We start from the raw sequence: 57,671 nt of genomic DNA, 5'->3' as shown, positions 1-57,671 counted from the left end.
ATATTCTCTACAAACTGATTTCCAGCATCTATATCTACACCTGCATCTTTGTAACTTACAGTTGACATTACGTTCCTTATTGTTAATTAGAGTAATATATTCAAAGCATCTTAAGATTGCTTAGTTAATATATCCTTGCAATTTAAAAAATTTGTGGTATTATATCGAAATTTTTATAAAATAAGGACTTGAATAAGATGAAAGAAAATCAAGCTTTTAATGAAATGATGGTACATACGCCATTGTGTACACATAAAGAAGCACAAAATGTTTCAATAGTTGGAACAATTAACGAAGGTATAAAAAAAGAGGCTTCTAAACATACAGGAAATATTGAGTTTATAGATTTAGCAACTTTTAATGCGAAAAATGAAAAAGATGTAGATGTTGTAATTTTTACTGATGTAGATATTGATGAATTACTTTTAGCAAATATTCAAAGAGTTTTAAAAGATGATGGTATCATCACATTTGCAACTGAAAGTTTTCACAAAGATGAAGAAAAACTTAAAGCAGATTTAAAATTAGTTGGGGAACACTTCTGGATAGCTATGCCATTTAGATTTGGACATGATACAGCTATTTTGGCTTCTAAAAAATATCATCCAACAGCAGATATAATCTTACAAAGATCGGATTTACTAGTTGATTTAGAGTATTATTCTACAGAAATACACTCAGCTTCATTTGTATTTCCAGCTGCTCAACACAAAGCTCTTACAGGTATAGCTAAGAGATAAACCCTAAAAAATATCTTAATAATAAAAAATAAATCATTATTTTAGTAAAATATATGCTATGAGTAATGATTTATTTAAATATGCAATTGCACTTACAGGTGGAATTGCAACAGGAAAAAGTACAGTTTGTAATCTTCTAAAGCTTCACGGCTTTTTAACTATTGATGCTGATAAAATAGCCCATAAACTTCTTGATGAAAATAGTGGAAAAATTGCTTCAATGTTCGGAGAAGAATATGTAGAAAATGGAAAAGTACTTAGGAAAAAACTAGGTAAAATTATATTTTCAAATGAAGAAAACAAATTAAAGCTTGAGGCACTTCTCCACCCTTTAATTAAAGAAGAGATTGTAAAAGAATCAAGAGTATTTGAAAATCAAGGGAAACCATACTTTATAGATATTCCTTTGTTTTTTGAAAAAATGCATTATCCAATCTCTAAATCTTTGGTTGTATATACTCCAAAAGAGTTGCAAATCCAAAGATTGATGCAAAGAGATAATATAGAGGAAGAGGAAGCAAAAATTAAAATGTCCAATCAAATGGATATAGAAAAGAAAAAAGAGTTAGCAAATTTTATTATAGACAACTCTTCAAATTTAAAAAATTTGCAAAATGAAGTAGAAAGAATTATTAAGGAGATTTTATGACCTATGCAAAATACTCTGCAAGTGGAAATGACTTTGTAATTTTCCATTCTTTTGTAGAGAAAGATTTTACACAAGATGCCATAAGACTATGTAATAGAACAGAAGGGATTGGTGCAGATGGTCTAGTTGCCCTACTTCCTTGTGAAGATGCAGATTTTAAATGGAAATTTTATAATAGTGATGGAAGTAATGCGGCTATGTGTGGAAATGCAACAAGAGCAGTTGCACACTACGCATACAATAATAATCTAGCAGGTTCTAAAATGAAATTTTTAACTGAAGCTGGAATTATAGAATCAGAAGTTACACAAGATGTTGTAAAAACTCAAATGCCCCAAGCAAAAGTTATAAAAGAAGAGTTTGAACAAGAGGGTTTAACTTGGTATTTAATTGATACAGGAGTTCCGCACTTAGTTACATTTGTAGATGATTTAGAAACATATAACCATGATTTATGTGCAAAAATGAGATATGAACACAATGCAAATGTAAATTTTGCAAAAGTGGAAAATGGAAAAATCTATGTAAGAACTTACGAAAGAGGTGTTGAGGGTGAAACTTTAGCATGTGGAACAGGTATGGTTGCTTGTTTTTTAAGAGCTACTCAATTAAAACTTGTAGAAGATCTAGCTTTCGTTTACCCAAAAAGTAATGAAGAATTGACAATTTCAATAGTTGATAATAAAATATTTTTTAAAGGAGCAGTAAAAAAAGTGTTTACTGCAACAATAGATTAAATATGCATAGCTTATTAAAATTTTTACTAGTTTTAGTTTTTTGTAGTTCAAGTTATGCCCAATCTGGCTTTCCTAAAGAATATTATAAGATGTCATCAAAAAAAGCTAAAGAGTTCTTTTTTGAATATTTTGAAAAAAGAATTGAAATAGAAAATATAAAAATATTAGCTGATAGACTTTTTATCAAATCTTTACAAAAAGCACCTTTACCTATTGAGGGTTCTTTAGAGTATGAAAAGCTTGAATCTTTACAAAAGAAATATAAAGTTCAAGATATATTTGATTATCCTAAATATGTAAAAAGAATAGATATTATTCCCCCTTCAATGGCTTTAGCACAAGCTGCAACCGAGAGTGGTTGGGGGAAAAGTAGGTTTTTTAAAGAAGCAAATAATATCTTTGGTCATTGGACCTACAATCCAAAAATTGGAATGGTACCTCTTGATAGACCTGAAGGGAAACGACACTTAGTAAGAGTTTTTGCAACTTTAGAAGACTCAATTGCGGCATATATGCTAAATCTAAATCGTACCTCTGCATATAAAAACTTCAGAACACTTAGAGAAAATATGAGAAATAGTAAAATATTTATTAATGGTTTATCTCTAAGTGCAACAATGACAAAGTATTCAGGTATTGGTCATGACTATGTAAAAATTTTACAATCAATAATTACAAAAAATAAATTAATAAAATACGATATGAAATTTTTTGAAAAAATAAAAAATCTAGATTAACAAAAGGAAAAAAATGAAATTTACTGCACCACTTAAATCTAATTCGATTAAAATTATGCTTCTTGGAAGTGGAGAATTAGGTAAAGAAGTAATAATTGAAGCACAAAGACTAGGAATAGAAACTATTGCTGTAGACTCTTATAATAATGCACCTGCTCAATTAGTTGCAAATAAAGCTTATACTATAAATATGAAAGATAAAAATGAAGTTTTAGATGTAATTAGAAGAGAAAAACCAACATATATTTTACCTGAAGTTGAAGCAATCAATATTCAAGCATTATTTGATGCCCAAGAAGAAGGTTTCCATGTAATACCAAATGCTGAAGCTGTAAATAAAACTATGAATAGAAAAAATATTAGAGAGTTTGCTGCTGAAAGATTAAATCTTCCAACAAGTAATTATAAGTTTGTAACTACATTTGAAGCTTTAGAAGATGCTGCAAAAGAGATTGGATTTCCGTGTGTAATTAAACCTGTAATGAGTTCATCAGGTCATGGACAAAGTATTGCTAGAAATGCTGGTGATCTAATGGAATCTTGGGAATTAGCAAAAGAAGCTAGAGGAGATGCTAGTGAGTTAATTGTTGAAGAGTTTATCACTTTTGATTATGAAATCACTATGTTAACAGCAAGAAATGAAAATCAAACAGTTTTCTGTGAACCTATTGGGCATATTCAAAAAAATGGTGACTATGTATTCTCATGGCAACCAATGGAAATGAGTGAAACAGCTAAAACAAAAGCACAAGAGATAGCTAAGACAATCACTGATGGTTTAGGTGGTAGAGGTATATTTGGTGTTGAATTATTTATTAAAGGTGATGAAGTTTATTTTAGTGAAGTAAGTCCAAGACCACATGACACTGGAATGGTTACTATGATTACACAAAGTCAAAGTGAATTCGCACTTCATGTAAGAGCTGTTTTAGGTTTACCATTAGATTATATTGATTATGGATGTGGTGCCAGTGCAGCATATAAAGCAGAAAATGATACCTTTACTCCAATTATAGATATAGAAGATTCTGCATTTACTGAAAATAGTTATGTAAGAGTATTTAGTAAACCTCAATCACATGAAGGAAGAAGAATGGCTGTAGCACTTGTATTTGATAAAGATTCAAGTAAAATTGCACTAGAAAAATCAAGAGAAATTATCTCAAAATTTACTGATTGTTAATTATGAAAAAAAGTTTTATTCTTTCATTTTTAATAATATCTCTTTTTAGTGGATGTTTTTCATTCTCTTCATTAAACCCTTTTTCTGATTCAAAAGATGACGAAAATAGGGTTGAAATAGAGATTCCTGATGAGGCCCCAATTTGGCTAAAAGAGCAAAAAGAAAAAAACAATATTGTTGCTCTTGGTGCAACAAAAAATATTAAACCAAATCAACTAAAATTATCAAAACAAAAAGCTTTGATAAATGCAGGACATAACCTAAGTAGAAAAGTTTATATAAAAAGTTTAAAAATATTGAAAAACTATTTAAAAAAAGTTCCTAGTAAAGTATTTGAAAAAGATATAAAAAAAGAAGCTGAACAAATAGCTTTAAAATCGCTAGACAAAGCGAAGATTAAAGGGTTTTGGCAAAGTGATGAAAATCAACTGTTTACACTTATAAAAATAGATACCTCAATACTTGCCAAAGATATACAATTAAGTAGTAAAAGACTATTTAAAGTTGACTTTAATTTATATGAAAATATTTTATCTGATAGAGCAAAAGCTCAGATGATACAAGAATTAGAAGAATAAATGTTAATCAAAAGTGAAAAAAATCTTTTAGATTTTATAAAGTATTCTCCTGTAGTGATTATTATCTTAATTGCTTTATTGGTTAATGCTTTAATCTATTTTCAAAATTTAAAAAATTTTGAAAAAGATATGGAAATTTATAAAAAAAACTATATTGAAACAAATAAAGAGATTATAAAACTACATGTTGAAAAAGTTTTTTCACTTATAGAAGAACAAAAAGAAAATTTAGAAGAACAAGTTAAAAAAGATCTAAAAGATAGAGTAAATGAAGCCTATGCCATAATAGAAAATATCTATAATAAAAATCCAAATACCAAAAAAGAAACTGTTTTAACACAAATAAAAGAAGCCTTACGTCCAATTAGATTCAATGAAGGAAGAGGTTATTTTTATATCAATAATTTAGATGGTAATATTGTCCTACATCCTATAAATCCAAATTTTGAAAATACAAACATATATAATAGAAATCAAAATGAAACAATAAAATCTATAATAAGTTCACTTGAAACATTAAAAAATAAAAACGAAACCTTTAACAATCTTTTTTGGTATAAACCAAATGAGACTAAAATAAAATATGAAAAAATCACATTTAATAAAGTATTTCGGCCTTTAAATATTGTTGTTGGAACAGGAGAATATTTAAAGAATATTAGAAATAATATAAAAAAAGAGATTCTACAATATATTCAAAATATAACTTATGGAGACAATGGTTATGTTTTAGTTTTTGATTATGATGGTTATCAATTAGCTCATATAAAAAAAGAATATATAGGAAAAAACAGAATAAATCTTACAGATGCAAATGGAACTAAAATCACCCAATCAATAATAGATAAAGCCAAAGAGGGAAAAGGGTTTATCTCTTATATAGGTACCATTATGCCATCAACAGGAAAACCTTCTGAAAAAATTACTTATGTAAGAGGTCTTCAAAACTGGGAATGGGCTATTGCTTCTGGATTTTATACAAAAGATATGATGAACTATTTAGAAAAAAAAGAAAAAGAATTAAAACAAATAAACAATAAATCATTTAGAAAAATTCTTTTAATAAGTATTATTTTATCAATTGTTTTAATACTTCTAGCTAGCTATGTATCAAATAGATTAAGAATATTTTTTAATAACTATAAAAAAAGAATTAAAGAAGAGATTCAAGCAAATAGAAAAAAAGATGAGATGCTTTATCAACAATCAAAAATGGCATCAATGGGGGAAATGATAGGTAATATTGCCCATCAATGGAGACAACCATTAAACTTAATAAGTACAGCAGCAAGTGGTATAAAACTCGAAGAAGACCTAAATATACTTACAAAAGAATCACAAAAAAATTCTTTGGATTCTATTTTAAGAGCAACACAGTATTTGTCTAAAACAATTGATGATTTTAGAGAGTTCTTTAATCCAAATAAAAAACAATCTCTTGTTTCAACAAAATCAATATATGAAAGAACAATAGACCTTATAAATGTAAGAATAAAAAATCATAATATTCATATAGAATCAAAAGTAGAAGAGTTTGTAATCTACACCTATGAGAATGAACTTAATCAAGCTTTAATAAATATTTTAAATAATTCAATAGATGCTCTAAGCACCCTAAATGATAGAAAAAGAACTATCTTTTTTACAATTAAACATTTTGATAAATCAAAAATACAAAAAAGACTAAACCCTTTTAAAATAGATAATACAAAAGAGTATCTTCTAATAGAAATAAAAGATAATGCAAATGGTATAAAAGAAGAGATAAAAGATAAGATTTTCGATGCCTACTTCACAACAAAACATCAAGCACAAGGAACAGGAATAGGTTTATATATGACCTACCAAATTATAACAAATCACTTAAATGGAGATATCCACGTAGATAATACAAATATACCATTTGAAAATGAGAGTTTCAAAGGAGCTAAGTTTACTATTCTTTTACCTATTAAAGATATTGTAAATTAATTATATATCTAATAAATAGTATAATTATCTATTATGGAAAATATAAAAGAATTACAGAATAAATGCAAAAACTTATCAATCCTTTATGTAGAAGATGATGAAAAAGTAAAATTACAAACTTCCAAAGTTTTGAATATTTATTTTGACAAAATTCTTCTTGCTTCAGATGGAAAAAAAGCTATTGATATTTTCAACAATGAAAAGATTGATATTATATTCACTGATGTAAATATGCCTAAAATGGATGGGATATCAATGATTAAGCTCATTAGAGAAAAAAATCTAAATATTCCGATTGTTGTTTTTTCTGCTTATGATAATACAGAATATCTATTAAAAACTATAGAATATGGTATTGATGGATATATTTTAAAACCTTTTAAATTGAATCAAATACAAAGTGTTATTGAAAAGATAATAAAAAAACTAGATAGTTTCTCAGTACAATGCAACACTATTAATCTAATTGATAATTTTATATGGGATAATAATACTTATAGTTTACATAAAGATTCTAAGCATATAAAGCTTACAAAAAATGAAACAAGACTCTTTAAACTTTTAGGTTCTTCTAAAAACATCCTTTTTTCAAGTGAAGACATAGAATTAGAGTATTTGATGATAACTATAATGATAATAAAAGAGTAAGAGGATTAATATCAAGATTACATAAAAAAGTTGGCACTCACCTAATCAAATCTAAATATGGTGAGGGATATGAACTAAACTTGGAATAACAATGAAAAATAAAGAAAAATGGTTTGAACATATATTTAATAACAGTGGTGTTGGAATTTTAATAGTTGATAAAAACAGAACTATTCTAGAACTCAACAAAACATTTTGTGATATTGTTGGATATAAATATGAAGAATTAATCAAAAAACATGCAAGAATCTTACACATATCTGATGAGTCTTCTGATAAGTTTGGGAAAATCGCATTTAACACAGTATTAGAGAACAATACCTTAGACTTAGAATATAAATTTCGGCATAAAAATGGTTATCCTATTTGGATAAAAATTACAGGGGATGTGATAAGAGATAAGCAAGAGGTTTTATGGATTATTACTAATATAAATAAAAGGGTAATGTTTCAAGAAGAATTAGCAAAACTCAATGATACACTTAATATCAAAATTGATTCTCAAGTAAAAGTATTAAGAGAAAAAGATAGACAGCTACAATACCAAGGAAGACTAGCACAAATGGGAGAGATGTTAAATATGATTTCACACCAATGGAGACAACCTTTAACCTCAATTTCTGCAACAACAAGCTTTCTTCAAGCAAAACTATTCATAAATGAATTTAATCAAGAAGAATTTTTAGAAGAATTAAGTCTTATAGAAGATTCAGCAGAACACCTTTCAAATACAATAAATGATTTTAGAAATTTTTTTAAAGTTGATAAACAAAAGGTTATTACAAATTTTAAAAATATTGTCGAGAATACTTTAAAAATCATTAAACCTATTCTTACAAATAGCCATATAAATGTTACAACCAATTTTGAATCTCATGATAATATATATACTTTAGAAAATGAACTAAGACAAGTTGTATTAAATATCCTTAAAAATGCTGAAGACGCTTTTATAGAAAATGATATAAAAAATAGAGATATTGAACTACATACTTTTAGTAAAAACAATTTTGCATATTTAGAGATAATTGATAATGCAGGAGGAATTAAAGATGAAAATCTAAATAAGATCTTTAATACTTATTTTACTACAAAGTCATCTACAAATGGTACAGGACTTGGACTATGCATGTCAAAAACTATTATTGAAGATAACTGCAAAGGAAAACTTACTGCAATAAATAACAAAAACAATGGTGCAACATTTATTATAAAACTTCCAATAAAAAAATAGACATTTAATAGACAATTTAAACATCTTTTTACACACACAATTAGACTATTCATAGACATTCTTTCTTTATAATTAAATTAGAAATAAAAAGTATATCAAAGGAGGATGTCATGCAAGATAAACTTTTCGTAGAAGAGAGAAAGCTTGAAAAAAGATGGAATGGCCCTTGGCCACTTATTCTTAATACTGCTTTTGTCTTATTTTTGTTTTATGTGACTTGGTGGATCTTCCAAGATCCTAGAGGTTTAATGAGAATGTACACCCCTTATGTTGGATATATGTGGTGTAGATGGCTTCTTGTTATAATGATTTGGATTGCATATATCTTTGATTTTTGGCCATTTAACAGACAATGGTTAAGAAATACAAATCCTTTACTCAAAGGTATAATCTTTACAGTCTTAACTGTTTTCTTTTTTGCCATTGTATTGGAGCTTTTTTTCCAAACAATTCTAGGAGATTATGCTATTGCATATTTTAGTCCTGAAAAACTTGAAGAGTTAGGGGTTGTAGCATTTTACGCGGAAGAGTATTCAGCACAAGCTATTTTGATGTTTGCTGCTATTGCTTCTTGGTTAAGCCCTGCTTGGGTTGTTGCAGCAGAAAGTTCTCCTTGGGAAAACTTAAAACAACCTGTTAAAGGTTTCACAATCTTAATGTTCACATTTCTACTTAGTATGATTGTATACTTTGTAGCTTTTCACTCACATATGGCAATCTTATTTGATCCTTGGCAACAGTTTACAGCAATAACACCACCTTGGTGGGAAGCATTTGCAGATACTGTACATGGTAACTTTAATATTGCATGGATTATGTGTTGTACCGTTATTGTTTGGATGTATGAAACAATATGGGAAAGATATCCTTTTTCTTTAATTAAAACAGCTTGGATAAGAAGAGTAACTTCATTTTTTGGAATTATTATAATTGCTATAGCTGTTAGCTTTTTCTTATACTTTGTACAAGAGTTGATTTGGGGAGAAGCAATTAGAGGAACAAGAAGATTGATGTCACCAGATTGGAGATGGTTACATGTTGGGGAGATGGCAATTTTTTGGTTAGTTCCTGCCTTGTATATTCACTTTTATATGCAAGACTGCGTTACTAAATATTCTAAACCAATAAATGTGTTACTTAGAAACATCATAACAATAGTTGCAGCTGTAGCTATTTATTATGTATATTATAAAACTTCACACTTATTTTTAGGAACACAAAAAGGGTTCTCACATCCACAACAATTTCCAATGATTCCAATGATTTGGTTAATCAATGTAATGCTTATAAACCACTGGTTTATGGACAACTGGCCAGGATGGAGATTATCTCCTGAAACTGTAACTGAGTGTAGAAAAGTTGATAAAGAGGAGATAAGAATAACTCCTAGATTTAACTTAGGCTTAGTAGTAGGAACAGTTGTTGGTGTTTCAGCATATTTTGTGATTGTTTATACTTTACCTGCAATGGGTGAATTATTTACCATATTTAAATAAAGGAGGATAAGATGAAAACTAATAATGAATCAAGAAGGGACTTTATAAAAGGTTCAGCAACTGGATTAGGATTAGGTGCACTTGCGGCAATGGGTATATTCTCTTATTCTCCAATGAGAGATATATTCTTTCCAGACTTGGAAAGAAAGATGACTGATTTTGGTAGCATAAAAAGTGTAAAAGTAACCAATATAAGTGAAACAAGTTGGTTTGACAATGCAACTTTAATGGGAGATATTAAAGGAGCTGGAGGCTTGCTAGTTAATCAATATGACTTTAACTGGCCGCCATTTGGAGATGGAACAGGTTTAGCAAAAGGAAGTTATGATAAAGGGATTGCAAAAATCAAACATCTACTTCCAGAAAAATTAGATGAAGCTTGGGAAATCATAGAAAAAAATTCTGTAAGTCCTGAAAATGCAGGTGGTTTTGCAGCTTTAATTGATGTAGAAAGACTAGATGGTACAAGAAAAAAATATCTTCTAGATGTTGGATGGTCATACAAATGGATGGATGAATCTTTTAAAAGAGAGGGTATTGATAAAATGCTAGAAAGTGGTGAGATAGATACTTTAATAATCTCACATGAACACTTTGATCACTTTTGGGGATTTCCTGTTGCAATGAAATATAATCCTAATCTAAAAGTAATAATTCCTGAAGGATTTTATAAAGAGGGTTTACAATATATAAAAGACTCTGGACATAAAGGGGAATTAGAAGTTGCAAAAACTGGTCTTTATGAATTAGAACCTGGGTTAGTAACTTATGTTTTTGATGTACCAATTATTTGTAGAGTTTTTGGTGAACAATCTATTTTTGCAAATGTAAAAGATAAAGGTTTGGTTAGCATCACAGGGTGTTGCCACCAAGGTATTATCAAATTTGCGAATACAGCATACAAAGAACTAAAATATGACAATGATAAAATGTATGGAATCTATGGAGGTTTACATATCTCTCCATTTGATGACTGGGATCCAAAATATGATGATTTAGTTATCTCTTTAAATAAATGGAATTTTGAGAAAATTGGATGTAATCACTGTACAGGATTGTTAACAGCAGAAAAATTTATACGAGCAGGTTATCCAATCGTAAAAGGTACTGCACAGTATAAATCTAAAAGTAAAGCCTATTTAGGTAATGGAGATGTGATTACTTTTGGATAAGTAATCACATCAAATAAAAGGAGTCAACGATGAAACTAAAAGATTTTTATCCATTAGATTTTAATGGTACACAAAAAGATTTTGACTCACTTATGAGAGCATTTCTTATTAAAGCAAATTATGATCCTATATTAAAAAAAATTACTGGATATAAAGGGATGCATCAATACAATGATTCACAAGAGTGTTGGACTTTGAAGTTTGACTCTAAAGAGGGAATTTATGGTTTGATTCAAAGTCAAGCTACAGAAAAAGATGATAGTTATGAATCAGTTTTTGATATTTACTATTTTCCCTCACCAAATGAAAAAGAGTTACAAAACTCCTCTTTAATAGAGGAGTATATAGTAAATAGTGAGCAGTTTATTGAAAAAGTAAAAGGTTTCTCATCTTTTTTAGAAGTATATTTAAACTTTAAAATTGCAAAACTTATATTAAATATTCCAAAAAATGAAAAAAATTTTCAAATAAAATATAAAGTTTTAAATAGAATCAAAACATATACAAAAGATGGAATTGAAGATATTAATAACTTAACAAATAACAAATATATTATATCGCCCAATAGCATAGATAAAAACTTCCCATCTTTTAAATTTATTTTACCTTTTTTCAATTTTTTCAATACTCTGCTTACTAGAATTATTAAAAAAGCACCCGTTGATTTAAAACTTAAAAAAACTAAAGTTAACGCAATTGTTTATGATAAAGAAGGGATTCAAAGTAAAAAAGAAGATACAAATATCACTAAACTTGAATTTACAATTGATTATAATGATAATAAAAATATAAACATAAATAAAGATCATTCAATACTTCACAAACTTTTGTTATCTGGTACTTGGAGCAAACTTGATTTGGATTTGAAAAGCTTTATAAATAAACAAACAAATTCTTTAAAACCAAAACTGATTGTAGTAACTGGTTTTTTGGGTTCAGGGAAAACAAATTTCTTACAAAATTTTATTGAATTTGAAAATCAAAACTCCAGATTTATTGGTATTATTCAAAATGAAATAGGTAAAACTGGATTAGATGGGAAACTTTTAAATTATGATTACAATATTGTCGAGATAGATGAAGGATGTGTTTGTTGTTCAATGGCAGGACAACTAAGAAGTGCAATTACTACATTATTTGATAAAAGAATACCAGATACTATAATTTTAGAAACAACAGGTGTTGCAAATCCTTTTAATCTTTTAAGTGAAATTGATCAATTAGGTGATCTAATAGAGTTTGATTCTATTATTACAATAGTTGATGCAAATAGTTACGAAAAACTAAACTCTTCTTATCTAGTATTTAAAGATCAAGTGAGAGCTGCAGATGTTATTTTATTAAATAAAATCGATTTATTGAGTAAAGATCAACTTGAAAAAATAGAAAATGAAATCAACCTACAAAATAGATGTGCAGCAGTAATAAAAACTGTTAACTGTAATATCAATCCAAATGAAGTTACAAACCAAGCTCACTTAAGCAATAGTACAAATCATATCTCAACTGAGTTTAATGAAGAAAGCACAGTTTTTAGAACTCACTTAGAGGACAATATCTCAAGTATAAAAAAATCTGTAGATAAAAAACTAAATAGAGAAGAGTTTGAAAAAATACTCAAAAATATTCCAAAAAATATATTAAGAGTAAAAGGTATCGTCGAGTTTCAAAACTTTACTTCACAATATGTAGTTCAATATGTAAACGGTTTTTATGATATCAAAGAGATAGAAGATGGTACAAAAAAAGAAAAATTTTTAATCTTTATAGGAGAAAAAATCCAAGATTTTTCTGAACTAGTAGCATAAAGAAAAGAGGTTTATGATGAAAACAATTATTGCTAAATATTTAAATAAAGAATTGTTTTCAGGAGTTTTACTCATATCAATGATTTTATTAGCTATAAGTTTAAAAAACTCCACTTTTGAACCATCTTATAAGAATTTTTTAAATACTCAAATCTCTATAGAATTTTCTAATCTATTTTTAATCAAAAGAACCGTAATACAATGGGTAAATAATGGTCTAATGTCAATTTTCTTTCTTCTAATAGGTTTAGAAATAAAAAGAGAATTATTGACTGGTCACTTATCTTCTGCATCGAAAGTAGCACTACCTGCAATCGCAGCATTAGGTGGTATGATTTTCCCTGCAATATTGTTTATTTTTTTTAATTTTGGAGATCAAATTGCCTTAAAAGGTTGGGCTATACCAACTGCAACTGATATTGCTTTTGTTTTAATACTTTTAACAATATTGGGAAATAAAATCCCCACTTCATTAAAAATATTTTTAATGACACTCGCTGTTTTTGATGATATTGGTGCTATTTTGATTATTGCACTATTTTATAGTTCAGAACTCTCTCTTTCATCTTTAGTTTTTGCTTTTTTTTCAATTGTTATTTTATTTTTATTAAACTATTTTGAAGTCAAAAAATTAGGCTTTTATTTTCTTGTTGGAATCTTTTTATGGTTTTTTATTTTAAACTCAGGTATTCATGCAACACTAGCTGGAATCATTTTGGCCTTTGCAGTACCTCTAAAAAGTAAAACTAACCAAAATAAAGAAACTTCCCCTTCAAAAATATTAGAACACCATAGTAGATTTTGGGTAAATTACTACATTCTTCCACTATTTATTTTTTTAAATACAGGAATTGACTTAAGTGAACTAACCTTAAAAAACCTAACCACAAACTTATCTTTAGGGATAATCTTTGGTCTGTTTATAGGAAAACAGTTAGGTGTATTTTTATTTACATACTTTTGTGTAAAACTAAAAATATCAAAACTACCCGCCCTGTCAAACTGGATGCATATCTACGGAGCAGCAATCTTAACAGGAGTAGGATTTACAATGTGTATCTTTGTCGATACCCTAGCTTTTGAAGGATATAATTATATTTCAGACCTCAATAAAATTGCAATATTTATAGGTTCAATACTATCTGCAATGATAGGCTTTATTATTTTGAAAAATTCTAATATTAAAAATAATAGTTGATTTTTTATATAAATTTGAGAATTTATGTAATATATGATAATAATGGCACGCCTGGTAGGATTCAAACCCACAACCACCGGGGCCGAAACTTTATTTTATATAATATTCAATAAAATGTAAAAAATTAAATACCCTTCAAGGTCCCTAAAAATAGAGCTTTTAAGATTTTAATAAAATTCAATAAAAACTAAAAAATTCAATTAAATCTATTATCAGGTTGGAAATAGGTTGGAAAGATTATGATATAATATCCTCATGAATAAAAGAATAAAAACTTCTAAAACTGGCGTATATTATAGAGAATCTATTTCAAATGGAAAACCTGACAAAACTTATTATATCACATATAAAGATTTAAATAACAAGACAAAAGAAATTAAACTAGGTAAATTTTCAGAAGGGATTAGAGAAAACTATTGCTATCAGAAAAGAAATGAAATCATTACTAAAATAAGACTAGGTGAAGAGCCACCTGCTGCAGCGAAGAATAAAAAAGCTAAAAAAGTATTATTAGATGATATTCAAGAAAAGTATTTTAAAACGAGAAAAGAAGGGAAAAGCAAAGATAGTGATTATTCTACGTTTAAAAAACATCTTAAACCCTTTTTTTATGAAAAAGATCTTGAAAGTATTACAAAGGAAGATATTCGAAAACTTCAAACGAAAATAAAAGAGTCAAAAAACCAAAAGCTATTGCCTTTATCAGATAAAACTGTTCATAATATACTTACCATTCTTAAATCTATTACTAGTTTTGCAATTAAAGAAGAGCTATTAAAAAACAACTATATTAAGTATATTGAACTAGAATCAATCAGAAACACTAGAGATCGATATTTGACATTAGAAGAGATAAATAAATTATACAAATATCTAGAAGATAATCCAAGACTTTTTTTATTTACAAAAATTGCTTTAACAACAGGAACAAGATTAGCTTCAATTCTATATATTTCTAAAAAAGATATAGATTTTAGTAATCAACTTATTACTTTATATGATTTAAAAAAAGATCAGGAAGGAAGAATATCATATAAAAGTTTTTTAACCAAAGAACTTACTATTTTACTTGAGAAATGGTGTGAAAACCTAAATTTCAATGATAGAATATTTTCAGACAAACCAACAACAATACAAAGACAAATGTTAGATATTTTAAATAAACTATTTAATGAAGGACTAGATAAAGAAGATAGAAAGAATAGAGCGGTGGTTCATACTCTTAGGCATACTTTTGCATCACATCTTGCTATTAATGGAACCCCTATTTTTACCATACAAAAACTTATGAATCATAGTGATATAAAAATGACTCTTAGATATGCTAAGTTATCTCCTGATAGTGGTAAAGATGCAATAAGCAATTTAAACTTTTGAAATAATTCCTAGTATAATATACTAGGAATTATTTAACTATTTGGAAGGGTTATTACCTCTTCCTTTTCCAGATGGTTTTCCAGTTGTACTAGGTCCATTAAAAGGTCTTGGTTTTGACATGATTTATCCCTTAAATAAAATTTTTTACTACTTTTAATCAAAAAAGAGTATAAAAAATTATATATTATCTTTAAAAATAAAAATTACTCTAATAGTGAAACTTTATATTTTCACTTTTTACAAAATCATTCATTTTATCTTGCATACTATCATTTATATTCAAAGCATCTATTTTATTTTGAAAAAAAGGATATATATTCTTCATCAAATCATTCATATTAATAGTAATTTCAGTGTCTAATTCTCCAAATATTTTTTCAAAACTTATACAATATTTTTTTTGTAACCGATCTATTTCGTCAAAGGACTTATCTTTAAAAAGAGAACTTAACTCTTCTCGAAAGAAAGAATACTTTTTAATAAATCTATTCTCAATATCTACATTTATCTTATATGAGTCTTTTATATATAACAATCCTCTTGCTATTAAAAGTAATAAAAAACTTGCAAACCTTTCTTCCTTAGGATAATTTTCAAATAAGGCAACTGATAAAACTAACAATTTGAAAAAACCTGGCAATTTCCCTTTTTTCCAAGTTGAAATATCTTTTTCAAACGTAGATCCAAAGCTTTCATCCTCTTTCATTTCTTTAATAGCTGTTTTATATCCTCTCTTTTTTATATCTCTTAATAGATTATTATGAATTAAAGAAAGTTCTCTTGCTATTCCATATGTATTTTTATTCTTTTTGATTTTTAATTGCTCTATATAATGTATTAAAGATTTGGTTTTTATAGTCTCATCAAATAATTTAACATCAATCTTTGTAGTTTTCATATGTTCTACTATATATGCTATTTGAAATGAGATTAAATCAATGATAGTATTATTATCATATACATTAAAAATCTGACAGAACTTAAAACTAAAAGATATATTATTCAGTTCTTTGACATAAAAAAGATTGTTTTTTTGATTATTTAAAAGATTTTCAAAAAGTAAATAGAATGTATTTGGTTCATTATATAAAATTTGAATAAAAGTTCTATTTGAAATTTTTTCTTTATTCAAAAATTTAAAAAAATTTCTTTTTATAGATTCTCTCCATGAACTTTTAATCCTAAAAACATCTTCATGTGTATATATTCGCCTATTACCTACAATTCCCCAGATATTCCAAAACTCTTTGTTAAAATCTTCTAGCACTATTACAAACCACCTAATTATTATATTTTCAGTATATAGTCAAATGAATTTAAATTATACTAAATTATGTTCCATAATAACTCAAATTATATTATATTATTAATAAACAATAATATATACCCTGGATTTAATCTTCTGAAGCTGTAGAAATTTGGCCTGATTAATAAACCAAACTTCCAAAATAATACCCTTGGAATGAATCACTTACACTTTAGCTAATACTTTTACATGCTCATATTAGCGAGGCTTCATAGTGGGTAATGCGATACTGTATATTTTTCATATCATTATAGTTATAAGTTATATCATTGATTTGTAGGTCAATGTAAAGTTATATAACTAGACTTAGAAAAAACACCTCAAGTTTGGTTGAGAATCTAGTATCAAACACTACGCCATATCTGCATGTAGTCCATCTTTTTAGCTTCAATTGTTTCCTCTCTCACTACGTCCGCAATGCACCTTTCAAAGGTTTTAATCCAAATAGTTATGGAACATTTTCGGTCTCTTTTTCATTTGTTCACCAAATGGCGTTTATACAAGATACCCTTAAGTAGAATTGTCCTTGTAGATGGTTACTTCGTCAGACACAAGAGAATATGCCTATCTTTTTAACAAGCAGTACTTTATTCTCAACAATTGAGTTGATTAAAAATTTTGTTTATGTTAAAATACAAAATATAAGATTTTATCTTAGTGAAGCTCTTCAGTCGCCAAACAGAGGGAGCTTCATTTACCCCTTCCAAATATAAAAAATCAATAACTAAATTTTTATAAATTATGTATAATGTTTGAGACTTTTGAGTTTGAATAAATTATCGGCATACAATTATCAATCTCAAAAAATACTCTAGGCTCAGCAAGAAAATCAAGTGACCACTTGCTAAGCAGATTAATAATTGCTTTGCCGAGCCTAGAATACTTTTATATCTAATTATGGTAACTATTATATTGATTTTTCTAATCTATGTACATAAAGATAATTTATCTCTAAAAAGTATTGAATAAGTTGTATTTAATTCAATAAAACTTAATAAATTTAATACTCTATACTCCCACAACAAAAAAACTTAAAAAATAAAATTAATTTTAGATTTTTTTGATATACTATTCTATTAATAATTTATATATGGATTTATAATTGTTTGAAGAAAATATTCCCTCAGCTAAAAATTTAATTTGTGCGTTAAGAGACATCGGTTATTCTTTAGAAACTGCAGTAGCCGATATAATTGATAACAGTATTTCTGCTAAAGCAACAGAAATCAATATCTATATTAAATTTGATTTTCAGAATAGTTATATAGCTATCATAGATAATGGTATTGGAATGAATGAAGAAGAGTTAAAAGATGCAATGAAATTAGGTTCTCTTAATCCACTCCAAACAAGACAAAAAAATGACTTAGGAAGATTTGGTTTAGGTCTAAAAACAGCATCTTTTTCTCAAGCAAGTAAATTAACAGTTGCCTCTTCACAAAACTTAAATACATATGCAAGATGTTGGGATTTAGAACACATAATAAAAACTGAAAAATGGGAAATTGAAAATTTAAATAATAAACTCCAAGATATAATAAAAATTAATAAATTACTAAGTTGTGGAACTTTAGTAGTTTGGGAAAAGCTAGATAAACTTATTGAAAAAAATACAAAAAGAAAAGCTGAAGATATTTTTCAAGAAAAGATTGCGATATTAAGAGATCATTTATCTTTGGTTTTTCACAGATACTTAACTGGAGAACCGGGAATAAAGAAAATTGTCATTAAACTTAATAACGACAACCTAATCCCATTCAATCCTTTTGAGGGAGCGGGGAAACCATTTCCAGAAGAAGAATTTAATAATATTAAAATGCAAGCTTATTTATTACCACATCATAGTAAAATTTCATATGAACAATACAAAAAGTTAGAAGGTAAAGATGGTTATTTAAATTCACAAGGATTTTATATATATAGAAATTCAAGATTATTGGTATATGGAACATGGTTTAGATTAATAAAAAAAACAGATATAACAAAACTTGCAAGAGTAAAAATAGATCTTCCTAATTCAGAGGATTTTTCTTGGTCAATTGATGTTAAAAAATCTCAAGCTGTTCCTCCCGATAATATTAAAAATGAATTAAAAAGAACTATTGATAAGATAACTTCACAATCGACTAGAGTATATACAAAAAGAGGTGCTAAAATCTCAAAAAAAGATAATGTATCATTTTGGAATGAATATCATAACCATAATAAGAAAAGTTATAAAATTAATTTGGAACACCCAATGATTAGTGAATTACTAAGTAATCTAGATCTAAAAGATAAAAATTCTGTAAAAGAAATTTTTAGTTATATTGAAGATAACTTACCGATTGACACAATTTATTCTGATATGACAATTCAACCTGAAAATATTAGACAACAAAATATAGAAAAAGAAAAACTCTTAAAATATGCCGAAGACTATTGGAAAATACAAAAAGAAATGGGGAATGAAGATGATATCATCAAAAAAAAGTTTCTTAATACAGAACCATTTAGTCATTTCATTGAGTTTAGTGAGAATTTTGTAAACTATAAACTAGAAAGTTGAAACTTATGGATATAAAAGAAAAACTTATAAATAATGTAATACATGACCTATCCCAAACACCAGACAATAAAACACCTGAATTTATTCGTAAATTAATTGTGCATTTTGCAGCTAATCCTTTAAATCCAATTGAATTACTAGAAAATGAGATTGAAGATATAGCAAAACATATTGAATATATGTTTGGGTTAACAATGGAAGAAGGAACTTTACTAGAATCTAAAGAAGAATTTACTCCTTGGCTTCCAGAAAAAAAAGCTTCAGAAGATTTTGAGCCATATTTTTGGAATAGATATAAAAAGTATCTATTTCAACAACAATTTCCTGACCAAATAATCTCTAGGATAGATGATGTAACAGATAAAATATTAGGTCGCTTAGAAAATCCATCAAAAAAAGGATATTGGAACAGAAAGGGAATGGTTGTAGGACATGTACAATCAGGTAAAACTGCCAACTTTATTGGAGTAGTAAATAAAGCTTCAGATGTAGGATATAAACTAATTATAATACTTGCAGGAATGATAGAAGATTTAAGATCTCAAACTCAAATTAGAGTAGATGAAGGCTACATTGGACAAGATAGTAGTAAAAAAGATAATGTTGATAGATCAGAAACATTAATTGGAGTTGGGAATATTGATCCAAATCGAATACCTATGACATTAACAGACAAGTTCAATGATTTTAAAACAACAACTAACTTTCAACCAAATGAATACAATAATGCAACTATAATAGTTGTGAAAAAGAATACTTCAGTATTAAGAAAATTAAAAGAGTGGCTTAAAAGAAATAATACAAATTTAAACGGAACTATTTCAGATTTACCTTTACTTATGATTGATGATGAAGCAGATCACGCATCGGTTAATACAAATAATCCAGATAAAGATCCTACTGCAATAAATCAGAGAATTAGGGAAATATTATCTTTATTTAATAGAAAATGTTATTTAGCTTACACTGCAACTCCATTTGCAAATATTTTTATTGATCCAGATAATGATGATGATATGTTAAATGATGATTTGTTTCCAAGAGATTTTATATATAGTTTAGAGCCACCAAATAACTATGTTGGTGCAGAAAAAATATTTAATAGTACAGAAGAAATCAATATTATTAGAGAGGTAAATGATATTGAAGATATCCTACCTGTAAGACACAAAAAAGATGCTGACTTTGTAGCCTTACCTGATAGTTTATTTGAAGCCATAAATTCACATATAATTTCTAAAGCTATTAGAATAATTCGAGGTCAGAATAAAAAACATCATTCAATGTTAGTTCATGTTTCGAGATTTAAAGATGTCCAAAAACAAGTTTATGGATTAATTGCACAGTATAAACAAAATATGTTAAACAATATTAGGTCATATTATAAGTTATCATTTGAAGATGCTATAAAAAATGGTTATATTGTTAACCTTTATAATACTTGGGAAAAAGAATATAGAAATATTCATTCAAATTGGGGAGAGATTCAAGACTTACTTTTAGAAGCTTGTGGTCCAATGCAGACTATGTTGATTAATGGTGATTCTGACGATAATTTGGATTATGCTATTTATAAAGAAAATGGCTTAAATGTTATAGCTGTTGGTGGAGATAGACTATCAAGAGGTTTAACACTTGAGGGTTTAGCAACAAGTTATTTTTATAGAAATACATCAATGTATGATACTTTAATGCAAATGGGTAGATGGTTTGGTTACAGAGATGGGTATCATGATTTATGTAGAATTTACTTAACTCCTATGACTGAAGCATATTTTAGTCATATTGCAGAGGCAACAGAAGAATTAAGAGATGAATTAAAAGAAATGTTTGCAAAAGGTTTAACACCTAAAGACTTTGGAATTAAAGTTAGAACTCATCCTGGGTCACTTTTAATTACTGCAAAAAATAAAATGAGGACAGCTACAATAGTTAGAAGAAAGGTTAATTTTAAAGGAAAGTTATTAGAGTCAGATAAACTTGATTTAAAACCTGATAATAGGAAATTTAATTTCAACTTACTTAATAATTTTGTTTCAAATTTATTAAAACTAAAAAATATAAATAAGAACAAACAAAATAACTATGTCTTTGAAAATATACCAATTGAATATATTATAGATTTTGTTTTTGATTTTAGAAACTATAAGAATTCTCATATGACAGAAACACAACCTTTAGTAGCATATTTAAAAAATGCACAAGCCGCTTTTGAAAACTGGGATGTAGTTATAGTTAGTAATGAAAAAGAAAAAACCACTACAACTTTATCTGGATTAGATATACATATTCAAAGAAGAACGGTTGAAAAAAAAGAGCCTCATTATAAAGAAAATGATTTTATTGAAATTACCAAAAGAAGAAGAGTAGGTAATATATATGCTGAAATGGCAGGAATGAGTGAGGATGAATTATCAAATGCAATTGATGAACATATTAAAACAAATAATATGAAAAAAAAAGATTTTAAAATAGCATCTTTAAATGGTAGATTCTTAAGAAAAAATAGAAGTAAGCCATTGTTAATGCTACATCTTATTAATTCTTATACTGATATAAAAGATGATAATACACTTGTAGAGAAAGATTTATTTGCATATGGAATTAGCTTCCCATTAAAAGGTCCTGATATAGAAGAAGTTGAGTTTGCTGTAAATACTACATATATTAAAAACCAATACACTGGATACGAAGATGATGAAGAATAATCCTTGGAAAGAATTAACTCAAGATATTAACTTTAAAAGATGTGATCCTCTAAATAAGTTTGATTTTTTTTGGGGACTAAATCAAAATAAAGAATATTTGTTTTTATTAGAACATAAAAATTTTGAAGATTGGCCAAATAAGAAATTGTCATTTAATGAAATTGAGATTGAACAGTACCAATTACAATCAGGTTTTAGAATTTTATTAACTCTTAAAATGTTAAATGATTGGGATATTTTTTATACTTTGTGTGATGATATTTTAAGTTTATCAAAAGAAATAGATGATGAAAAAGTTTTATTAACTGCAATGCATAATCGTTTGCAAAGATGGCAAAAGATGTTTAGAAAAACTGGTAAAAAACTACTTACAGAACAAGAACAACAAGGATTAATGGGGGAACTTTTTTTTCTAAAAGAGTATTTGTTTAATCATTATTCTTCTCCTTTAGCATTATCTTTTTGGAGAGGACCTATAGGTGATAAACAAGATTTTGGAATAGGGAATACTAGTATAGAAGTAAAAACGAAGTTAGGTACAACTTCTTCAGAAGTACATATAAGTTCAATTGAACAACTAAATTTTCAAACAAAATCTGCATACTTATTTGTTTTAACTTTAAATAAGTCAGAAGAAAACTCATATAGTTTATCTTCATTAATTAATAGTATTAAAGAATTAATTGAGGATTATGAATCTATTGAATTATTTGAGTCTCTTTTATTGGAAATGGGTTATATAGAATTACCTGAGTACAATGAAAGATTTTATGCTTTTATTAAAAATATGTTTTATGAAGTTGATGACAATTTTCCAAGATTAACTTTTTCAAATACTCCTAGTGGAATTTCTAGTATCAAATATACAATTGATCTAAATACATGCAGTAAAAATATTCTAGAAGAGGAAAAAGTAAAAGAAAGGATTTTTAATGTCTAGCCAAATTGAACTTTTTAGAGAAAATTATCTACAAGATATCTTTAACTCTTCTGAAGTTAATAATGACTTTTATGAAAATGTTTTTACAGAAAAATATGCTAAAGAGTTACAAGAAATTGGAGAGATTGATGAAGAGATTGAAATATCATATTGGTATGAAACAGGAATAAAGGTTAATGGATATTCGTATGATGAAGATGAACAAATATTAAATTTATTTGTAACAGTTTTTAGTCAAGATATCTCTGAAAAAAGTCTTACAAAGACAGAAATTAATCAGGCTTTTAATAGATTGGAAAAATTTTATAAAAATTCTTCAGATAAATCTTACTATTCAAAACTTGAAGAATCAACACCAGTATATGATATCTCTTATATAATTCATAAAAATAAAAGAAACTTTTCAAAAATTCGTTTTTATCTTCTAAGTAATAAGATTATAAGTGAAAAAGCAGAAACACCTCCAAGTGTTGTTCTTGATGAAATAGAATATTCATATAGAATATGGGATATAAGCAGATTATTTAGAATGAATTCTTCAAAGCAGCAAAGAGAAGACATTTTAATAGATTTTGATGAGATATCTGAAACACCAATTTATTGTTTACCAGCACATTTAAATACATCTAATTATGAGTCTTATTTATTAGTTTTACCTGGAACAATATTATCAAAACTATATGCGGATCATGGATCTAAACTTTTAGAGCAAAATGTTAGGACTTTTTTACAAGCACAAGGAAAAGTAAATAAAGGAATTAGAAATACAATACTAAAAAAGCCTGATAAGTTTTTTGCTTATAACAATGGTTTAACAACTATTGCAGAAGAAATTATTACTGAGCAAACTAAAGGTGGCCTAAAAATAAAGAAATTAAAAAATTTACAAATAGTAAATGGGGGACAAACATCAGCATCTATTTATAGAGCACTAATAAAAGATAAGGCTAAAGATCAATTATCTAAATTATTTGTACAAGTTAAACTTACAATTGCTCCATTTGATTTGGTTGATGATGAAAGCGAAGATACTAAATTTGTACAAAAAATTTCTGAATATGCTAATACTCAAAATAAAGTAAATGCAGCAGATTTCTTCTCAAATCATCCATTTCATGTTCGTATGGAAGAGTTTTCTAGAAGAGTTTATGCAAAAGATGCAACTGGAGGGCATCGAGAAACAAAATGGTTTTATGAACGAGCTAGAGGACAATATAAAGATGAGCAAGCATTTAAAACACCTGCAGAGGTTCAAAAGTTTTTAAAAGAGTATCCCAAGAAACAACTTATTACTAAAACAGATTTTTCTAAATATGAAAATGTTTGGGAAGGTATACCAGATGTTGTTGCTAAAGGAGCTCAATATAGTTTTGTAGAATATGCAAAAGAGATTGGTAAGAAATGGGAAAAAGGTGAAGCCGAATACAATGAATTTTACTATAAATCAGCTATTGCGAAAGCTATAATATTTAAAGCTACTGAAGATATCATTTCAAATTCACCTTGGTATGATGGTGGATTTAGAGCTCAAACGGTAGCATATTCTATTTCATATTTAGATCATATTATAAAACAAAAAAATAAATATTTTGATTTTATGAATGTTTGGGATAAACAAAAAATTAGTTTCGCTACACAAGACTTATTAAAAGTTATAACAAAAACTGTATATGAAGATCTTACTAATCCACCAACTGGAGTGGCAAATGTTTCTCAATGGGCAAAGAAACCTGGATGTTGGCAAAGTGTACAAAAAATACAAATTGAAATACCCTCTGAGTTTATGAATGAACTTTTAGATAAAGAAGAATTTTCTGAAGATAAAAAGATTGCTAAGAAACAACAAAAGCAAGACAATGGAATAGAAGCTCAAAAGAAAGTATTTGATCTTATTAAAAATAAAAAGTGGCAAGAAATTAAGAGTTTTGCAATTGATAATAATGAATTAACAGCATATGAAATAGGATTAATTGATAAAGCAATTATAATGCACAATGATATTACAAATAAAGAAAAAGTATCTATTGACTTAATGAACGCAGTTTATAGATTAGAAGATATAGGTTTAGAAATTTAGAATGAAAAAGAATACTAAAAATCTATGGACAATTGAAGAATTAGATGAGTCTGTAAAAGCCTATGTTGATATGAGAAATAAGTACTTGAATGATGAAAATTTTATTAAAAAAAAATATTATGAGGAATTAGTAGAAAAATTTGGTAGAACAATAAAATCATTTGAATATAGGATGCAAAATATATCATATGTTTATACTTTAATGGGAAGAGATTATATACCTGGATTAAAGCCAGCAAGTGGAGTTAGTCCAGGACAAATTGATACAATTCAGAAATTAATTACTAAATATGAAAATTTTATAAGTAGAGAAAATTTAATTTTTAATTCTGAAATCTATAAGTATGAAAATATTAATGAAGATACTATACCTGAAGGTAATAAAATCCCTAAAAGAGAAAATGTTGAAGTAACCAATTTTAAAAGAGATCCCAAAGTTGTTGCTTGGATATTGAAGAATTCTAAAGGAATTTGTGAATGTTGTAAAAAAGCTGCTCCTTTTGAAAAAGAAGATGATTCTTATTTTTTAGAGGTACATCATTTAAAACTATTGTCTGATGGAGGAAGTGATACAATAGATAATGCAATTGCAGTATGTCCTAATTGCCATCGAGAATTACATTATGGTAAAAATAGAAAAAATTTAATAAATGAAATTTATAAAAATATAGAAAGATTAATGAGGTAAAAAATTTTATGAGAAACAAATTGATAAAGGTATAGATTTAATTTATACTAAAGAAAATAAAACATTACTAGTTCAATGCAAGAACTATAGTAAGCCTAAATCAACAACCTATGATATTTAATAGTCATGCGATGAAATACATAAAAGAAAAGAATTTAGAACTTAAATATGTGTTACTTAATAAAGAAGTATTAGATATTTCAGCTTTAAAAACGTTGATTAATGATTATTATAATTGCAAATATATTATAATTTAAATTATAAAAATAATAGTGGGAATTGATGGAAGATTTAGAAAGAATATTACAACATATTGACCAAAATTTGTATGAAGAATATAATTCATTATTAAAAGACTTAACAAGTGATATCTATCCCTGTATTAATGAAGCTCTAGCTGTTAAAAATGGAATTTATACTAATCATGATAAGAAACATTTTGATTTAGTTATAAAACAAGCAGGTTATTTATTAAGAGCAGATGAAATTCTAAAATTAGCAAAAGAGAAAGCATTTGATTTATTAAGTAATGAAGAAAAAAGAGTTTTCTTTTTTCAGAATTCACTGGAACTATTTATATTACTATGTTCTATTAGAGTTCATGATATAGGCTTAATCATCAATAGAGAAGACCATAGTACTAATATATTATATACACTGAATATTTTAAAAATTATGAAAATTAAAATAGCTAGTCTTAGATTAATATCAGAAATTGCTTCTGCTCATACAGGTAACTCTTTAACTGGAACTAAAGATACAATAAAAGATTTAGAAAAAATTACACAAATAGATAGTAAATATATTAGACCTCAAATGTTAGCTGCAATTGTAAGATTTTCTGATGAATTAGAAGAAGGTGAACATAGAACAAATCTATCTCAACTTAAATTTGAAAATATACAAAAAGAAAATATTGTATTTCATAAATATTCATTATCAATGAGTAATTTAAGTATTTCTCATGAAGACAGTACACTTAATTTAACATTTGAAATAAGTGAAAATGAAAATGAGATTTATATAAAACCAAGTGGTGATAAAGTTACATTACTTGAGGAAATTTACAATCGATTACAAAAATTAGAAGTAGAAAGAAAATATTTCCAAAGATTTATGTGTAATTCATTCAATATAGAAAAAATTAATGTGAAAATACATCTAGTTGATGAAGAATATTTCAATATATTAAAAACTATTTCAATAAGTACTACTGATAGTTATCCAAAAATTGAAGCTTTTGGACTTGAAGATTTATATGAAGAAATAGAAAAAAATAAAGGTGATGCATGACAAATCCATTTTCAGTAGTAACTCCAGAAAATATAACATCAGATGATATAAAAAGTTTATTTGTAGAAAGTATTGATTTTAAAAGCTTAGAAAAAAAAGGACATACTTTTATACATGGACATAGAGGTTGTGGTAAAAGTATGGCTTTACAAGTATTAAGAAGTAAAAATTATATAAAATACAAAGGTTTTGAAAATATTAAAGATTTGCCTTTTATTTGTATTTATATTCCAATTAAAAGATCCGTATTAGCATCAACTGAATTAGAAAGGTTAAAAAATGATATATTAGAAAAATATTTTGCAGAACATATGCTTTGTTTACATTTTGCTATTAATATATGTAAAGAATTAATAGATTTTATTGATTATAAAATATCATTAGATGAAAAAGAAATAAACGTATTTAAAAATAAAATTGGACTTTTAGGTTTTGATGTTTCAAATTTAAATAATGATTTTATTTTAAAAGATTTGTTAAATTTATTTGAACTTAACTGGAGTAAAGACAACTTAATAAGAAGAAAAATGTCCATTGCAAGAAGACCAGAAGATATTTCTGAACCATCAATATTGACAACTTATCATGACTTCTTATTACCTTTAATAAAATTTTTGAAAAAATTTGATAAAAATCGAGTTTTAAATAAAGATATACTTTTATTAATTGATGATGCTGATAATTTACCTCTAGTTTTTACTGAAATATTAAATGAATGGGTTTTATATAGAGATACTGAAAATATTAGTTTTAAAATTTCTACCCAATTGAAATATAAAACATTTAGAACAATTTCAAATAGTAGAATTGAAAAACCTCATGATTACAATGAAATTATTTTTTCTTATGTAGTTTCATCAGAAAAAAAGAAAGAATATACAAATTTTGTAAAAGATATAGTAGAAAAGAGGTTAAAGACAATTAATATTGATTCAACAGCATATGAATTTTTACCAGAGAAAAAATCACAAGTAAAAAGAATACAGGAAATTAGTGAAGAATTTAAGAAAAAATGGCATGAAGGAAAAGGAAAAGGAAACCAAGTAAATGATGATGCATATAGATATGCACGTTCAGATTATATTAAAGAATTAGGTGGTAAGCGTAAACAAAAATCTAACTATAGTTATTCTGGATTTAAACAATTAGTAAATATTTCTTCTGGAATAATTAGACATTTTTTAGAACCTCTATCAAAAATGTATTCTGAACAACTTTTAAAAAATCCAAAAAATTTAGAATTTATTGAAAGTTCAATTCAAGATAATATAATAAAAAGAGAATCAGATAATTTTTTTACTTCTCAGTTTGAACATTTAGAAAAAGAGATAACAAATAACAATGTTCATGAAGAAAAAATTATAAGATTAAAAAATTTTATTACTGCTATAGGACAAAATTTTCATTATATTCTTTTATCAGACTTATCAGAAAGAAGAGTTTTTTCATTTACAATTAGTGATGAAAAAAATATTACAACTGAAATTAAAGAAATTCTAAAACTTGCAATAGAATATGGATTGTTATATGAATCTAAAATTGGGAAAAAAAATTCTCCTGGAAGAACTGAATTATATATATTAACAAGAGTTCTTGCACCATATTTTAAACTCGATCCTAATGGTTTTTCAGGGTATCAATCATTAACGACAGAATGGATTAAATGTGCATTAACAAATCCAAACCAAAAATTAGCTAAACTTCGACAAGAAGATAATAACAGCTTAAAAAACATTCAACCTACACTACCAGGTTTTTAAGGATTTTTTATGAATATGAAAATTAGACCAATTGATATAAACTTTGAAAGATCTGATGTATTACTAGTTTGTATGAGTTTTGAAAAAGAGAGATGGAAAAAGTATTTATTAGAAAATTCTTATAAAAAATATATAATTTTTTATAATGAAGAATTTATAAATAATTATCAAGATGAAATGGACTTTTTTCATGATAAGGAAAAGTTTATTTTTGTAAAAACATCAATTAGTGATCCATTAAATACTATAGATAATTATATAGATTACATATTAGATTTTGAAAACTCTACAATGGATTTAGATTGTTCAACATTTACACATGAACATTTAATGATAATTTTAAAAGTTTTAAGTCATATAAAAATTAATTCTTCAATAAATTTAATTTACACAAGTATGAAACATTATTTAACATTTCAAGAATCAGGCTGGTTAAGTAAAGGAGTTAAAGAAATAAGAAACATTATAGGATATTCAGGTAATTTATTGCCATCAAAAAAACTTCATTTAATATTGTTAGTTGGTTTAGAAAATGAAAGAATTCAAAAAATCATACAAGAATATGAACCTTATAAGATATCAGTTGGTAAAGGTTCTTTTGAGTCAAGTTTTACAAATGAACTTTCTAAATATAATGATACTCTACATGAAAAAGTTGATAAATTTACTAAAAATATTATTAGTGATTTAGATAATATTGATAATTTTGAATTTTCATGTAATAACGCTGAAAACACTTATAAGACATTAAATAAAATTATAAATAATAATAAAGAATTTAATAATGTAATTATAGCTGCTAATTCAAAGATATCTACAATTGGAGTTGCTAAAATTGGCTTAATGAACGAAGATATCCAAATCTGCTATGCACAACCTATTGAATATAATACTGACAATTATACGAAAACATTTAATGAATTTAAATTCTACGAATTAAGTTTTATCGATGAATAAGCAATAATTTTATCAAATATAGTTTTCCCTAATAGAGGGGGAACTGCATTTCCAATTTGCTGCTGTTTATAACTTAGTGGTCCCTCAAAAATCACATGATCAGGAAAACTTTGTAATCTAGCAGCTTCTCTTAAGGAAAGACCCCTATCTTCTTCAGGATGAATAAGCATGCTCTTTCTATAGTTAGCTATTACAACTGAAGGTTGAGATGAATCGAGTCTTTTATAAATACCACTATGCATATTTTTGGTATTTGAATAATTTTGCATAAGATGAGAGGGAATATCTTGCCAGTTTTTACCTGGTCTAATATATTTATATCTTTCTATAACATAGTCTTTATTTCTACTTATTAGATTTTGAGTTGGTGCTTTAGCTTTTTCTCTCATAGTTTTTAAATATAAACTATCTGCATTTTTTGTATAAGAACATATTTCTCTATGTTCTCCATTTTGAAGCCCTTTTGGTAAATCAGATAGTGCTTCACCTACTGTAACAATAGATTTCTTTTTTAGTGAACTAAAATCAAATTTAATACCATTCTTATTGCCTACGATAAAAAACCTATTTCTTTTTTGTGGAACTCCAAAATCTGAGGCAGTTAATACAGATGAACTTGTTTCATAACCTAATTTTTTAAATTCTTCCTCTATATTTAGAGCAAATTTTCCTTTATCAAAAGATTTAAACCCTTCAACATTTTCAAATAGAAACCATTCTGGTTCCAATTCTTTTAAGAATCTATAATATTCTTTAAACATCCAGTTATTTGGATTATCCAAATTTCTTGTTTTTGTATTAGCAATAGAAAAACCTTGACAAGGAGGACCACCCATAAGTATAAATGGAAACTTCTTAGTATGTTCTAGAGGATTTACAGTTCTTATATCTTGATTTAAAACCGTAGCTTTTTTATGATTTTTTTTAAATGAATCTGCAGCATGTTTATCAAATTCTACAGCAAGAATTGTTTTAATACCGGCCATTTCTGCACCAATACTCAATCCGCCTGCTCCACTAAAAATATCTACTGCACTCTTCATTTAACCTCTTATTTATCTTAGAACCAAAAACTTATTATATTTAAAAATAGCTGCAATATTTCTTAAACATAAAATATAATATGTCTCAAAATTTCTTATATTAATTATATAAATCTTTGAATATAAAGTACTCTAAATTTCTAGATTCTATCTAACCAAAGCATCCCTAATCTGCTCATCAGTAGGTCTAATATAACCTAGTGTTGTACTAACATTCTTATGACCAATAAAATTAGAAATAATCTTCACATTAATAGATTTACTTCCCATTTCTGTAATTAATCCTTGTCTAAATGAATGTGAAGTAAATCCAGATCCAAGTATCTCTTTCATTTTGGAATTGACCTGTTGTATAAAAACAATATTATTTATCTTGTCTTTTTTATTCACACTTTTATAGATAACTCTATTTTCATCATCTTCACTGGTAAAATCAAATACCTTCTCAATTTCTTTTTTAAATGAAGTTGATAAATATATTTTTCTCTCACTAGAAGTTTTAGACACATAAACTTTTATCATTCCTTCATCAAGCAAATTTTTTACATCTTTTATTTTTAATTCCTGAACCTCATTTAATCTCAAACCAGAAAAATATAAAAAAATAAATGTTCTAAGTAAATTGTCTCTTGTATTTTTTCTAATAGATTCATCACCTCTAATATATGACATTAACTTTTTAAACTCAATCTCTGTAATACTCTCTTTTATTCTTTTGATTTTCTCAGCCATTTTTAAAAACCTTATAATTTATTAGATATATAAACATTTTATTATGTTTTAAAATTTCTATTTTCATTTTTTTATTTGTAAACACTATAAAAACTCAATACCTTATAAAATATAGTATTTTATAGGGTCTTGAAATTTATTATGAAGTTTTCTATTATCATTCATATCATTCAAATCCAAACTTTCAATATCAAATTCTAAATCAACTATAATATTTTTAAAATATTCAATGTTTTCAATTTCACTTGCATCTACATTATTTACAATTAATTTTAAATATCCTCCAGCTTCACACCAGGTTTTATAAATCAATCTATGATTAGAACAAAGATGTTCATCTTTTGAACTAGAACATTTAACTTTTATATCTTTTAATAAACACATATCAATCCTTTTTATTTATTTGTTTTATAAAATGCAGCTTCAATGAAGACAAAGAGAATATTAAAATAATTGTTAATATAAAAAATACAATATAAGTATGCAGTGACAAATAGTAGTAAAATAAACCAACTGCAAATATAGAGCTTAGTAAATACATATTTATAAACTTGTTTTCATAGTAAAGATTACTATATATCTCTTTTTTATTCATATTTTTTATATTTGAAATAATCTTATGGTTGTATATAGTTACTTGAATAACTATAAGTAGATAACTAACAAGTAATATAATCTCATCTATTTTCATATATTTGATGTAATAAAAGATTTAGAGAAGAAAAAATAGTTTTTTAATTCTCTTCACTTTTTTTATCTTTCATAGTTTCTTTCCAATCATCCTTATCAATAATGCCAACTCCCACTCCAATTGATATAAGGCAAAAAACTAAATATATAAGAGCAAAGCTTACATCACTTGAACTTTTTACATAGTTTTCAAATGCGACAATATATAAAAAATAGAAAAAACCAATTATTAATGCAAGGGCACTACTAACTGTAATAAGTATATAAAATTCTTTAAAATACTCATTCATTGTTTTATAAAATTTACAAGACATAAATCACTCCTTTATTAAACATTTTGATAATTCAAAGATATTATCACCATCAGTTATTAAATTAGACTCTTTTTTATAGTACTTATACCCTTTTGTAGAAGATACTACTTTATTATCACAAATAAGCTCTTGGCTATTTTCAAATGCAATAGCTACTTTATCAACTCTATTTTTATCTATACTATGAGTAAAATATAAAATTATATAAACAGCAATTAAAAATATAAGACCTTTTACATATGTATAAAACTTCTTTTTTTCTTTTTCACACTCAATATCTTCAGACATAGTTACTCCTTTTATTTATTAACTTGATAAACAGGTTTTGTTTGTGAAAAGTATGCTATTGCAAAAGCTATAACTATAAGTCCAATTACACAAAATGGAATAAATAAAATAGCTTGAATAATAGTAAATACTAAACCAAATAAAAATTTTGTACTTTTAATATTATAAATAGCAGTTCCAAGAAATATTAAAAAAGAAATAACCATTACAACTATTCCATTTAATATGTCTTTCTCATCTTTTAAAGAACTAATGTACCATTCATATCCAATATAAGCAGATGCATAAATAGTCATATATATTCCAAATGTTGTTTCAGTAAAAAACTCATAGCTATATTTTTTATATGCATATTCATTTAATTTCATCATTAATCCAAATAGCAAAAATAGAGCTATTGCTACTGCTATAATTTTAAGTACTAGCATTTTTATTCCTTTTTTAATATTCATAATAAATGAATACTAAATAATTATATTAATATATTATGAATTTTAGTACTATAAAACTTATATTATTCTTATATTATTAATAATATTTATATTAAAAGTATATTTATTCATATATTATTAATCTTTTTACTAAGCAATTTAATTGTAAAATCTATTAAAGGAATTAAATGGCATACCATAAAGTTGTATCTAAGTTGATGGATTTTAGTATTAATAGTTACTATATATGGAAGAAAGAGGACAGACCAATAATCTCTTTACTTCATAAATATTTAACTGAAAAAGATATAGAAGAATTCTTAGAAACTGGTTCAATATCAAAGTTTGACAATATCCAATATTCAAAAGAAGATATATACCAAGAGTATTTGATGTTTATAGCAAATTTTACTAATCAAGAACTATTAATATTTTTGAAACTAATTAAAAAAAATCAAGAGAATCTTTCATCCTTCTCTCAAAATTTTATAAAAGAAGTTATAAAATTTAAATGTGAGGAAGATATAAAAGTAAAACTAATTGAAGAGTATAGTAAAGTTATTGATAAAAATAAACTATTTTATTTAGGCTTGAATTTATTAATAAAAGAAGAATTTAGAGGATTTTATAATTATGTTAAAAATTATGAGATTCATATGCCTCTATTCCATATTATAGAATATTTGAATGCATTTAAAGGGATTAAAGTAAAAAATATAGAAGAATATTTCCCTCAATTAAAAGATTCTGAATATGTAAAAAAGTGTGAAGAAGAAGAGGATTATCAATCATTAGATTTTTCTGATGAATATTATGACAAGTTGTTGAAGTTGTTATAAAATAAGATCATCTATACAAAACAAATTTTTAAGCTTTAGGGAATAATTCAGGGATAATCTCTGCTGCAAAATGTGAGTTTAACCTAATCCTAATAGGGCTTGAAGGTTCACTAGATTGCACATATCCTCTTTCTTCTAATTCTTTTACTATTTTTATTGCCGTTGGCTTACTAACTCCCAATATATCTTTAACACTATTTCTAGGTATTTCTCCTTGAACGAGAAGGGTTTGGAATATTATATTTGAATGTTTGGGTAGAGGTTTTATATTAAAATACATATTCTGCTCTGCAAACTTTACATAATTTGATATTCTTGATGAAATTTGGTCAATTCTAATCACACTTGACATATAACTAATTTGATCTAATGCAATATCTAACATAAACTCTAAAAAATAGACAAGACCTTTTAATGATAAATTTCCTCTGCCATCATTATATCCACCTCTATAAGGTTCATCAGCTTTTGATAATGCATTTTGGTATCCATCTATATTTCTTGCTAATCCTCTTGATAAATTCCATAGTCCATAACCATCTAAATTTATTCTTTGAAATAGGTAGTCTAAATATAATCTAGAAATTCTTCCATTGCCATCAAAAAAAGGGTGAATATAAACTAATCTATGATGTGAACATAAAACATTAATTAATTTTATTGTTTTAGTACTTGGTATACATTGATTATATAAAGTTTCAAATTCATTAAAACAAGAGTTTAATTCGTCATCTGAAGGTGGGATATGTAACCCTATTTTAACAGCTCCATCTCTAAGCTCTCCTGGTACCATTGAAACTGATAAGTTTCCATGTTTTATATCAAGAGTATGTTTCATTTCATCTTTTGAATAGAATTTTTCATGGATATCAAGAATAGTATTTTTTGAAAATAGTTTATCTTCACTATCATCTAAAGCTTTTTTTTCAAGATATTTCTGTACTTCAATATGAATTAAAGACAACTGTTGTAAATTTTTTTCTTTAGCGTCACTTGAAAAATCTTTTTTCATGGCTCTTTCAATATCTATAGGGTGGGTACCTTCAGATTCAATTCTGTTTGAGTAATAACTATTTGTAATTCTAAGTAACTCTTTTAAAGCACTAATAAAATGAATATTGTGTCCACCTGTTAATTTTGCACTTTCAATCACAACTGTTTCAGCTTTTTTCAAAAGGCTATTATCTATTTTTATTTCATTTGTTTCTGGAATTATAGGAGTAATAAACATTTTAATATTCCTTTATTTTTTATAATATATTTTACCTCAAATTTTACCTAAGTTCTTACCTATTTTTATATCAATAGAATACCTTTAAATTGTATCTTATCATAAAATCAGAATTAAAACAATAAATTTATATTTTATTAAAATTTTACCTCTATTTTTACTTGAAAAAACAATTCAAATAACCAAGTATTCTAAATCTTTTAGTTCATATAGGAAATTCAGATAAAATGAATAATCTCAAGAAGTAATGATGTACCAAAATAGAATTAATTATGATAAATAATGTTCAGTAATACTAGCTCTATAATGTTTCATTTCCCAAGAAACTCCTTGCATAGCTTGTTCATATGAGTAACCACATTGTTGATATTCCCTTACCCTCCTTCGACAAAATGCCCAACGAAAACCGTGAGAACCATTTTCACTTTCTTTAGACATTAAGCAAGCTTGCCTAATGTCATTTGCATACTTTTGATATTTAATTCTAAAACTATTAACATTTTTATCTATAAAATATTGTTCCAACAGCCCATATGTCTTTATTGAAACTGCAATATCCCCAACCTTACCTCCTTTTTCTTTTGTTTCAATAACTCCAATTTCTTTTTTTGTAATATCATCAATATTTATTCCTTTTAATTGAGATCTATTTATTAAAGTAACTCCCTCACTTCTTGCTCCACCTTCTAACTGCATTAGTGCAGCTAGTTGATGATTATAATATTCAAGATTTTCAATTATTCGATAGGGATTTATATATGCTCTAGATTTTTTTATATCAGAAACAAATTTTATTTTTTTTGAAGCGGATAAAAGTCTTTTTAGTTTACTAAAATCATACAATATTGGATTATCATATTTTTGTTTTGAATATTTATTTAAGGTAAATTCTAATTTCACCATTGCACTTACAATTTTTTCAGCATACTGTTTTGCGGGATAATACTCAATTTTATAAAGATAATAAGCCTCTACATGTTCGTATGTTATTAATTCACAGTTTTTTAGCTTCCAGTGTTCTCTTAAATAGTTAAATAAGTTATTCCAAACTCTTCTGTATGTTTCCATACTTTTATATGATGCAATACAATTAAAATGATTGTGATCTGGATTTATTCTATCAATCTTTTTTGCACCTTCTACAAAAATCACTTTTGCAAGAATTGACGTTTGATAATAAACAGAACCCCTCATTTATCTCCTTTATCGTTTTTTTCTCCCGCCGCATATACAGGTATGTGTTGAGTCAATCTACTTTTTATTTGCTAATGAAGTATCAACATTAGTTCAATCTTTAGCTCATGAATGCTTGCATAACTTAATAAATCATGTCTTTACAGTTTTGCGAGAACTGATGAAACTCACCCTTCTTTGAAGGCACTCTATTTTTAATGTAGTTTGTTTAAGCCAAATAGAATAACTCTTAAGTCAAACCCAATTTTTTTAGCAATGAATTGAAACATTGTCTTATTTTCATAAGAAAAATAAAACCTTATACTATCATGAATTTTGTAAACTATTTACCTATTTTGTTTTATAGAATTACTAGAAACTTATTTTTTCTTCCGTTTCCTATTTTCTGATTAAATAGCTATAAGTACTAGGAATTCAGAGTTTAAGAATAATAAAACTAAAATAGTTTACACTATATTTTACTTTCAAATTTACACATTGTTTACACTCATGTTTACATCATTCGTATATTATAAATACTATAATAGGTGGGAATGAAGCTAATAGTGCGAGTTTATACATTTGTGCAGGTGAATATAAAGGTGGAGGGTTAACCCTTCATCTTGATGGAAACTCAATTTTTAGTGATTCTAGGCATGAATATCATGTTGGGGCTAGGTTAAAGTTTATCTATTAAGAAGTATCACAACTGATAACTTCAAAATTAATTTTTAATCCAAAATATTTAATGGTCTTTAATTAAGGGGGAAGGAGTGTTAAATCCCCCTTTATAATCTTAGTTCCATTTCTCTAATATTTTCTCTTAATCTTGTATTCTCTTTTTTCAAAACTTTTATTTTTTCTTCAAGTTTTTTTCTTTCATCAAGTGTGTTTTTTATGGCAACAGTAAGTAATGAAATGCCATGAAGATGATTCATAATCGTTTCTGTAGTGTCTTTTAGAGGATGCAAAGTTAGATCTATTCGTTTTAATTGATCTCGACTTAAATGCAATTTTCTACTAAGATTCTCAATATCATTGTTGTGCGCAAGTAATATCTCATCTATACTTTTTTTGATTTTTTTTCTTTCATTTACGAGAAAATCAATAAAAATTCTTTTTATATTGTTTCTAATTATCACTGCACTCATTATTAGTGTGATAATATATATAATTCCATATAATGCTGAATTATAATCCATTTTTTAACTCCTCATATACATTTTTTATATATTGGTGTGAGACATTTTGTCTATATTTTGTCTTAAAAATTAATGAAATATCTCTCCAACTAAAACTTTTTTCTCTCAACTTTTGTATGATTGAAAATCTATCTACTATTGCATCATATTTTTCTTTTCTTGGTGCTTTCTTCAATGATTTTAATTCAAGAGCAGTGATGTGTGCAATTTCATTCAATGATTTACTTTTGTTTTTTTTATTTAGATAATCAAGCTTGTCATGGATATCTTTTACTGCTAGTATAAAAGACATGTAATCAAGTATTTCATTTTTTTCATTGACATCTTGTTTCAGTTTAAAGAAATAATTTCTTTTTTCTTCAAATATTTTTAGTTTTATTTCTTCACTTTGTCTAGAGAACCAATTAATCATTTTTTTTTGACTGTCATCGTTTAATTTTAGCTTTAATTCTAGATCTTTCAATATACACTCTTTATTGAATTTTTTAAAATCCACCGAACTAAATTGTCTATTGAAAATAACGTTCCTTTAATAGGATCAATAAACAATCCTTGTTTCCTGTATTCTGATATTGTTCCAGCTTTTACGCCCATAAGTTTAGCGATTGAATTTTGATTAATTACATTGCTATACCTACTAACATAATCACTTTTCTTTATTTGTCTTACAACCCATTCATGTTTATTTGCAACGCTTATTTGAGTAATCGATTCACATACATATATTATAGGATAAAGAACTCTCGCTCCTTTTTTCACCTGTATATATTGGATAAAATGTTTTCCATCAATACGTAATGAATTTAATGTTGACTCTGATGAGCCACGGCCTAAAATTAATGACAATTCAAATTCATTAACAGTTACCCTATTTTGCAAGAGAGGATTATCTAATATAATTTCTTTCCATTTTGTATCTGGATTAATTTCACTGTAACTATTATTAATTACAGTGGATTTATATTTTATTTTATCTACAATTTCAATATTTTCGGTTATACTTTCCATCTTGTCTCCTAATGTCTTTAAATGTATTTTAAAGCATTAAATATTAAAAAAGACTTAAAATGTATTTTATTGTACATTTTAAAATAAATGTAATGAAGGTTATTTAGAATGAATATAAATGATGTATTTGAAAAACTATTTGATTATTTTAAAGTTTATACAATAAAAGATTTAGCAAATGCAATTGAAACACCTGAACCTACAGTTTCGAAATGGAAGCAACGTTCTGCAATATCACCAATTAAAAAAAAATGTAAAAAATTAGGTATATATGATCATATATTTCGTGAAATAGATTCTTTCTCTGAATCAGATTTTTTCTACACAATTAATAATACCTTATATAATTTTGAAATTGCATCCCTTATTTCGTTATATTTTATTTTGAACAAAACAAATATTAATAGTTATGATTCCTATTGTTCATATAATATGGAAAAAAATGATATTAAACAAAATATATTCAACTTTATTAAAAGTGAATTTAAAGAGTTTGGATTTAATTTAAAAAATGACATGTTTACAACACGAAAGGGAAGATATAAACTTAATGAAGACTTTAAATATTTTCTGAGTAAAGACAAAATAGATTACATCTTTGAGAATAAAGAACAATTTAAAGAATCTATAATATTTCTTATTGAAAAGAAGAGATCTTTTACATTAAGTTGGAAATAGGTTGGAATTAAAATTTGAATCAAATAAAAAAGCCCGATATAAAAACTCCAAAGAGTCCATTATATCGAGCTTTTAAATGGCACGCCTGGTAGGATTCGAACCCACAACCACCGGGGCCGAAACCCGGCGCTCTATCCAGTTGAGCCACAGACGCGCTTGTGTGTAATATACACTTTAGAGTGCGAATTTTACACACACTATGTTTAAACTACTCTGAATTATATTCAGTTTAACGACTTTAGTTAAATAAAAGCAAAAATTACTGCTACTACTAAAATCATTCCAAGGTAAATTGAGAGATTTGTAAAACTTGCTTTTTTACTTGTTTGCATATTTGCATCTAGTTTTAATTTATAAATACTCATAATTATATCCTTTCTCTATATATTATTACTATTATAAACAATATATATTCTTTTGTCAAGTTATAGCTTGAAATACCATCAAGTCAACTATATGTAATTTTTAGATATATTTTTCTTAATACTTTAGTGTAAGCAAGAACTTAAGATTAAGTTAAGTTTAAGATTTTACTTTGTTTCTTCTTTATTTTTATACATTAATTCATCTGCTATCTCTAACACCTCATCGAAGTTATCATTATGCTTAAAAGTTGTTAATCCATAAGCAAAGGAGAAATGCAAACTATCTATTTTTGAAGATTTTAGATTTTGTTTTGCTAATTTAGTTTGCAAATCATTTATTATCCTATTTATATTAGGTATGGTTACTTGGTTTCTATTAAATAAAAGTAAAAACTCATCCCCTGCATACCTTACTATATCGACTCCAGGATAGCTTAGTTCTTTTTTTAAAAACTTTACTAGGTATTTTAAAACTTGGTCACCTATAAGATGACCATATATGTCATTAATATTTTTAAAATTATTTAGATCTAAAAATACAATAAATCCATCATTTTGGAAGCAATCATCTTTTAAATACTTTTCATTTAGCCATTTTCTATTAAGAGCACTTGTTAGTGGATCAGAGAAAAGTTGTCTTTGTAAAGAGACAATCTCTTCTTTCATCTTTTTTAACTCTTTATTTATCTCTTCTAAAGATTGTTCATTTTTATCTTTTATCGCTTGTTGTGCATTTTGTGTTGATATTTGTATTAGGTTAAGATTTTTACTTGTTTGATCAACAATATTATTTAAATGGTCAATATCACTACTTAAGTCTTTTATTACAATTTGTTTATCTTCCAAATCTACTTCTAAGACCTTTGCAATATTTTCAAAAGTTGTTGTATATTTCCCCGGCAATACTACATCTAATTTATTTAAATCTTTTTTAGTTAGATATGTTACTTCTTTTAGCTTATTGCTCATAAAAGGCCTTTTTAATTAATTATTTATATTATAATAAAAAATAACTAAAAACCTTTTAAGCTGTTTTTAAATTTTGATTAGAAATTGTCTCAAAAGGAGTCAATAAGTATCAAGAAAAAGAATACAATCCCTAAATAACCGTTGACAGTAAAAAATGCTTTATCTATCTTTGTAAAGTCTCTATTTACTAATATATGTTCATAAGTTAACATAACAGCTGCAACTATAACAGCAATATAAGCAAATATTCCACTACTTGAAGTAATAGCAAAAAGAAACCAAAATAAAACAGTACACAAGTGGAACACTTTTGATATAAGCATTGTTTTTTTAGCTCCAAATTTACTAGGAATTGAATGTAAGCCCAATTTTTTATCAACTTCAATATCTTGTAAAGAGTATAATAAATCGAATCCAGCAACCCAAAACATAACACCTATACTTAGTAAAACTGACCATAAAGTTATAGTTTCACTAATTGCAACAACACCTGCAATTGGAGCTAATCCTAAAGAGACACCAAGTATTATGTGAGCTAAATATGAAAATCTTTTAAAATAAGAATATGAACCAATAACAAATAAAATAGGTATTGAAAGATAAAAGGCCAAGTCATTTACAAAATACGCAACAACTATAAAAGCCAAAGCATTTAAGATAACAAAAACCAACATTTGTATTGGAGTTACTCTCCCATCAACATTTGGACGATTTATTGTTCTAGGATTTAGTGCATCTATATCTCTATCCATATATCTATTAAAGCCCATTGCAAAATTTCTTGCACTTACTGCAGCTAATACACCTAATATAAGTAATTTAAAGCCAAACCACGCACTACCATTTACTTCAACCGATGAAACGATCATTGCAATAAAAATAAAAGGTAAAGCAAAAATTGAGTGTTTGAACATAACTAGTTCATTAAAATTGTTTAAAATTCGTTTTATATTTTCCATGGGCGAAAGTATATCAAAATAAGAGTAAAATTTTGATACAATTTTTTTATGAAAGAAATTGCAATAATAGGCTCAACAGCCTCAGGAAAAACTGCACTATCAATAGATATTGCTCAAAAAACAAATTCAATTATACTCTCTTTGGATTCTTTATCAGTTTACAAAGAGATAGATATAGCCTCAGCAAAACCTACACTTGAAGAAAGAGGTGACATAAAACATTTTGGTATAGATGAAGTTTATCCAAATGAAAATTTTGATGTAATACAGTTTATTCAAACTTATAAAGAGGCAAAGGAATATGCAAAAAACAATAACAACAATCTTATTATTGTAGGTGGAACTGGGTTTTATTTAAAAGCTTTGATTGAAGGTTTATCAACAGGTCTTGAAAAAGAGTTTCCATTAGAGGCTTCAGAGAAAGAAACTTATGATATGTTATATAATCTAGATAAAGAGTATATGGAAAAAATCTCTTCAAATGACACTTATCGTATAAGAAAAGCTTTTTCCATATACAAGCAAAGTGGAATGACTCCATCAAAATACTTTGAACTAAATCCTAAAAAACCTGTTGCTAAAGATTTGAAAATATTTGAGATTGTTTGGGATAGGGAAAAACTTCGTGAAAGAATAGCTCTTAGAACAAAACAAATGATAAAAGATGGGGTTATAGATGAAGTTATCTTTCTAGAGGGTAAATATACAAGAGAGCCAAACTGCATGAGTTCAATAGGGATTATAGAAACATTGGATTATTTGGATGGGAAATTAAATAAAAAAGAATTAGAAGAAAAGATTAGTCAAAATACTGCAAAACTAGCAAAAAGACAAAACACTTTCAACAGAGGTCAATTCAAAGAGAAACATTCAAACTTTATAGAAAACTTAAATTCAGATATTCTTAAGTTTTTTTAGATATAATCCGATTTCATTTTAAGAGTTTAGTAAAGGGCGACAAAAGATTCGACCTTTTATTAGACATTAGCTAAACTAAGGAAAATCAAGTGAAAAAAGATATTCACCCAGAGTACAAAGCTTGTACAGTATCTTGTGCTTGCGGAAACACATTTGAAACAAAATCAAATGTTGAGTCAATGAGAATCGACATTTGTTCAGCTTGCCACCCATTCTTTACTGGTGAGCACAAAATTGTTGATGCTGCTGGTAGAGTAGAAAAATTCAAAGCTAAATACGCTAAAAAATAATTCTAGCTTACAGCAAGTGTTAACTTTAGTTCCAACCCCAATAGGAAATTTAGAGGATATCTCTAAAAGAGCAATCACTGCCCTATTGGATGCGGAATTAATCTTTTGTGAAGATACAAGAGTCACAAAAAAACTTCTTCAACTTTTATCCCAAAGAGAAAACTTACAATTTAACTGTAATGAGTTTAAATCTTTTCATTCTCACAACGAAAAACAGATATTAAAAACTTTATCACCTGAAGATTTTGAAAAAAATATTGTTTATGTTAGTGATGCAGGAATGCCTTGTGTATCAGACCCTGGTGCTTCACTTGTAGATTTTTGTATACAAAACAACATATCTTATGATGTTATCCCTGGTGCAAATGCAGTTTTAACAGCTTTTGCAATGAGTGGATTTGAACAAACAGAATTTACATTTTATGGATTTTTAGCACACAAAGGCAAAGAGAGACACCAAAAACTTTCTCAAGTTATGCAAAGTTCAATTTTACCTATACTTTATGAATCACCTCATAGACTTTTAAAAACCATAGAAGAGATTAAAAATATCGATGAAAATAGAACAATTTTTCTAGCAAAAGAGCTAACAAAACTACATCAAAAAATATATAAAGATACTGCTTTAAATCTTTTTGAACAATTTAAAAATGAAAATATAAAAGGTGAATGGGTAATAATCATTGAGCCAACAAAAACACAAGGTGAAAGCATAGAACTTTCAGATATTGAAGAGCTTGATTTAGCACCAAAAGTAAAAGCAAAACTTATAGCAAAACTTACAGGAAAAAGTGTAAAAGAGATATATAACCAACTATCTCAGTAAGATTTATTTTCATATAATTTTCCTTTCCTTAATATTCTTTTGATTTGAAAGTGAATTATCAACAAATTTTAGATAAAATCTAGCCCATGATTATATACGGAAAACAAGTAGTACTCTACGTACTTGATAGACATCCAAATCTTATAGAAGAAGTTATGTTTTCAAAAGATATTGAACCAAAACTATTTAAAAGATTTACTAGTCTAAATAAAAAAATTATAAAGCTTGATAATAAAAAAGCACAAAGTTTAGCTAAAGGTGGAAACCACCAAGGTTTTTTTCTAAGACTAAAAGAGTTTGAAACTTCATCTTTAAAAGATATAAAAGATTCAGATTTTGTTGTAGTTTTAGATGGACTTACTGACGTTGGGAATATTGGAGCAATATGTCGAACAGCTTACTCTTTAGGTGTAAATACAATAATTGCGAGCAATGTAAAACAACTAAACTTTGAAGGTATAGCAAAAACTAGTAGTGGAGCACTTTTTGATATTTCCTTTTGTCATAATCCAAACTCATTGGATGTAGCCAATGAATTAAAACAAAATGGATTCAAACTTTTTGGTGCATCAATGGATGGTATTGATTTAAAAGGCTTTGAAAACGATTGTGAAAAAACGGCATTAGTTCTTGGAAATGAAGGTGATGGACTTTCAAATAAGATGATAAAAAAGCTTGATCAAAAGATTTCAATTAAGATGTCAAATAACTTTGATTCTTTAAATGTATCTGTTGCTGGTGGAATATTAATTTATAACTTAAAAAAATAAGAGTGGAAAATGATTAAAAAACTAAGTTTACTTTTTATTAGTGTAATAGTGTTAAATGCTTCTGTTTTGGATGATAAGATTCAAAATATTATAGGGTATAAAGAGTTCAATGAAAATAAAAGTTTAATAGACTATTTATTTCAAAACAACTCTGCATTTTATTCAGATGGAAGTGTTAATTATATTACAGTAATGGAGAAACTTAAGGAAAATGGATTACTAAAAGTTGGATTGGATAGACCAGAAGATATCTCAATAACTTTTAAAATCTCTAATGATCCTATTAAATCTATGAAAATAATTTCTGATTCTTTAACTGCACTAGGATATTATCACTATTTTACCAAAGAGTTAATTTACGAAGATGCTAGATCTATAAGATGGACTATTAACCTTAAAACCGAGGCCGCCATCGACCCTCTTATGTTATCAAAAGAGTTAGCAAAAAACAATTGCAAATTTGTTGATATCAAACAAGAGGGGTTTGTAAAGTGGATGTATGAGATTGATACATCTAACTCTATCCTTTCAAATGCGTATACAATTACAAATAATGAGAGGGTAAATTTTAGGAAGCCATTAAGTCCATATTTTATAAAAGTAGAAAATGCAAAAATTATTAATATAATTTCAAAATATGGTAATCACTGGTTTCCTCAAGTGGTTTTTTATGATAAACATCTAGATATTCTAGCTATCGTAAAAGCAGATGAAAAGAAGGATTCTCTTCTATTGGAAATTCCAGAAGAGACTAATTATATAAAAATAGATGATATTTACACGCTTGCAAATATAAAGCGTGGTTTAAGTGTAATAATTAAGGAGTAAAAAAAATGTTTCCAGAAATTGAATTTGAAAGAATGAAAAGGCTTCCAAACTATGTGTTTGCAGAAGTTAATGCTATTAAAATGGAAGCAAGAAGAGCAGGTGAAGATATTATAGATTTCTCAATGGGAAATCCTGATGGTCCTGCACCACAACATATTGTTGATAAACTAAAAGAAACAGCTGATAAACCAAAAAACCATGGTTATAGTGCAAGTGCTGGTATTTACAAATTAAGACTTGCTATTTGTAACTGGTATAAAAGAAAATATGGCGTTGATTATTTAGATCCAAATAAACATGCTGTTGCAACTATGGGAAGTAAAGAGGGATATGTTCACCTAGTTCAAGCAATTGTAAATGTTGGTGATGTTGCGGTTGTTCCAGACCCAACTTACCCTATTCACTCTTATGCATTTATGTTAGCTGGTGGAGCAATTCATAATTTTGAACTTCCATTTGGAGATGATTTTAAAGTTGATGAAGAACTATTTTTTGAAAGACTTCAAAAAACTATTGATGAATCAATCCCTAGAGTAAAATATGTATTAGTAAACTTCCCACACAATCCATCGTGTGCAACAGTTAGACCAGAGTTTTACCAAAGACTTGTTGATATGGCGAAAAAAGAGAGATTTTATATCATCTCTGATATTGCTTATGCAGATATCACATTTGATGGATATAAAACTCCATCAATCTTCCAAGCTAAAGGTGCACTTGACGTTGCAGTTGAGTCTTTTACTCTTTCTAAGTCATACAATATGGCAGGTTGGAGAGTTGGATTTATGGTTGGAAATGAAAAACTGATTGGAGCATTAAAAAGAATTAAGTCTTGGCTTGACTATGGTATGTTTACACCAATTCAAGTTGCAGCAACAGTTGCATTAGATGGACCACAAGAGTGTGTAGAAGAGCATATTGAGAAATATAGAAAAAGAAGAGACATTATGGTTGAAGCTTTCAAAGATGCAGGTTGGGAGATGAATGTTCCAAATGCATCTATGTTTATCTGGGCAAAAATTCCCAAAAAGGCTCAACACTTAGGAAGTATGGAGTTTTCTAAACAACTTCTGACCGAAGCTAAAGTGGCTGTAAGTCCAGGTATTGGGTTTGGTCATTATGGTGATCAATATGTTAGAATAGCCCTGATTGAAAATGAAAAAAGAATCAGACAAGCTGCAAAAAATATAAAAAAATATTTAAATAGTTTATAGGAAAGTTTAATGAAAATAGGAATAATAGGAGTAGGTACTGTTGGAGCTAGTGTTGCTAATATTTTAAGAGACAATAAAGATATTATTGCTGCAAGAGCTGGTTGTGAGATTGTACCTGCCATAGGTGTTGTTAATAATCTTAGTAAGAAAAGAGATGTAACAATCGAATTAACCGATGATGTTGATAAAGTTTTAAATGATGACTCAATTGATGTTATTGTTGAACTTATGGGTGGAATTGAAAAACCATACGAAATAGTAAAAAAAGCACTTAGAAAAGGTAAAGCTGTTGTTACTGCAAATAAAGCACTTCTTGCTTATCATAGATATGAGCTTCAAGAGATAGCTGGGGATACAGCCTTTGAATATGAAGCAGCAGTAGCAGGTGGTATTCCAATTATTAATGCTTTAAGGGATGGATTAACTGCAAATAATATCCAATCAATTAGAGGTATTATGAATGGTACTTGTAATTATATGCTTACTAAAATGATTGGTGAGGGTGTAGATTACGATACTATTTTAAAAGAATCTCAAGATTTAGGTTATGCTGAAGCTGATCCAACATTTGATGTTGGGGGATTTGATGCTGCTCACAAACTTTTAATTCTTGGTTCTATTGCTTATGGTATAGATGCAAAGCCTGAAGATATTTTAATCGAAGGGATTCAAAATATTTCACCAGAAGATATTGATTTTGCAAATGAGTTTAACTATTCAATAAAACTATTAACAATTGCTAAAAAAGTTGGTGAAGAGATTGAACTTAGAGTTCACCCTGTACTTATTCCAAAAGAAGAGATGATTGCAAAAGTTGATGGTGTTATGAATGGAGTTTCTGTAATAGGAGACAAAGTTGGTGAAACTATGTATTATGGAGCTGGGGCAGGTGGTGATGCAACTGCTTCAGCTGTTGTTGCAAATATAATAGACATAGCAAGAAGAGGTAAAGGTTCACCAATGTTAGGTTTTGAAAAACCACATGGTAAAAACCTAAAACTAATGTCAAAAGATGACATTGAGACAAAATATTATCTAAGACTTAGAGTTGAAGACAAAGCAGGTGTTTTAGCAAAAATTGCCACTATCTTAGGGGAGAGAAATATCTCTATAGAAAAGATGATTCAAAAGCCTTTAAATACAACTTGTGCACATATTTTATTATCAACTCATACTTCAGTTGAAAAAAATATAGTTGCTGCACTTAAAACTATTGAAGAGACAAAAGTAGTAACTGCAAAACCTGCAATGATTAGAATAGAAGATTAATCTTCTATTCTAAATTTTTCTAAACTTTATTAAGATACTATTTCACAACTAATATATATGGATAACTTGTGGAAAACAATAAAAACTACCTTTTAACTGATGATATTCCAACTTTACTAAAACAAATAGCAATCCCTGCAAGTACAGGAATGATTTTTAACACACTTTACAATGTAGTAGATACCTTTTATGCTGGACTTATTTCCACGCAAGCTATCTCTGCCCTTTCCCTATCTTTTATGATATTTTTTGTAATAATAGGACTTGGATATGGTTTTTCATCTGCTATTACAGCATTAATTGGAAATGCCAGTGGAAACAATAAATTCTTTTTGGCTTCTTTATATGCCCACAAAGGGATATTATTTATGCAAATACTAGCTGTTTTACTTACAATAGTTGGTTTTATATTTTCCCCATATTTATTTCAAGTATTAGGTGCTTCAGGTGAATATTTAAATACCTCATTGGCTTATATAAATGTTATTTTAGCTGGTACTATATTTTTTATGACAAACTTTGCATTAAATGCAATCCTAGTTTCTAAAGGGGATACAAAATCTTATAGAAATACTCTTATTTTTGGTTTTTTTGCAAACTTAGCCCTAAATCCACTTTTTATATATGGTTTTTGGATTATCCCTGAGATGGGGATATCAGGTATCGCTTTTGCTACAGTTTTAATACAAATTTTAAATAGTATTTATATGCTTTATAAAGTTTTACAAACAAAACTAATCCATTTTGAAAATCTTAAATATTTTCTTCCCCATAAAAAAATATATAAAGAGCTTTTAACACAAGGGATTCCTTCAAGTTTAAATATGCTTATTATGTCTATAGGTTCTTTGATATTAATGTATTTTGTATCTTTATATGGAGTAAAAGCTGTTGCTGGTTATGGGGTAGGATTTAGGGTTGAACAACTTATGCTTTTACCTGCACTTGGACTTAGTTCTGCTGTATTATCTTTAGTTTCAAATAATTTTGGTGCGAAAAGATATGACAGGGTTCAAGAAACAGTTAACAAAGCACTAAAATATGGTTTTATAATTGCTACATTTGGAATCATCTTTTTATATATTTTTGGAAAACTAATAATCACACAATTTGATAATGACCCAGAAGTTATCTCATATGGTTATAACTATTTAATAGTAGAGGTTTTAATCTTCTATGCTTATGTTATTTTGTTCATTAGTGTATCAACCCTACAAGGAATAAAAAAACCTAAAATGATACTTTATATAGCTCTATATAGACAGATTGCTGCAAAATTTATTATTGCATATATGCTTGTTGTTATTTTAGATTTAGACTATATTTACCTTTGGGTTGGTGTTTTAGTTATGATATATAGTGCTGCTATATTTGCATATATTTATACACAAAACATATTGAAAAAACTTTGTGTTTAAAGATTTTTCAATACTCTACTTAAAAAACTATATCCCTATAAAAAGGGAGAAATTAAAAAAAGTTACTAAATATTTAGAAGAAGATTAAGTAGCCTTTTTTTAAGCTTTCCAATACAAACTCCTAGAAACTTTTTTATAAAAAGCTACCAATTATTCTAAGAATATTCATGTATAATACTAACTACAATTATATTAACTTTTTAAGGTTCCTTATGCGATTTTTTTTATTAATCATTTTATTTTTTATAACAACTCAAATATTAGCAAATCCAATAACCTTTACAAATGAGGAAAAAGAGTTTATAAAGAAAAACACTTTAGTTAAAGTTGGAATGATGCCAGATTTTGCCCCGTTCTCATACTATACAAAAAATACTCCTGTGGGATTTGAACATGAATTATTAAATATTATATCTCAACGTACAGGTTTGGTATTTGAAAAAACTATCGCAAAATGGACCACTATTTATACAGCTTTTAAAAACAAAGAATTAGATGTTATCACAAGTATTTCTCACAAAAAATTTAGAGAACCCTTTACTACTTTTACAAGCTCTTATTATGATATTCCCATCACAGTGTTTGTAAGGGATGATTTTGGTGAATATCTTGAGATAAAAAGTTTAATAGGAAAAAAAGTTGGTGTATTAAAAGATGTTTTTTATATTGAAGAATTAAAAAAAGTTGGAGATATTAATTTAGTTTATTATGATACTTATGAAGAGTTAACAAAAGATTTAGTTTTTGGTAAAATCGATGCTTTAATGCAAAACCTGACAAACATTAATTACTTTATTAAAAAAAACCTATACTCAAATATTAAAATTGCTAGTGAATTGGTTTTACCAAATACAAAAAAAGAGGATTTAAGACTTGGAGTAAATCCTCAAAAGCCAATTTTAGCTTCTATTTTACAAAAAGCTTTAAACTCTATTACAAACAAAGAAAAAGAGGAACTTGTAACTAAATGGATTGGTTCTATAAAAGAGTATAAAGGTGGACATATTGAGCTTAACAAAGATGAAAGAGCTTATTTAAATACAAAAGTAATTAAATACTGTATAAACCCTGACGGTTTACCTTTTGAAGGATTAAATGAAAAAGGAGCACATTCAGGGATTAGTTCTGATTATTATACTTTATTTGAAAAAGTTTTATCTGCTAAATTTAAACTTGTAAAAACAGAAAATTGGAATGAATCAATAACTTATGTAAAAGAGGGAAAATGTGACATGATAGCCCTCGGAATGGAAACATACGAGAGAAAAAAATATTTAAACTTTACAAGTAACTATTTAAATGTACCTTTAGTTGTAGCAACTACTGTTGATGTTCCATTTATAAACCATATACTTGATTTACAAGGTAAAAAAATAGGGATTATAAAAGGTGATGCTTTTGTAAAAATTTTAAGACAAAAATACCCATCTCTTAATTTAGTTGAAGTTGAAAATATAAAAGAGGGTTTAGAGAAAGTAAAAAATGGAAAACTTTTTGGCTATATTGATACACTTGCAAGTATTGGATATGAATTCCAACAAAAATATTTCGGAGAACTTAAAATAGCTGGGAAAATTGATGAAACATTAAAACTCTCAATGGCTGTTGTAAAAGATGATAAAACACTATTAAATATATTACAAAAAACAATAGATAGCTTAACAAATGAGATTCATAGAGAAATTTTTAATAAATGGCTACCTATTAAATATGAAAAAGGGGTAAATTATGACCTTGTATGGAGAGTAGCCCTTGTTTCTTTAGTATTTATCCTTTTAGTAGTTTACTGGAATAGAAAAATTATAAAAACAAATAAACTTCTAGCAAAAGCACAAAAAGATATTGAAGATAAGAACAAAGAGTTAGAAAAACTTGCAACAACTGATAAATTAACAAACTTATATAATAGAAGAAAAATAGAAGAACTCTTAAAACTAGAGATAAATAGAAATGAAAGATTTGGTCATAACTTTGGTTTAGCAATTATTGATATAGATAAATTTAAAGAAGTAAATGACACTTTTGGTCACCAAACAGGAGATAAAGTATTAGAAGAGTTTGCAACTATTCTAAATACAAATAAAAGAAAAACAGATTTTGTAGGCAGATATGGTGGGGAAGAGTTTGTGATAATTTGTCCAGAATCAGATCTTGAGGGTACATTAAAACTAATGGAATCTATCAAAAATAAAATTTCTGAATATCCATTTTATAGAGTTGAAAATAAAACGGCAAGCTTTGGAGTAACTATTTCTAAAAAAGAAGATACAGTAAAGTCTATCCTAAATAGAGCCGATATAGCACTGTATAATGCAAAGAATAGTGGAAGAGATAGAATTGAATATAAGTAATTCTTTAAAGAAATACTTTATTCAATAAAAGTTCCAATAAAGGCTCTTTTAGAAGCTTTTTTGCCTCTTTAAAGTCTATCTCATTTTCGAGACAAAGTTCTCGTAGAATTTTGCCAATTTCTTGTTTTTTAACTAATCTTTTTAGTAATTCATATATTAAATGATTTATCTCTCTATAAACAACTTCATTTGTTTCAAAATCATAATATATAACTACAAAGTTTTCTCTTCTTATCGTATATTCTTTGTTTAAAATATCATATTTAAACTTCTTAATCCTTGCACTTTTAGATAGTTTATAAGTATCTTTATAAGAAAATCTCTTTTTCTTAGAAAACTTATATTCTCTCATATAAATCTCTATTTCTATCCAATCTAAATAAAGAAGTTCGTAAAGATATTTTTGTTTATTAAATAACTTATTTCTCTTTACAAATTTTATATAATCTTTTGGAACCTTCCAAAGAAAAGGTGTACTTGGAGTTTTTTTCATAAAATCTTTAATTGAATTTTCAAAAAGTTCTTCATCAACTTCTTTTATAAAAAGTGGAAAACTATTTCTAAGTACCTCTTCATATCTTTGAAAAACTAGTCTTTGATAAATAGAGATAGGAGAAGATTCAAACTTCTTACTTTGGTCTAAAAGATTGTCTAGAAATCTTATTTGTACCTCTTTTTCTAACTTAGGCATATCTAACTCTTTGTACAATTTTTTTCATTGATTCATACTCTTTAGCTAACTCTTCTAATGGTGGAATGTTATTATCTCTTTCTATCATTACAGGGGAATCAACTTGTTTTAAAGTATACTCTAATAACTTCCAAACCCCTGAACAAATTGGCATTCCATGTGAATCAATTCTAATATTTGCCTCTTCATCAAAATAGTGCCCTGCCATATGCATATATGAAATATATTTTTTTTCTAGATTATCAATAAATTTTCTTGCTTTAAAAGAATGATTTACAGAGTTAACAAATACATTATTAATATCTAACAGCATTTTTGCACCAGATTTATCTAATACCTCATTTATAAAATCTACCTCATCCATCTCTGCATAAGGAACATAATAATAAGTAGCATTTTCAAGTATCAAATTTCTTTGAATAATATCCTCAACCTCTTTTAGCTTATCACTAACAGTATTTACCATTTTTTTAGTCATTGGTATTGGTAAAAGTTCATAACTTTGTTTTCCATTGAAAGATGAAAATGAAAGATGTTCAGAATAATATTCTATTTTGTATCTGTCTAAAAACTCTTTTATCTGTTTTACAAATTTTTTATTAATTTTTTCCACTGAACCAATAGATAAAGATAACCCGTGGGCAACTGTTGGTCTTGAAAAAACTGCTTCTTCAAATGCTTTTTCATATATTTTGGGCATATGCATCCAGTTTTCTGGAGTAACTTCCCACCAATCTGGTTGGAAATCACTCTTTTTAACATCAAGTAAAAAACTGCTTCTAAGTCCTAGTCCACATCCTTGAAGATTTTTCATTAGACAATCTTTCTATCAACCACATTTTCCAGCACCGCATGAACCTTCAACTTTTTTCTTTGTATCAGATCCACATTTCCCAGAACCGCAAGAGGCAATAGTTTTTTTACCAGAATTGCCTGACATCTCATCATTTTTTGGCATCATTTTTTTATCAGAAGAACCACATTTTCCAGCCCCACAAGAACCCTTTTTTTCTACTTTTTTAGGTTCACTTCCACATTTTCCAGCTCCACAAGAACCACTTGCTGCATAAGCACCTGTACTAGTTAGCGCTGCTCCTAAAAGCATCCCCGCTAACTTTATTTTTTGATTTTTTTTCATGCATAATCCTTTTAATATCTATTATTTACTTTTTTTCTACTGCTTCAACTTCAATAAGTATTTTCACATCTTCACCAACTGCTACTCCACCAAATTCAAGAGCTTTGTTCCATTTTAAACCATAATCCATTCTATTTACTTTTCCTTTTAATGAAAAACCTACTCTGTTATTACCTTTAAGGTCTCTAACTGTAGCTAACTCTTCAACTTCAAGTTCTACTTCTTTTGTAACACCTCTCATAGTAAGCTCACCAATTACTTTTCCATCTTCATATGTTTTCATATTAAAGATAATATTTGGAAACTTTTGTGCATAAAAGAAATCTGCACTTTTTAAGTGATTATCTCTATCTTCTATACCTGTATCAATACTATTTACACTTACTACCGCATTTAACTTATTAAATGTTTTTGATTTTGGATCAAAATCAATCTCACCTTCATATTTTGTAAAATCACCTTTTACATTTGAAATCATTAAATGTTTTACAGAAAATCCAACTTCACTGTGTGCTTTATCTATCATATATGGTGCTGCATTTAACAACGAAAAACCAAAAAATATCCCTAAAATCATTCTGCCTAAAAAACTCATCTCTAACTCCTTTTAATAATTTTTGTATTATCATTTTAATTATATTTTGTTAAGTTTTTGTGTAGAGAGTGTGGGGACTATTTTTTCTTTTCTATGTTATACTTATACCCATGAAAATACTACTATTAGAAGATGATTTAATTTTAAATGAAATTATTGAAGAGTTCTTACAAGACTTAGGATATGAAGTTACTTGTGTATTTGATGGGATGAATGCAAGTGAGATAATATATGAAACCCATTTTGATTTATTGATTTTAGATGTAAATGTACCAAATATGACAGGGTTTGAGTTTTTAAAAAATCTTCGAGAAAACAATATAACTACACCAGCTATTTTTATAACCTCTTTAAACTCTGTAGATGACATAGAAGAAGGGTTTAATTCAGGAGCTGATGATTATCTAAAAAAACCTTTTGAATTAAAAGAGTTAGAACTTAGAATTAATAATATAAAAAGACTTTTACACTTAGATAGTGATGAGATAGAAATTACAGAAAATATAACTTTTAACAGTAAACTAAATTATGTAAACAACAACTCTATTAAGACAAAACTTCCTTTAAAAGAAGCCCAAATCCTGAAATATTTAGTAAACAATGCAAACCGATGTATTTCACAAGATGAACTAAGTTCAAATATCTGGACTTATGAAGGTTTGCCTACCTCTTCAACAATAAGAACATATATTAAAAATATTAGAAAAATATTAGGGGAAGAATATATAGAGACAATCAAAGGAGTTGGTTATAGATTTAACAAGAAGTGAAAGAATCACATTTCGTAAATTCCTAGGTTTATATCTAGGTTCATCTTTTATTTTATTATCAATAATCTTTTTCCTTTTTTATAAAATGGAATCAAGATTGCAATACGATTTAATAACTTCAAATATGCAAAATGTTGCTTCAAAAGTCTCTTCAACTATAGTTTATGCCCATCTATCAGGTCTTTCAATAAATACTGCAAAAATGGCAAATTTTATTAAATATGATTATGCTTTATATGATAAACAACATAGAAAACTTATTGGAAATATTAGAGATAAAATCGATTTATCTAAAAAATTACAAAAAATAGATGATAATTATGTTTTGGTTGATAGTACTCCAAGGGGACACTTAGGTGTGTATCATATTGTAATTAGAGAAAACATTTATCATGATATTATCACCGATTTAAAAGAAAGATTAATTTTCTCTTTTTTCCTAATATATTCAACTATTGCAGTAATTGGTTACTATTTAGCTAGTTTATTTATTAGTCCAATTATCAATGAAAGAAAAAAACTAAACAACTTTATAAAAGATACAACCCATGAGTTAAACACTCCAATTACAGCTATTCTTATGAGTACAGGAAAAGATGCACCATTAACACAAAAAAATCTACAAAGGATAAATCTAAGTGCAAAAAGAATCTCCGAAATATATAAAGATTTAGTATATCTATTTTTACAGGATGCAAGTAAAAAACCTGCAATAGAAAATCTACAACTAGATAGAATTATTAAAGAACAACTTGATTATTTTGACTCTTTTGCACAAAAAAAGCGTCTAAAAATTACTGCTACGATAGAACCTACTATATTTAAAATTGATAAAGAAAACTTCACAAGATTATTTAATAACCTAATATCAAATGCTATTAAATATAATAAAATAGAGGGAGATATTGATATCTCTTTAAAAAATAGAGTACTTACTGTAAAAGATACAGGTATCGGAATAAAAAAAGATAGAGTTAAAGATATTTTTTCTAGATATTATAGAGCTACAAAAGAGCAAGGTGGTTTTGGTATTGGATTAAATATTGTATATCATATTTGTAAAACGTATGATATTGATATTAAAGTTGAATCAGAAGAAAATATTGGAACAACTTTTATACTAACCTTTAAAGATTAAGTTTATAGCCCACTCCTTTTATTGTTGTAATTTTATCTTTTCCTAGAATTTTACGAAGATTTTTTATATATGTTCTTATTGTGGTTGCAGTTGGAACCTCATCATATATCCAATTGTTTAAAGATATTTCATCGATAGAGATTGATTTATTTTTATTTTTTATAAAATACTCAAAAACTTTAGCCTCTGTTTTAGATAAATAAGAAGAGATTCCATTTACTTTTATGATTTTTTCATCATTATCATAAAAAATCTCTTCTGAAAGTTTTACTACTCCACTTACATCAATTTGCCTAAGTCTTTTTATATTGTTTATTCTAAGTTTTAATTCACTTAAATGAAATGGTTTTTTTATATAATCATCTGCACCTGCTTGAAAACCATCTTCCATATCTTTTGAAGTGTGTAAAGAGGTTATATATATTGTAGGGATATCTATAGAGTTTGATTTTAGCTCTTTTAAAAGTTCAAATCCATTTAAACTAGGTACATTTACATCTAAAATAAGTAGATCAAATCTATTTTCATATATAGATTCTAATGCTTCTTGTCCATCAAAAGTACTAATGACTTCATTGTCTAATTCTTCTAAATACTCTATAATTATCTCATTTAAGAGGGTGTCATCTTCTAAAAGTAATATTTTCATAACCTTAAGTATAGTATAACTTTGTGTAAATTTTATGGAAAAAATTTATGTTATAATCACAAAAAGGATATTGATATAAAATTAACACAAAGCGAAAGAAAAACATTTATAAGATTTTTTACTCTTTATCTAGGGGGATCTTTTATACTTATGGTATTAATTGCCCTTTTATACTATCAAAATGAAAAAAAACTATATTTTGATTTAGCAAAAACAAAAATGAGAAATGTAGTATCAAATATCTCTTCACAAATAATTTTTGCCCATATGAGTGGAAACTCCTTAGATATGAATCAATTTTTAAAAACAGATTTATATCAAATTTCATTTTATGATAAAAACAAAAAGCTTCTTTTTGGAAATCTAAAAGATAAAGATATAGACTTTTCAAAAAATATAATTATGCAAAAAGAAAATTTTATCTTAATAGATAAATCAACTTATGGACACTTAGATATCTATTATATTGCAATAAAAGAGAATCTATTTTTTAATAGATTAACAAGCTTACAAAAAGAGATTGTATTTTTATTTTTTATTATCTATTTTTTTATCTCTTTAATAGGATTTTTTCTAGCAAGGCTTTTTTTAAAACCTATAAAAGATGAAAGAGATCGACTAAATAACTTTATAAAAGATACTACACATGAATTAAATACTCCAATTAGTGCTATTTTGATGTCTTCTGAAGATGAAGAAAATTTAACACCAAAACAAGTAAAAAGAATAAAACTAGCTGCCCAAAGAATTTCAGAAGTATACAAAGACTTAACTTTTATTTTTTTAGAAAACAAACAAAATCTAACTGTTGCAAAAGAGTTTAATCTAAAAAAACTAATTGAATCTCAACTAAAATATTTTGAAGCCTTAGCTTTAAAAAAGAGAATCACAATAAATAGTGAACTTAGGGATACTTTTTTTACTATTGATGAGAATGATTTCATAAGACTCTTTAACAATATTTTGTCAAATGCAATTAAATACAATAAACAAAAAGGAACCATAACTATCCTTTTAGAAAATAATACACTTACAATAAAAGATTCCGGTATAGGAATAGAAAAAAGCAAACTAAAAGA

At 26.8% G+C, this 57,671-nt stretch carries 57 protein-coding genes and 1 tRNA gene (2 of these 58 cut by a window edge); 36 read left to right on the top strand and 22 right to left on the bottom strand.

The annotated features are described in order from the left end of the window. Positions 1-68, bottom strand: the start of a protein-coding gene (gene purM, locus ACKU4C_RS00570; RefSeq protein WP_321313705.1) for a phosphoribosylformylglycinamidine cyclo-ligase. Its footprint begins 928 nt before the window's first position; the window shows 68 of its 996 coding nt (coding positions 1-68); the start codon lies at positions 66-68; the stop codon falls past the left edge of the window. A 129-nt stretch (positions 69-197) separates the two neighbouring features. Between purM and ACKU4C_RS00565 the strand changes: the two genes are divergently transcribed. The 14 genes from ACKU4C_RS00565 (at position 198) to ACKU4C_RS00500 (ending at position 15,528) form a co-directional block, all read left to right on the top strand. Further along, positions 198-740: a spermidine synthase gene (locus tag ACKU4C_RS00565; protein ID WP_321313704.1), complete on the top strand. Its 543-nt coding sequence runs from the start codon at positions 198-200 to the stop codon at positions 738-740. A gap of 58 nt (positions 741-798) precedes the next feature. Next, positions 799-1,389: a dephospho-CoA kinase gene (gene coaE, locus ACKU4C_RS00560; RefSeq protein ID WP_321313702.1), complete on the top strand. Its 591-nt coding sequence runs from the start codon at positions 799-801 to the stop codon at positions 1,387-1,389. Next, positions 1,386-2,126, top strand: a complete 741-nt coding sequence (gene dapF / locus ACKU4C_RS00555) for a diaminopimelate epimerase (RefSeq protein ID WP_321313700.1) — start codon at positions 1,386-1,388, stop codon at positions 2,124-2,126. The genes coaE and dapF overlap by 4 nt, the downstream gene beginning before the upstream one ends. Before the next feature lie 2 nt (positions 2,127-2,128). Then, positions 2,129-2,863, top strand: coding sequence for a glucosaminidase domain-containing protein (locus tag ACKU4C_RS00550; protein WP_321313698.1), 735 nt, complete (start codon positions 2,129-2,131; stop codon positions 2,861-2,863). A 13-nt stretch (positions 2,864-2,876) separates the two neighbouring features. Then, positions 2,877-4,046, top strand: a complete 1,170-nt coding sequence (gene purT, locus ACKU4C_RS00545; protein ID WP_321313696.1) for a formate-dependent phosphoribosylglycinamide formyltransferase — start codon at positions 2,877-2,879, stop codon at positions 4,044-4,046. A 2-nt stretch (positions 4,047-4,048) separates the two neighbouring features. Continuing rightward, positions 4,049-4,624 (top strand): hypothetical protein, encoded by a 576-nt coding sequence (locus ACKU4C_RS00540; protein WP_321313694.1) that lies wholly within the window; start codon positions 4,049-4,051, stop codon positions 4,622-4,624. Next, entirely contained in the window at positions 4,625-6,595 is a 1,971-nt protein-coding gene (locus ACKU4C_RS00535; RefSeq protein WP_321313693.1) for a cache domain-containing protein, read from the top strand. A 33-nt stretch (positions 6,596-6,628) separates the two neighbouring features. Further along, complete coding sequence (locus ACKU4C_RS00530; RefSeq protein ID WP_321313691.1) at positions 6,629-7,243, top strand: response regulator; 615 nt, start codon at positions 6,629-6,631, stop codon at positions 7,241-7,243. Between the two features lie 91 nt (positions 7,244-7,334). Then, positions 7,335-8,477 (top strand): PAS domain-containing sensor histidine kinase, encoded by a 1,143-nt coding sequence (locus ACKU4C_RS00525; protein WP_321313688.1) that lies wholly within the window; start codon positions 7,335-7,337, stop codon positions 8,475-8,477. Between the two features lie 110 nt (positions 8,478-8,587). After that, a complete protein-coding gene (locus ACKU4C_RS00520; RefSeq protein ID WP_321313686.1) occupies positions 8,588-9,973 on the top strand; it encodes a hypothetical protein in 1,386 nt (461 codons plus the stop codon). An 11-nt stretch (positions 9,974-9,984) separates the two neighbouring features. Then, positions 9,985-11,145, top strand: a complete 1,161-nt coding sequence (locus tag ACKU4C_RS00515) for an MBL fold metallo-hydrolase (RefSeq protein WP_321313684.1) — start codon at positions 9,985-9,987, stop codon at positions 11,143-11,145. 29 nt (positions 11,146-11,174) lie between these two features. After that, positions 11,175-12,953, top strand: coding sequence for a CobW family GTP-binding protein (locus tag ACKU4C_RS00510; protein ID WP_321313682.1), 1,779 nt, complete (start codon positions 11,175-11,177; stop codon positions 12,951-12,953). 16 nt (positions 12,954-12,969) lie between these two features. Continuing rightward, a complete protein-coding gene (nhaA, locus tag ACKU4C_RS00505; protein ID WP_321313680.1) occupies positions 12,970-14,151 on the top strand; it encodes a Na+/H+ antiporter NhaA in 1,182 nt (393 codons plus the stop codon). 255 nt (positions 14,152-14,406) lie between these two features. Then, entirely contained in the window at positions 14,407-15,528 is a 1,122-nt protein-coding gene (locus tag ACKU4C_RS00500; protein WP_321313678.1) for a site-specific integrase, read from the top strand. Positions 15,529-15,736: 208 nt separating this feature from the next. On the opposite strand, the gene ACKU4C_RS00495 is transcribed toward ACKU4C_RS00500, so the two are convergent. After that, positions 15,737-16,795, bottom strand: a complete 1,059-nt coding sequence (locus ACKU4C_RS00495; RefSeq protein ID WP_321313676.1) for a hypothetical protein — start codon at positions 16,793-16,795, stop codon at positions 15,737-15,739. A 1,141-nt stretch (positions 16,796-17,936) separates the two neighbouring features. On the opposite strand from ACKU4C_RS00495, the gene ACKU4C_RS00490 reads away from it, so the two are divergent. The 8 genes from ACKU4C_RS00490 to ACKU4C_RS00455 all read left to right on the top strand — a co-directional run bounded on the left by ACKU4C_RS00490 (position 17,937) and on the right by ACKU4C_RS00455 (position 29,805). Then, positions 17,937-19,382, top strand: a complete 1,446-nt coding sequence (locus ACKU4C_RS00490) for an ATP-binding protein (RefSeq protein ID WP_321313674.1) — start codon at positions 17,937-17,939, stop codon at positions 19,380-19,382. 5 nt (positions 19,383-19,387) lie between these two features. Beyond that, a complete protein-coding gene (locus ACKU4C_RS00485) occupies positions 19,388-22,090 on the top strand; it encodes a Z1 domain-containing protein (protein ID WP_321313672.1) in 2,703 nt (900 codons plus the stop codon). After that, positions 22,077-23,030 (top strand): PD-(D/E)XK motif protein, encoded by a 954-nt coding sequence (locus ACKU4C_RS00480; protein WP_321313670.1) that lies wholly within the window; start codon positions 22,077-22,079, stop codon positions 23,028-23,030. The genes ACKU4C_RS00485 and ACKU4C_RS00480 overlap by 14 nt, the downstream gene beginning before the upstream one ends. Further along, positions 23,023-25,107, top strand: a complete 2,085-nt coding sequence (locus tag ACKU4C_RS00475) for an AIPR family protein (RefSeq protein ID WP_321313668.1) — start codon at positions 23,023-23,025, stop codon at positions 25,105-25,107. The genes ACKU4C_RS00480 and ACKU4C_RS00475 overlap by 8 nt, the downstream gene beginning before the upstream one ends. 1 nt (position 25,108) lies before the next feature. After that, on the top strand, positions 25,109-25,795 hold the full coding sequence (locus ACKU4C_RS00470; protein WP_321313667.1) for an HNH endonuclease signature motif containing protein: 687 nt from the start codon (positions 25,109-25,111) through the stop codon (positions 25,793-25,795). Positions 25,796-26,077: 282 nt separating this feature from the next. Next, positions 26,078-27,088, top strand: a complete 1,011-nt coding sequence (locus ACKU4C_RS00465; protein ID WP_321313665.1) for a hypothetical protein — start codon at positions 26,078-26,080, stop codon at positions 27,086-27,088. Then, the gene (locus tag ACKU4C_RS00460; protein ID WP_321313663.1) at positions 27,085-28,848 is read left to right on the top strand and encodes a hypothetical protein; all 1,764 of its coding nucleotides are present in this window, start codon (positions 27,085-27,087) and stop codon (positions 28,846-28,848) included. The genes ACKU4C_RS00465 and ACKU4C_RS00460 overlap by 4 nt, the downstream gene beginning before the upstream one ends. A gap of 9 nt (positions 28,849-28,857) precedes the next feature. After that, the gene (locus tag ACKU4C_RS00455; protein ID WP_321313661.1) at positions 28,858-29,805 is read left to right on the top strand and encodes a hypothetical protein; all 948 of its coding nucleotides are present in this window, start codon (positions 28,858-28,860) and stop codon (positions 29,803-29,805) included. Here ACKU4C_RS00455 and ACKU4C_RS00450 read toward each other — a convergent pair. The 6 genes from ACKU4C_RS00450 to ACKU4C_RS00425 all read right to left on the bottom strand — a co-directional run bounded on the left by ACKU4C_RS00450 (position 29,778) and on the right by ACKU4C_RS00425 (position 33,300). After that, positions 29,778-30,848: a DNA cytosine methyltransferase gene (locus ACKU4C_RS00450; RefSeq protein ID WP_321313658.1), complete on the bottom strand. Its 1,071-nt coding sequence runs from the start codon at positions 30,846-30,848 to the stop codon at positions 29,778-29,780. The genes ACKU4C_RS00455 and ACKU4C_RS00450 overlap by 28 nt on opposite strands. A 147-nt stretch (positions 30,849-30,995) precedes the next feature. Then, positions 30,996-31,580: a site-specific integrase gene (locus ACKU4C_RS00445; protein WP_321313656.1), complete on the bottom strand. Its 585-nt coding sequence runs from the start codon at positions 31,578-31,580 to the stop codon at positions 30,996-30,998. A gap of 102 nt (positions 31,581-31,682) precedes the next feature. Continuing rightward, a complete protein-coding gene (locus ACKU4C_RS00440) occupies positions 31,683-31,964 on the bottom strand; it encodes a hypothetical protein (RefSeq protein ID WP_321313654.1) in 282 nt (93 codons plus the stop codon). A gap of 350 nt (positions 31,965-32,314) precedes the next feature. Then, complete coding sequence (locus ACKU4C_RS00435; protein ID WP_321313652.1) at positions 32,315-32,584, bottom strand: hypothetical protein; 270 nt, start codon at positions 32,582-32,584, stop codon at positions 32,315-32,317. A gap of 3 nt (positions 32,585-32,587) precedes the next feature. Continuing rightward, positions 32,588-32,872 (bottom strand): hypothetical protein, encoded by a 285-nt coding sequence (locus tag ACKU4C_RS00430; RefSeq protein ID WP_321313650.1) that lies wholly within the window; start codon positions 32,870-32,872, stop codon positions 32,588-32,590. Positions 32,873-32,883: 11 nt separating this feature from the next. Further along, positions 32,884-33,300 (bottom strand): hypothetical protein, encoded by a 417-nt coding sequence (locus ACKU4C_RS00425; RefSeq protein WP_321313649.1) that lies wholly within the window; start codon positions 33,298-33,300, stop codon positions 32,884-32,886. A 191-nt stretch (positions 33,301-33,491) separates the two neighbouring features. On the opposite strand from ACKU4C_RS00425, the gene ACKU4C_RS00420 reads away from it, so the two are divergent. Continuing rightward, positions 33,492-34,142 carry a hypothetical protein gene (locus ACKU4C_RS00420; protein WP_321313647.1) on the top strand — a complete coding sequence of 217 codons (651 nt, stop codon included), beginning with the start codon at positions 33,492-33,494 and terminating at the stop codon, positions 34,140-34,142. Between the two features lie 28 nt (positions 34,143-34,170). Here ACKU4C_RS00420 and ACKU4C_RS00415 read toward each other — a convergent pair whose 3' ends face one another. From ACKU4C_RS00415 to ACKU4C_RS00395, 5 genes are all read right to left on the bottom strand, one after another. After that, positions 34,171-35,373, bottom strand: a complete 1,203-nt coding sequence (locus ACKU4C_RS00415) for a Fic family protein (RefSeq protein WP_321313646.1) — start codon at positions 35,371-35,373, stop codon at positions 34,171-34,173. A gap of 270 nt (positions 35,374-35,643) precedes the next feature. Beyond that, complete coding sequence (locus ACKU4C_RS00410) at positions 35,644-36,567, bottom strand: hypothetical protein (protein ID WP_321313644.1); 924 nt, start codon at positions 36,565-36,567, stop codon at positions 35,644-35,646. A 767-nt stretch (positions 36,568-37,334) separates the two neighbouring features. Further along, a complete protein-coding gene (locus tag ACKU4C_RS00405) occupies positions 37,335-37,748 on the bottom strand; it encodes a hypothetical protein (RefSeq protein ID WP_321313642.1) in 414 nt (137 codons plus the stop codon). Then, on the bottom strand, positions 37,738-38,211 hold the full coding sequence (locus ACKU4C_RS00400; protein WP_321313640.1) for a hypothetical protein: 474 nt from the start codon (positions 38,209-38,211) through the stop codon (positions 37,738-37,740). The genes ACKU4C_RS00405 and ACKU4C_RS00400 overlap by 11 nt, the downstream gene beginning before the upstream one ends. Next, a complete protein-coding gene (locus ACKU4C_RS00395; protein ID WP_321313638.1) occupies positions 38,208-38,756 on the bottom strand; it encodes a hypothetical protein in 549 nt (182 codons plus the stop codon). Before ACKU4C_RS00395 ends, ACKU4C_RS00400 begins: the two co-directional genes overlap by 4 nt. 108 nt (positions 38,757-38,864) lie before the next feature. Between ACKU4C_RS00395 and ACKU4C_RS00390 the strand changes: the two genes are divergently transcribed. After that, the gene (locus tag ACKU4C_RS00390) at positions 38,865-39,434 is read left to right on the top strand and encodes a hypothetical protein (RefSeq protein WP_321313636.1); all 570 of its coding nucleotides are present in this window, start codon (positions 38,865-38,867) and stop codon (positions 39,432-39,434) included. Positions 39,435-39,511: 77 nt separating this feature from the next. Here the strand turns inward: ACKU4C_RS00390 and ACKU4C_RS00385 are convergent. The 4 genes from ACKU4C_RS00385 to mqnP all read right to left on the bottom strand — a co-directional run bounded on the left by ACKU4C_RS00385 (position 39,512) and on the right by mqnP (position 41,727). Continuing rightward, positions 39,512-39,588, bottom strand: a tRNA-Arg gene (locus ACKU4C_RS00385). An 88-nt stretch (positions 39,589-39,676) separates the two neighbouring features. Continuing rightward, entirely contained in the window at positions 39,677-39,799 is a 123-nt protein-coding gene (locus ACKU4C_RS00380) for a hypothetical protein (protein WP_321313635.1), read from the bottom strand. 165 nt (positions 39,800-39,964) lie between these two features. After that, positions 39,965-40,768, bottom strand: coding sequence for a GGDEF domain-containing protein (locus tag ACKU4C_RS00375; protein ID WP_321313633.1), 804 nt, complete (start codon positions 40,766-40,768; stop codon positions 39,965-39,967). Positions 40,769-40,857: 89 nt separating this feature from the next. After that, the gene (gene mqnP, locus ACKU4C_RS00370; RefSeq protein ID WP_321313631.1) at positions 40,858-41,727 is read right to left on the bottom strand and encodes a menaquinone biosynthesis prenyltransferase MqnP; all 870 of its coding nucleotides are present in this window, start codon (positions 41,725-41,727) and stop codon (positions 40,858-40,860) included. Between the two features lie 48 nt (positions 41,728-41,775). On the opposite strand from mqnP, the gene miaA reads away from it, so the two are divergent. From miaA to ACKU4C_RS00325, 9 genes are all read left to right on the top strand, one after another. Continuing rightward, positions 41,776-42,645, top strand: coding sequence for a tRNA (adenosine(37)-N6)-dimethylallyltransferase MiaA (gene miaA / locus ACKU4C_RS00365; protein WP_321313629.1), 870 nt, complete (start codon positions 41,776-41,778; stop codon positions 42,643-42,645). 89 nt (positions 42,646-42,734) lie between these two features. Next, the gene (gene rpmE, locus ACKU4C_RS00360; RefSeq protein ID WP_321313627.1) at positions 42,735-42,935 is read left to right on the top strand and encodes a 50S ribosomal protein L31; all 201 of its coding nucleotides are present in this window, start codon (positions 42,735-42,737) and stop codon (positions 42,933-42,935) included. Positions 42,936-42,951: 16 nt separating this feature from the next. After that, on the top strand, positions 42,952-43,761 hold the full coding sequence (rsmI, locus tag ACKU4C_RS00355; RefSeq protein WP_321313625.1) for a 16S rRNA (cytidine(1402)-2'-O)-methyltransferase: 810 nt from the start codon (positions 42,952-42,954) through the stop codon (positions 43,759-43,761). A gap of 86 nt (positions 43,762-43,847) precedes the next feature. Next, on the top strand, positions 43,848-44,531 hold the full coding sequence (rlmB, locus tag ACKU4C_RS00350) for a 23S rRNA (guanosine(2251)-2'-O)-methyltransferase RlmB (RefSeq protein WP_321313623.1): 684 nt from the start codon (positions 43,848-43,850) through the stop codon (positions 44,529-44,531). Between the two features lie 9 nt (positions 44,532-44,540). After that, positions 44,541-45,359, top strand: a complete 819-nt coding sequence (locus ACKU4C_RS00345; RefSeq protein WP_321313621.1) for a hypothetical protein — start codon at positions 44,541-44,543, stop codon at positions 45,357-45,359. Positions 45,360-45,364: 5 nt separating this feature from the next. Then, positions 45,365-46,573, top strand: coding sequence for an LL-diaminopimelate aminotransferase (locus tag ACKU4C_RS00340; RefSeq protein WP_321313619.1), 1,209 nt, complete (start codon positions 45,365-45,367; stop codon positions 46,571-46,573). Between the two features lie 9 nt (positions 46,574-46,582). Next, positions 46,583-47,842 (top strand): homoserine dehydrogenase, encoded by a 1,260-nt coding sequence (locus ACKU4C_RS00335; protein ID WP_321313617.1) that lies wholly within the window; start codon positions 46,583-46,585, stop codon positions 47,840-47,842. A 68-nt stretch (positions 47,843-47,910) separates the two neighbouring features. Continuing rightward, positions 47,911-49,260, top strand: a complete 1,350-nt coding sequence (locus ACKU4C_RS00330; RefSeq protein ID WP_321313615.1) for an MATE family efflux transporter — start codon at positions 47,911-47,913, stop codon at positions 49,258-49,260. 212 nt (positions 49,261-49,472) lie between these two features. Then, a complete protein-coding gene (locus ACKU4C_RS00325) occupies positions 49,473-51,611 on the top strand; it encodes a diguanylate cyclase (RefSeq protein WP_321313613.1) in 2,139 nt (712 codons plus the stop codon). Positions 51,612-51,615: 4 nt separating this feature from the next. On the opposite strand, the gene ACKU4C_RS00320 is transcribed toward ACKU4C_RS00325, so the two are convergent. Genes ACKU4C_RS00320 through ACKU4C_RS00305 form a run of 4 tightly spaced genes read right to left on the bottom strand, consistent with a single transcriptional unit; the run spans position 51,616 to position 54,035 of the window. Continuing rightward, positions 51,616-52,302 (bottom strand): putative DNA-binding domain-containing protein, encoded by a 687-nt coding sequence (locus ACKU4C_RS00320; RefSeq protein ID WP_321313611.1) that lies wholly within the window; start codon positions 52,300-52,302, stop codon positions 51,616-51,618. After that, entirely contained in the window at positions 52,295-53,116 is an 822-nt protein-coding gene (locus ACKU4C_RS00315) for a DUF692 domain-containing protein (RefSeq protein WP_321313609.1), read from the bottom strand. The genes ACKU4C_RS00320 and ACKU4C_RS00315 overlap by 8 nt, the downstream gene beginning before the upstream one ends. 15 nt (positions 53,117-53,131) lie before the next feature. Further along, positions 53,132-53,440 (bottom strand): hypothetical protein, encoded by a 309-nt coding sequence (locus ACKU4C_RS00310; protein WP_321313607.1) that lies wholly within the window; start codon positions 53,438-53,440, stop codon positions 53,132-53,134. A gap of 25 nt (positions 53,441-53,465) precedes the next feature. Further along, positions 53,466-54,035, bottom strand: coding sequence for a YceI family protein (locus ACKU4C_RS00305; RefSeq protein WP_321313605.1), 570 nt, complete (start codon positions 54,033-54,035; stop codon positions 53,466-53,468). 110 nt (positions 54,036-54,145) lie between these two features. Between ACKU4C_RS00305 and ACKU4C_RS00300 the strand changes: the two genes are divergently transcribed. Both ACKU4C_RS00300 and ACKU4C_RS00295 read left to right on the top strand, forming a co-directional pair. Next, positions 54,146-54,805, top strand: coding sequence for a response regulator transcription factor (locus ACKU4C_RS00300; protein ID WP_321313603.1), 660 nt, complete (start codon positions 54,146-54,148; stop codon positions 54,803-54,805). A 97-nt stretch (positions 54,806-54,902) separates the two neighbouring features. Next, complete coding sequence (locus tag ACKU4C_RS00295) at positions 54,903-55,943, top strand: HAMP domain-containing sensor histidine kinase (protein ID WP_321313601.1); 1,041 nt, start codon at positions 54,903-54,905, stop codon at positions 55,941-55,943. Here ACKU4C_RS00295 and ACKU4C_RS00290 read toward each other — a convergent pair. Further along, positions 55,933-56,592, bottom strand: coding sequence for a response regulator transcription factor (locus ACKU4C_RS00290; protein WP_321313599.1), 660 nt, complete (start codon positions 56,590-56,592; stop codon positions 55,933-55,935). The genes ACKU4C_RS00295 and ACKU4C_RS00290 overlap by 11 nt on opposite strands. A gap of 150 nt (positions 56,593-56,742) precedes the next feature. Between ACKU4C_RS00290 and ACKU4C_RS00285 the strand changes: the two genes are divergently transcribed. Further along, a protein-coding gene (locus ACKU4C_RS00285) for a HAMP domain-containing sensor histidine kinase (protein ID WP_321313598.1) crosses the window boundary here: on the top strand, positions 56,743-57,671 show its 5' portion. The gene runs 151 nt beyond the window's last position; 929 of the gene's 1,080 nt are visible here — the first part of the coding sequence; the start codon lies at positions 56,743-56,745; the stop codon falls past the right edge of the window.

This window comes from Halarcobacter sp. (assembly GCF_963676935.1).
Classification (GTDB): domain Bacteria; phylum Campylobacterota; class Campylobacteria; order Campylobacterales; family Arcobacteraceae; genus Halarcobacter.
The sequence above is the reverse complement of the archived record's forward strand: the minus strand, read 5'-3'. Positions and strand labels throughout refer to the sequence as shown.

Coding starts and splice junctions, on each gene's coding strand:
- ACKU4C_RS00320 (WP_321313611.1), bottom strand. CDS start 52,302: ATGCCTAAGTTAGAAAAAGAGGTACAAATAAGATTTCTAGACAATCTT.
- ACKU4C_RS00340 (WP_321313619.1), top strand. CDS start 45,365: ATGTTTCCAGAAATTGAATTTGAAAGAATGAAAAGGCTTCCAAACTAT.
- ACKU4C_RS00345 (WP_321313621.1), top strand. CDS start 44,541: ATGATTAAAAAACTAAGTTTACTTTTTATTAGTGTAATAGTGTTAAAT.
- ACKU4C_RS00520 (WP_321313686.1), top strand. CDS start 8,588: ATGCAAGATAAACTTTTCGTAGAAGAGAGAAAGCTTGAAAAAAGATGG.
- ACKU4C_RS00390 (WP_321313636.1), top strand. CDS start 38,865: ATGAATATAAATGATGTATTTGAAAAACTATTTGATTATTTTAAAGTT.
- ACKU4C_RS00440 (WP_321313654.1), bottom strand. CDS start 31,964: ATGTGTTTATTAAAAGATATAAAAGTTAAATGTTCTAGTTCAAAAGAT.
- miaA (WP_321313629.1), top strand. CDS start 41,776: ATGAAAGAAATTGCAATAATAGGCTCAACAGCCTCAGGAAAAACTGCA.
- mqnP (WP_321313631.1), bottom strand. CDS start 41,727: ATGGAAAATATAAAACGAATTTTAAACAATTTTAATGAACTAGTTATG.
- ACKU4C_RS00550 (WP_321313698.1), top strand. CDS start 2,129: ATGCATAGCTTATTAAAATTTTTACTAGTTTTAGTTTTTTGTAGTTCA.
- ACKU4C_RS00405 (WP_321313642.1), bottom strand. CDS start 37,748: ATGGATTATAATTCAGCATTATATGGAATTATATATATTATCACACTA.
- ACKU4C_RS00515 (WP_321313684.1), top strand. CDS start 9,985: ATGAAAACTAATAATGAATCAAGAAGGGACTTTATAAAAGGTTCAGCA.
- ACKU4C_RS00315 (WP_321313609.1), bottom strand. CDS start 53,116: ATGAAAAATCTTCAAGGATGTGGACTAGGACTTAGAAGCAGTTTTTTA.
- purT (WP_321313696.1), top strand. CDS start 2,877: ATGAAATTTACTGCACCACTTAAATCTAATTCGATTAAAATTATGCTT.
- ACKU4C_RS00435 (WP_321313652.1), bottom strand. CDS start 32,584: ATGTCTTGTAAATTTTATAAAACAATGAATGAGTATTTTAAAGAATTT.
- ACKU4C_RS00470 (WP_321313667.1), top strand. CDS start 25,109: ATGAAAAAGAATACTAAAAATCTATGGACAATTGAAGAATTAGATGAG.
- ACKU4C_RS00410 (WP_321313644.1), bottom strand. CDS start 36,567: ATGAGGGGTTCTGTTTATTATCAAACGTCAATTCTTGCAAAAGTGATT.
- ACKU4C_RS00530 (WP_321313691.1), top strand. CDS start 6,629: ATGGAAAATATAAAAGAATTACAGAATAAATGCAAAAACTTATCAATC.
- ACKU4C_RS00300 (WP_321313603.1), top strand. CDS start 54,146: ATGAAAATACTACTATTAGAAGATGATTTAATTTTAAATGAAATTATT.
- ACKU4C_RS00375 (WP_321313633.1), bottom strand. CDS start 40,768: ATGAGCAATAAGCTAAAAGAAGTAACATATCTAACTAAAAAAGATTTA.
- ACKU4C_RS00500 (WP_321313678.1), top strand. CDS start 14,407: ATGAATAAAAGAATAAAAACTTCTAAAACTGGCGTATATTATAGAGAA.
- dapF (WP_321313700.1), top strand. CDS start 1,386: ATGACCTATGCAAAATACTCTGCAAGTGGAAATGACTTTGTAATTTTC.
- ACKU4C_RS00335 (WP_321313617.1), top strand. CDS start 46,583: ATGAAAATAGGAATAATAGGAGTAGGTACTGTTGGAGCTAGTGTTGCT.
- ACKU4C_RS00420 (WP_321313647.1), top strand. CDS start 33,492: ATGGCATACCATAAAGTTGTATCTAAGTTGATGGATTTTAGTATTAAT.
- ACKU4C_RS00445 (WP_321313656.1), bottom strand. CDS start 31,580: ATGGCTGAGAAAATCAAAAGAATAAAAGAGAGTATTACAGAGATTGAG.
- ACKU4C_RS00480 (WP_321313670.1), top strand. CDS start 22,077: ATGATGAAGAATAATCCTTGGAAAGAATTAACTCAAGATATTAACTTT.
- ACKU4C_RS00380 (WP_321313635.1), bottom strand. CDS start 39,799: ATGAGTATTTATAAATTAAAACTAGATGCAAATATGCAAACAAGTAAA.
- nhaA (WP_321313680.1), top strand. CDS start 12,970: ATGAAAACAATTATTGCTAAATATTTAAATAAAGAATTGTTTTCAGGA.
- ACKU4C_RS00395 (WP_321313638.1), bottom strand. CDS start 38,756: ATGGAAAGTATAACCGAAAATATTGAAATTGTAGATAAAATAAAATAT.
- ACKU4C_RS00450 (WP_321313658.1), bottom strand. CDS start 30,848: ATGAAGAGTGCAGTAGATATTTTTAGTGGAGCAGGCGGATTGAGTATT.
- ACKU4C_RS00455 (WP_321313661.1), top strand. CDS start 28,858: ATGAATATGAAAATTAGACCAATTGATATAAACTTTGAAAGATCTGAT.
- ACKU4C_RS00510 (WP_321313682.1), top strand. CDS start 11,175: ATGAAACTAAAAGATTTTTATCCATTAGATTTTAATGGTACACAAAAA.
- ACKU4C_RS00525 (WP_321313688.1), top strand. CDS start 7,335: ATGAAAAATAAAGAAAAATGGTTTGAACATATATTTAATAACAGTGGT.
- ACKU4C_RS00290 (WP_321313599.1), bottom strand. CDS start 56,592: ATGAAAATATTACTTTTAGAAGATGACACCCTCTTAAATGAGATAATT.
- ACKU4C_RS00460 (WP_321313663.1), top strand. CDS start 27,085: ATGACAAATCCATTTTCAGTAGTAACTCCAGAAAATATAACATCAGAT.
- ACKU4C_RS00325 (WP_321313613.1), top strand. CDS start 49,473: ATGCGATTTTTTTTATTAATCATTTTATTTTTTATAACAACTCAAATA.
- ACKU4C_RS00425 (WP_321313649.1), bottom strand. CDS start 33,300: ATGCTAGTACTTAAAATTATAGCAGTAGCAATAGCTCTATTTTTGCTA.
- ACKU4C_RS00310 (WP_321313607.1), bottom strand. CDS start 53,440: ATGAAAAAAAATCAAAAAATAAAGTTAGCGGGGATGCTTTTAGGAGCA.
- ACKU4C_RS00475 (WP_321313668.1), top strand. CDS start 23,023: ATGTCTAGCCAAATTGAACTTTTTAGAGAAAATTATCTACAAGATATC.
- ACKU4C_RS00415 (WP_321313646.1), bottom strand. CDS start 35,373: ATGTTTATTACTCCTATAATTCCAGAAACAAATGAAATAAAAATAGAT.
- coaE (WP_321313702.1), top strand. CDS start 799: ATGAGTAATGATTTATTTAAATATGCAATTGCACTTACAGGTGGAATT.
- ACKU4C_RS00465 (WP_321313665.1), top strand. CDS start 26,078: ATGGAAGATTTAGAAAGAATATTACAACATATTGACCAAAATTTGTAT.
- ACKU4C_RS00535 (WP_321313693.1), top strand. CDS start 4,625: ATGTTAATCAAAAGTGAAAAAAATCTTTTAGATTTTATAAAGTATTCT.
- ACKU4C_RS00485 (WP_321313672.1), top strand. CDS start 19,388: ATGGATATAAAAGAAAAACTTATAAATAATGTAATACATGACCTATCC.
- ACKU4C_RS00305 (WP_321313605.1), bottom strand. CDS start 54,035: ATGAGTTTTTTAGGCAGAATGATTTTAGGGATATTTTTTGGTTTTTCG.
- ACKU4C_RS00430 (WP_321313650.1), bottom strand. CDS start 32,872: ATGTCTGAAGATATTGAGTGTGAAAAAGAAAAAAAGAAGTTTTATACA.
- rlmB (WP_321313623.1), top strand. CDS start 43,848: ATGATTATATACGGAAAACAAGTAGTACTCTACGTACTTGATAGACAT.
- ACKU4C_RS00565 (WP_321313704.1), top strand. CDS start 198: ATGAAAGAAAATCAAGCTTTTAATGAAATGATGGTACATACGCCATTG.
- ACKU4C_RS00540 (WP_321313694.1), top strand. CDS start 4,049: ATGAAAAAAAGTTTTATTCTTTCATTTTTAATAATATCTCTTTTTAGT.